This window comes from Nocardiopsis alkaliphila YIM 80379, assembly GCF_000341005.1.
In the GTDB taxonomy this organism is placed as follows: domain Bacteria; phylum Actinomycetota; class Actinomycetes; order Streptosporangiales; family Streptosporangiaceae; genus Nocardiopsis; species Nocardiopsis alkaliphila.
This window is the reverse complement of sequence record NZ_ANBD01000004.1, coordinates 1-56496: the sequence shown is the minus strand read 5'-3', so window position 1 is coordinate 56496 and position 56496 is coordinate 1. Positions and strand designations below refer to the sequence as shown.

The following is a 56496-nucleotide window of genomic DNA, read 5'->3' as shown; positions in this document are numbered from 1 at the left end:
TGCCGTGGGGGTGGCCAGGGCCTCGAAGGCCACGACGAAGTCCTCGCCCTCGATGGCGCCCACGTTGGGGTCGCCCTCGGCGGTGAGCGCGTAGACGCCGTCGGCCAGGACCTCGAGGGTCTGCTGTTTGGCCTCGGTGTCGGCGGAGGAGGCGAACGGCTTGGCTGCCATGGTCGAAGGACCCTTCAGTCGTTGTGGGTGGCGCGCACCACCCAGATGATCAAATGTTTGATGAAGCTGACCATAACGTGCCCCACACCACAGGGCCAAGGGACCTGGGCCCTCCGGTCAAGTGATGCAGGTCACATGATCAGGCTACTCTCACTCAAAGCCCGGCTTCGAGAGGACGAGCCCGGGCACCGGGCCACCTGGAGGGAACGACCACGCGGGAGGAAGCGCCGGGCGACGGTCCGGCCAAGAGCGGGCGAACATCGCGGGAAACCGCGTACTAGGCTGTTCGGCGTGACCCACAACACCGCACCCCCTGACGAGCTCACCTTCTGGTCATTCGTGGACTACGCGGTGCACAAGGCCGAACGTGAGCTCCCCTCCGTGAACGCCGAGGCCATGCGCATGGTCCTGACCCTCAACCGGGCGACCAGCATGGTCGTCTACGACCTGGAGTCCTCCATCCATCGCCCCCGAGGCTGGACCTGGCCGGGTTTTCGAGTGCTCTTCGCCCTCTGGCTGGCCGGCCCCATGGAGGCCAAGACCACCGCCGAGATCTCCGGCATGAGCCGTGCCGCTCTGTCCGCCCTGCTCAACACCCTCGAGCGCGACGGACTACTCTCCCGGGAACGCGCCACCCACGATCGACGTGCGCTCCAGCTCAGCCTGACCGAGGAGGGCTATGGGGCCATCCTGGGCGTGTTCCGCGCGCACAACCGCCGCGAGAGTGCGTGGGCCCAGGCCCTCGAACCCGAGGAACGCCGCGAACTGGTCCGCCTGCTCAACAAGCTCATGGCCGGATCCACCGACGCCAAGGCCAAGTTCCGCAACTGACCGCCCCACGCCACGGCCGGCGACGAGGGGAAAAAGCCCACTCCTGGCCGGATCGGACCTTGAACCGGCACCCCGTCCCTGTGAGCATTTCGCTCATGGACCAGACCGCGCACGCACGTCTTCGCCGAGCCCAGCGAGAATTCTCCGCGCACGGCACCTATCTCGACACCGCCACCCACGGCCTGACGCCCCACCCGGCTTCACAGGCCCTCCAAGGGCACACCCACGAGGTGGCCACCGGGCGCTTCTCACCCTCGGCGGCCGATCCCGGCATCGAACGCACCCGCGCCACCTACGCGCGTTTGACCGGGGTGAGCCCCGACCGGGTCGCCATCGGCACCCACGTCGCCCAGTTCACCGGCACCGTGGCCGCGAGCCTGCCCTCCGGGGCGGAGGTCCTGGTCGCCGTCAACGAGTTCAGCTCCACGGTGCATCCCTTCTCCACACGTGGTGACCTTCGCGTGCGCGAGGTCCCCCTGGAGCGTCTGCCCGAGGAGGTGGCCCCCGCCACGAGCCTGGTGGCGGTCTCGGCCGTGCAGTCGTCCAACGGAGCCTTGGCCCCGCTGGACGACCTGGTCACCGCCTGCGCCGACCATGGCGCCCGTCTGCTGGTGGACACCACCCAGTCCGCCGGGTGGCTGCCGCTGGACGACGACCGGTTCGACTACGTCGTGTGCGGTGCCTACAAGTGGCTGCTGGGCACGCGGGGGGCGGCGCTGCTGTCCGGGACCACCGAGGCGCTGGCACGGCTACGCCCGTTGGCGGCCAATTGGTACTCGGGGGCCGAGCCGTGGAACTCGTTGTACGGGGCGGCCCTCGAACAGGGCACCCAGGCGCGTCGGCTGGACCTACCACCGGTGTGGCCGGCCTGGGTGGCGCTGGAGCACTCCTTGGCGCTGATCGAGCGAGTGGGAGTCGAGACCATCCACGAACACGACGTCGCCCTGGCCGACCGGTTCCGCGCCGAGGCCGGGTTGGAAGGCCAAGGGTCGGCGATCGTTTCGCTGCCCGCCGTGGAAGGCGCGGCCGAACGCCTGGCCCGGGCGGGCGTGTCCGCGGCGGTCCGGGACGGGCGCCTGCGGGTGTCCTTCCACCTGTACAACACCCAGGCCGACGTGGACCACCTGGTGAAGCTCCTGCCGACGCCGAGGTAAGGGCTCAGGCCCGGGAGATGACGAAGACCGGGATGTGGCGGTCGGTCTTCTCCTGGTAGTCGGCGTAGGGCGGGTAGGCGGCCACGGCCCGCTCCCACCAGCGGGCTCGTTCGTCGCCCTCGACCTCGCGGGCGCGGGCGGGGAAGGGTTCGGGGCCGTCTTGGAGGGCGACCTCGTCGGGGGCGGCGCGCAGGTTGTGCACCCAGTCCGGGTGCTCGGGTGCCCCGCCCTGGGAGCCGACGACGGCGTACTCGCCCTCGTGTTCCACTCGCATCAGGGCGCTCTTGCGGACCTTGCCGCTCTTGCGTCCACGGGTGGTGAGGATGATGACGGGCATACCGGTGTCCATGAGGGTGTTGGCCTCACGACCACCGGTGCGCTCGTACCGTTCCACCTGTTCTCGGACCCACTGAGAGGAACTCGGCTGGTACTCGCCCTGAAGGATCTGCGTGGTCATGTCTCTCCCGACTGTCGGGTCGCTGGAAGGCCACCCCGATGGTGGCACGGGCCGGACCCGGCACGCGGGCACAACATGCCGGTCGGTAGCGGCCCTTCGTGTCCTTCCAGGTCGCTCAGAAGACGACGCCGCTGAAGGGCGTGTCGGTACGGTGCAGGGCGGTGTCCAGGCGGGTGACGGTGCCCGAGGTGTGTTCGGTGATCAGTCCGGCGTCGAGGTATCCGGCGAGTGGGAACTGACCCAGGTGGACCGCGCCCAGGTGGGCCACGTCCAAGGACAGGTCGGGGGCGGCCTCGGTGGCCTCCACGTGGGCGCCATCGGTGTCGGCCTTGATGCTCCAACGGCCGGCGTTCCACGGGGCGTACCGGTCGGTGACCTCGATGACCGCTTCGAAGGGCACCGCGTAGGGGCGTTCGCGTAGCGCACCGGGCACGTCCACCAGGCGAAGCCACAGGGACCAATGCGGAGTGAGCACGGCTCGCTCGCGGTCCACCACCAGGTGCGGAATGGGGGTGTCGGCCGGAAGGAACTCGAAGTGGACGCTGCGGGTCAAATCCCGAGTGAACAGGTGCTCCAGCAGGGCGACCCGCGCGGTGGGGGTGGTGGCGGTGAACTCCGCGACGTGCACCTGACCCTTGGCGCCCTGTTCGTCCCAACCGCTCTTGGTCCGGTACAGGGCGTAGCCGAGCGGGACGTCGTCGGCGTAGACGACGACGGCCATCAAGGGCCCCTTGCCTCGGCGTCGGGCGGGGGCGTCCCATAGTTGCCGGTCCCACCACGCCGTGGAGCGCTGGAACTGACCGATCTGGCCGGCTGCGACCTCACGGTGGACTCGGGCCAGGTCGTCACGGACCGTTTCGGGGGTGGCCAGGAGCACCCTCAGGTTCGGATCCCGAGGGGCGTCGGGGCGTAGCTCGGTGTAGGGGTGGCTGAGGGTGAGTCCGGTCTCGGACGCGGCGGCGCCGTAGCCGAAGCGTCCGTAGATGGCCCCTTCCGAGGCCCACAACGCGGCGTAGCGAACACCGCTGTCGTGGATCTCGGTGAGCTGGCGGCGCATCAGGGAGCTGAGCACGCCTTGGCGGCGGTGGGTGGGCCACACTCCCACCGCGGTCACCCCGGCCACGGAAGTGGGCCCGCCGGGCATGGTCATCTCGAACGGGAAGTGGTTGGTGGTACCGACCACTTCGTCGCGGCCCTCGCGATCGTCCACCGCGTACAGGACCCGCTCGTAACCCTCGGCGTCCTGAAGACGGCGCGTCCGCTCCAGCAGCGTCTCGTGGTCCTCGTCCAACAGCAACGCCACGCCGAACACGCGGGCGGCCTCGGCGTAGTCGTCGTGATCGCCGTGGCGCACCGTCCACTCGCGTGGTGATCCGGTCAGGGGTACGGCCCGTGGGTTCTTCGTCATAGGTGATGGCTATCAGCAAACGGGTATCGGCGGCCACCGGTTTTTCGGTTCCGCACCCCTCAAAAGACCATTCCGCAAAAGGCGGCGCGGGGTTGGTGCAGGGCCAGGTCCAGGCGGGCCGCCGCGCCAGGGGTGTGTTCCTGGACGGCCCCGGCCTCGACCAAGGCGGTCAGTGAGCGTTGTCCCAGGTAGGTCGCGCCCAGGTGGACCACGTCCAAGGACAGGTCGGGGGCGGCCTCGGTCCGCCGGCACTCGGCGCCGTCGGTGTCGGCTCGCAGGTGTCGGCGTCCCTGGTTCCAGGGAGCGAACCGGTCCGTGACGGCCAAGGTCACGTCCACGGGGGCGGCGTAGGGGCGTTCGGACAGAGCGCGCGCGACGTCGACCAATCGCACCCGGAGGGAGGTCGCCGGGCTCTCCACCAGGCGATTGCGATCGCTGATGAGATAGAGGAGGGGGTCATCGACCGGTAGGGCCTCGAAGGAGATTCGGGAGACCAGGTCACGGGAGAAGAGGTGCCGGTACAGGGCCACGTGGGCGGCCGGGGCGGTGGCCACGACCTCCTTGACCTTGATCTCGGCGTGGGCGCCGTCCTCGGCCCAACCGTTGACGGAATCGTAGAGGGCGTATCCGAGTGGGCCTTGGGGGCCGGTGACCACGGCGGCCCAGGTCGCACCGGAACGCAAGCGGCGTCCCCACCAGGAGGTGCCGCGTCGGAAGTGGCCGAGCCGGTGGGCCGCAGCGGCCCGGTGCACGTGTTCCAGGGCATCGCGGGCCTGTTCGGAGGGCAGCAATTCCAGGGTCAGGTCGGGATCGTCGTGGGCGTCCTCACCCAGGGTGGCGTAGGGGCCACGGATCCAGGCGGAGAGTTCGAGTGCGGCCGGGCCGTAGCCGTAACGGCCGTAGATGGCGCCTTCGGAGGCCCACATGAGGGCGAGCGGCTCGCCTCGATCGTGGATGTCGGCGAGTTGGCGACGCATCAAGGAGGTGAGCACGCCCCGGCGACGGTGGGTGGGCCACACCCCCACCCCGGTGATCCCGGCGACCGTGCGCGGCCCGCCCGGCATGGTCGTCTCCAGGGTGTAGGCGGCTGCGGTACCGACCATGCGGTCTCCGTCCAACGCCACCAGGATCCGATCGTGTTCGGCGACCGGATGTGCGTTCTCACTCTCCAGTTCCTCGGCGGCGGAGACGATCATGGGTTCGGCGTAGACGTCGACCACCCGAGGGAACTCCTCCGGGGTGACGCCTCGAACAGGCCAATCGGGGTGGGAAACGAATTCAGTGCTCATAGCGGAACTTTCGCAGCGAATCATCGGCCAAGGCCACCGATTTCTCCTTCGAGTTCCCTTCCCGAGGGGTCCGAGCGAGTAAGGCGGCCGGAGGCGGGGCACGCTCTGTTCGTGACGACACGACGAAACCCTCCCCCCTCCCCCGCGCTGGTCGTGGGCGTGGACGCCGGAGGCACCACCACCCGGGCCTTGGTGAGCACACTGAACGGCGAGCGCCTCGGCCAGGCCTGGGCCGCCGGAGCCAACCCCAACACGCATGGACCCGAACGAGCGGGCGAACAACTGACCGAGGCGATCGGCACCGCACTGGACCGGGCCGGTGCCGGAGCCCGCGAAGCCGTGGCGGCGACCGTGATCGGTCTGGCCGGAGTGTCGGGACTACGTGAGGGCTCCGTCCACGCCCGCATGGAACGAGCCCTGGTCAAGGCCGGGTTGACCCCACGAGGAGAGGAGTTCCTCGGGGACGACGTGGTGGCCTTCGCCTCGGGCACCCCCGAACGCGAGGGCACCATCCTCATCGCCGGAACAGGGGCGATCGCCACCCGGATCGAGGACCGGCGTCGTACCCGCTCGGCGGACGGCATGGGGTGGCTGATCGGCGACGAGGGGTCGGCCTTTTGGCTCGGACATCAGGCGGCCCGCGAGACCGCACGACAGTTGGGGCTGGGAGGCGAGCTCAGCCCGTTGGCCCGTTCCATCGCCAAACGGGTCATCCCAGGACAGCGGCCCAACGGCCCCGATCACCGGCCCGAGGAACACGCGCGCGACTTCGCCCGGAAGCTGACCATGGGCGAGCCGATCTCGTTGGCCGAGTTCGCGCCGTTGGTCGGCGACGCCCACGCACAAGGGGATCCCGCCGCCGAGGTGATCGTGAACGCCGCCGCCGGACACCTGGCGCAGTCGGTGCACCAGGTGCGGATTCCGGGTGAGCGGTCACCGGTGGTGCTCGCGGGCGGGGTGCTCATGGGTTCGGCGCCGGTGCGTGCGGCGTTGACCCGCAAGCTGACCCTGGGCACCGGTTCGGCGGTGTCGCGAGCCGGATGCACGGCCGGCGGCGCGGCCTGGCTGGCCGCGTTGCGGGCCGGCGCCGACGAAGGGGACGCCGAATTGCACTCGGTGTTCACCGAGGTCGATCCGGACGAACCCTCGGACTCCATCTGAAGACACCGGTTTGCCCGGTTTAACCGCTGTGTCCTACTGTGTCTCCAGTTAGGGTTACCTAACCTCACAGAGGGGTGATGACGTGGCGAAGCGGCAGGCGCGTCCGAAGAGGGTCGTGCACACCGGCCGGGTCGATCGTGTGGAGCGGCTGACCCCGCACATGATCCGTGTCGTGCTGGGCGGTGAGGGGCTGGCCGCGTTCGAGACCCAGGGCTTCACCGACAGCTACGTGAAGCTACTGTTCCCACCACCGGCACCAGGGGACCCCGAGCCCTACGACATCGAGGCCATCCGCGCCGAACGCCCCCGTTCGGAGTGGCCGGTCACCCGCACCTACACCGTGCGGTACTGGGACCCGCGCACCCGTGAACTGACCATCGACTTCGTCCACCACGGCGACTCCGGTCTGGCCGGGGTCTGGGCCGCGAACGCCCGCCCGGGCGACGGACTACGTTTCCTGGGCCCGGGCGGCGCCTACGCTCCGGCCCCCGAAGCCGACGTGCATCTGTTGGCCGGAGACGAGAGCGCCCTGCCCGCCATCGCCGTCGCTTTGGAGAACCTGCCCGAAGGCGCTCGGGCGCACGCGTTCATCGAGGTGGAGAACGCCGCCGAGGAACAGAAGCTGGCCACGGGCGAGAACGTGCACGTGCGTTGGCTGCACCGCGAGGGCGCCACCGTGGGTTCGATACTGGTGCCGGCCCTGCGGGACTGGGAATCGCCCTCCGGCCACGTGCAGGCCTTCGTGCACGGAGAGGCCGGTTTCGTACGCGAGCTGCGCCGACTGCTGCGCGTGGAGCGAGGCATGGACAAGGAACGCCTGTCCGTCTCGGGTTACTGGCGCCTGGGCCGTGACGACGAGGCCTGGCGGGCCTCCAAGGCGGAGTGGAACAAGAGTGTGGAGGCCGAGGAGGCCGCCGCCCTCCAGGCCTGAGGCCTCGGCGTGGCCCCGGCGGCACCGAACCGTTCCGGGGCCTTGGAGGTTCAGATCTGGAGCTCCTCCAGGGCCACCTGGTAGCCCTCGTTGAAGGTGGGGAACTGCGGAATGGAATCGCGCAGTGCGGCCACCGGCAGACCCATGCGGATGGCGAGCGCCGCGGTGTGGATCCACTCGGCGGCCAACGGCCCGAACGCCCAGGCCCCCACCAGCACCCCCTGGCCTCGGTCGGCCACCAAACCCAGATGCCCGACCGGGTCGGTGGCGTAGGTCCAGGGTCGGGCCAAGGCCTGGGTGAGGTCGACCTCGGCGGTGGTCACGTCCAGGCCCTGTTCACGGGCCTGATCCTCGGTCAGGCCCACGGCGGCGATCTCGGGAAAGGAGAACACCACGCGAGGCACCGCCGTGTAGTCGGCCCTGCTCCGGGTGCCGAGGATGTTGTCGGCCACCACCCGCCCCTGGTACTTGGCCACGTGGGTGAACATGGAACGGGCGGTGACGTCCCCCACCGCCCACAATCCCGGGGCCACTCGACAGTGTTGGTCCACGGGCAGGGCACCCCCGTCGAGTTCGACCCCCAACTCGCCCAGGCCGAGTTCATCACCTCGGGGCCGGCGTCCGGTGGCCAGGACCACCACGTCGGTACGCACCCGGGCACCATCGGACAAGGTGGCCAGGACCCCCTCGCCTCGTCTCTCCACCTTCTCGACCTGGGCATCGGTGCGTACCTCGACACCGGCGGCCTCGAACCTTTCGGTGACCAGTGCGCACAGGCGGGGATCCTCGCGGTCCAGCAAACGGGGGCCGCGCTGCACGATGCTCACCCGGGTTCCCATACCCGCCAAGAACCCGCTCAGTTCGATACCGACCGCGCTACCGCCGATCACCAGGGCGGAGGCCGGGACCTCGGTGAGGGTGGTGGCCTCGCGGTTGGTCCACACCAGACCGGGTCCCAGATCCTCCAGTCCGTCCACGGGCGGGCGCACGGCGCTGGAGCCGGTGGCCACCACCACGTGATCGGCGCTCACTTCGGTCTGTCCCACCGCCACCCGCCAGGGGTCGCGACCCACCACCCTGGCGGCGCCGCGCAGCACCCGTGCGCCTTGTTCTCGGTACCCCTCGACCTGTGCGCTGTCATCCAGGTCGCGGATCATCCGGTCCCGGTGGGCACGCAGGTCCGGCCAGTCCAGGTCGGGACGGGTGGTGCCGGGGGCGTCCGCGGCCTCTTGGCGCGCTTCCGGGCCGCGCAGCAACACCTTGGTGGGGATGCAGGCCCAATAACCGCACTCACCGCCGATGAGTTCACGCTCGATCAACGCGACCCGGCGGCCCGCGGCGAGCATCTTGCCGGCGACGACCTCTCCACCGGGGCCCATCCCGATGACGATCACGTCCAAGTGTTCCATGAGTTCCCGCCCTCGACTCGGTGGCCTGGCTCCGATGGTGGCGGCTCGGGCCGGCCCTGGAGGGGACCGACACGCGCCCCGATCCCGCCGTACCACGGCCCGTGGGGCGCCTCACAGCCCGGACCTGCTGGAATCGGGGCGCTTTCGTGTTCTAATGCTCGTTGGTCACTGGGTTCGAATCGGAGGGAATCGCCGCTTTCGGCGCACACGAATGTCCACGTTCGATGTTCTGCTCATCCTCGACCTGCTCGGTGTGTTCGCCTTCGCCTTGGACGGGGCGCTGACGGCGATCCGTACCGCACGGGTGGACATCGTCGGGGTGATGGTCCTGGGGATGGCGACCGCCCTGGGCGGCGGCATCATCCGAGACGTCCTGCTCGGCGACACCCCGGCCACCTTCCAGGACTGGCGGTATCTGACGACCGCGCTGGCCGGGGGCCTGCTGGCGTTCTTCCTCAACCGTCAACTCACCCATCTGGCCAAACCCATCCTGCTGTTCGACGCCGCCGGACTGAGCCTGTTCGCGGTCATAGGCGCGACCAAGGCCTTGGAGTTCGGATTCGGCCCGCTCCAGGCGGTGTTGCTGGGTGCGACCACGGGGGTGGGCGGCGGCACCATCCGCGACGTGTTGCTCAACCGGGTACCGACGGTGCTCAGCGCCAACTCCCACCTGTACGCCATCCCGGCGATGCTCGGAGCGGGCGTCGTGGTGCTCGGGGACCTGGCCGGGCTCTCGATCTGGGGGGTGGCGGTGGTGGGCGCGTTGGCCTGCTTCGCTATGCGGACCCTGTCCTTGCGGTACCGGTGGAACGCACCGGTACCGCCGGGCGCCCCACCCCTGTGAGGCCCGTTCAGGAGTCCTGCGGAGGCTGGACGATGACCTGCCACAGGTGTCCGTCCAGGTCGGAACAGACACCCGAGTAGCCCCAGGGGTGCTGTTGGGGTTCGCTGATGACCCCGCCTCCTCCCGCTCGGACCCGGTCCATGAGTTCGGCCACGTGGGCCTCGGTGGGCACCGCCATGCTCAGCAGGCACTCATTCGTACCGGGTGGGGCCAGCCGGCGCTCCTCGCCCAGGAGCCAACCGAACCCGCCGGTGGGCACCAGCATGAGCAGGGCCTGGTCGNCCCCCGCCGGTGGGCACCAGCATGAGCAGGGCCTGGTCGTTGAGGCGGAACTGGAGCGGTTCGGGCACGCCGTCCTCGGCGGGTTCACCGATCGGAGCGAACCCGAAGGCATCGCGGTAGAAGACCATCGACTCCCTGCGGTCGGCGATCGGCAGGCTGAGGACGAGGAGTCCGGTGGGTGTCGTCATGGTCGCTCCATTCAACGGTTCGTCGTCGACGTCGTCGTCCATGGGGACTCCGCTGCCGGGCCGAACTCATCGCGTGTGGGCGTCCTGGCCCTCCTTCTTCGCCCCGGGCAGGGAGCGGGCGGCCGTGCGGCGCAAGGTGGCGAGCATGGCCGGAACCGGCTCGGGTGGGCGCCGACGGTACACCGTGTAGATCTCTCGGGCCAGCCTCGTACCACGCAGGGGCCGGCTGACCCGGCCGCCGCCACGGGCGGCGCCCAAGATGGTCTGCGGAATGAGCGCGATGCCCACGCCGGCCTCGATCAAGGCCAAGGCGACCTCGTAGTCGCGGGTCTCATAGGCCACGCTCAGACGTACCCCGGCGGCGGAGGCCGCACTGTCCAGGCTGATCCGATTGTGGATGCCGGGAGCTCCACAGATCCACTCCTGGTCGGCCAGGTCCGCCAGGGACATCTCGGTGTCGGTGATGGGATGGCCCACCGGGGCCACGACCATGAGCGGGTCCACCAGGAGGCGTTCTCGGTGCAGGCCACCGGCGCGGGGCAGCGGCACGCCAGGGTAGCGGTGGGTGATGAGCAGGTCGAGATCTCCGGAGGTGACCAGGCCGTATCCGCCGGGCGGTTCGATGTCGGACAGCGACAGCCGCACGTGGGGGTGCTCGTGGCCGAACACCGCCAGTGCCTCGGGCAGCAGGACCTTGCCGGCGCTGGCGAAGGCACCCAGGGAGAGACGGTCCGGAAGTCGTTCGGCCACCTCGCGCACGGCCGCCTCCGCGTCGCGCAATTCCCCCAGCACTCGCTCACCGTGTTCGAGCAGGACCCGTCCCGCCTCGGTGAGGGTGGCGCCGGTGCGGCCACGCTCGACCAGTCGGCAGCCGACCTCGTGTTCGAGCTTGGTGAGTTGCTGGGACAGGGCGGGCGGGGTGAAGGAGAGCCGTTCGGCGGCGGCCGCGATCGACCCGGCGTGCGCGATCTCCACCAGAACCCTCACTCGGTTGGCGTCCAACAACCGCCTCTCCCCCTTCCCCGATCGCCACAGGACCGGAAACAGGTCCCGGAACAAAGAATGACACAAAGTTCTGCTTAATGATCTTTAGCAAGATCGACTTTAAGTTAATCGCCGGTAGCGACAGAGTGGAACCATGAGCACCACCACCGCACCCGCAGTGCCCACGGCCACCGACGTCCGTGCCGCCGCAGAACGCATCACCCCGCACATCCGCCGCACCCCGGTGCTGCGCACCGAACTGGATGGGCGACCCCTCACCCTGAAACTGGAGTACCTCCAGCGCACGGGCGCGTTCAAGCTACGCGGGGCGCTGAACGCGCTGTTGGGCGCCGAGCCCACCGATCGGGTCATCACCGCCTCCGGCGGCAACCACGGGTTGGGAGTGGCCACGGCCGCCAAGATCCTGGGAGTGCGGGCAACGGTGTACGTACCCGAGACGGTGCCCCAGGCCAAGGCGGCACCGTTGGAGGCCACCGGGGCCGAGATCGTCCGAGTGGGCGAACACTACGCGATGGCCGCCGAGGCCGCCCGTGAACAGGCCGACTCCGAAGGGGTGCGTTACCTGCACGCCTTCGACGACGCCCTGGTGGTCGCCGGACAGGGGACCATCGGCCTGGAGGTGGCCACCGACGCCCCCGAATGCGAGAGCATCGTCGTGGCCGTGGGCGGTGGCGGACTGGCCGCCGGGGTGCGGCTGGGCGCGGAGGGCAGACGCGTGGTGGGGGTGGAACCGCAGGGCTGCCAGAGCATGCACGCGGCGATGGCCGCGGGGCACCCGGTCACCACCCCGGTGGAATCGCTCGCCTCCTCCGCCTTGGGCGCGGCGACCCTGGGACGGGTGCCCTTCGAGGTGCTTCGCACTCACCCGGTGACCCCGGCCCTGGTCTCGGACGCCGAGATCATCGGCGCCCAGGCCCGGTTGTGGGAGGAGTTCCGGATCGCCACCGAACCGGCGGCCGCGGTGCCCTTCGCCGCCTGGCTGGCCGGGCGTGTGCCCGGCCAGAACCCGTGTCTGGTGGTGTGCGGAGCCAACGCCGACTGGCGTCCGTCGAACTGAACCACCTCCTCACCACCAGGGTGGTCCGCGCTTCTTCGGGTTCGCGACCCATCGGCGACGTCGCGGGCCCTGACGTGACACACGTGCTCCGAAGGACGCCGTGTGACCCCCAGACGGAAAGGATCGATGCGGGGAGCGGCTCGCGCGAGGACCGAACCGCCCCCTTCCCGCACACCCCCGTTCTCGGCCGTCCCGCCCTCGCCGGGTGAGGTATCACACTCTCCCTGGCTCGGACCATGTATTACTCACCGGTCACCCTTACATTGGTGGCGGCCCTCCACCCTCCACCAGCCTGGGAGAACACGTGCTCTACGGTGCGTTGCGGCAGACCGCGTCGGTCCTCGCCCGGACCCTGTGCCGCCCGACCATCGAGGGCCGTGAGAACGTCCCCGCCGACGGGCCCGTCATCTTGGCAGGCAACCACCTGTCCTTCGTGGACAGCGTCGTCATCCCCCTTGCGGTGACCCACCGCCCGGTCCGGTTCCTGGCCAAGTCCGACTACTTCGAGACGCCCGGTGTCAAGGGCCACGTCACCAAGACGATGTTCAGCGCCCTGGGCGCCATGCCGGTACGTCGTGGCAGCGGTCGCGACGCCATGCTGTCGCTGGAGATGATGCTGGAGCGCCTCAACGAGGGCGAGGCCTGCGTGGTCTACCCCGAGGGCACCCGTTCACGGGACGGGCGCCTGTACCGGGGGCGCACCGGCGTGGCCCACCTGGCACTGGAGTCCAAGGCCCTGGTGGTACCGGTCGGCCTCAGCGGCACCCAGAACGTTCAGCCCATCGGCGCGAACGTGCCGCGCCCCCGCCCCTTCACCGTGCGTTTCGGTGAACCGTTGGACTTCTCCACCGGCTTCGACCACCTGACCCCGGCCAAGGCACGTCGGGCCATCACCGACCGGATCATGGAGGCGATCGGCGACCTGACCGGCCAAGAACGCGCCGGAACCTACAACGACCACCGGGCCGGGGAGTGAGACCCACACCCTTTCACCCGGTCGAAAGCGAACGCGGCGCCCGCTCACGGGCTTTCGGTGCCCGCGTAGCGCTCCAGCAGGTGACGGGAACGGACCAAAGTGCTCTCGGTGGGGGGCGGGGTGTACGCCAGGCCCCGCCGGAGAAAACGTTCACTGTGCTCGTTGAGCCGGTACTCCAACCGCACGGCCGCGCCTTCGGGGTCGGTCAACGCTTCGGACAGGCCTGTCCCCCAGGACTCCCAACGTGACCGGTAGTAGTCACCGACCAACCCCGACCACAGGCGGGCGGCGTAGTCGTCCAGGCGCAGGTTGTCCAGAGTGATCCAGACGGTGAGGACGCGGCGAGCGTTGTCGGCCAGGACCCGATGATCCTCGGTACTGGTGGCCCATGAGGTGGCCTTGGCCTCCCAGCCCCGATAGCGGTACTCGGGGCGGGTGTCCAACAGGGCGTCCAGGTCGTCGAACACCTCCAGGAAGCGAGCCACCCGCTGTTCGGGCACCGTTCGATGCCGGTTCAGGTGCTCGACGATCTCCAGGTAGCGATGGTCGGCCACGCGGGCCAACACGGCCGTGGCCACATCCGCCAAGTCGTGTCCCAGGGGCCCATCGGCGAGGGCGGGGGCGGCCTCGGCCGCCTCGACCAGACGTTCCCAGGCACGCAGCAGCCGCGACCAGGGATACCAGACCAGTCCGGTGACCTGTTCCCGGAGCCGGGTCGGATCCTCCAGGTCCCGGTAGTGGGGACGCAGGGACAGCACACCGTTGAACCGTTCGGGGGCAACACGCACACCCGAGGCCCCCAGGACGGTGTCCAAGAGCCCACGCCGGCCGGCCGGCGACTCGGGGTTCTGACCGGTTCCGTAGCGTTGCCGGACGAAGTCGGGCAACCAGTCCTGGGCCACGTCCTCGGTGCGCGTCCAGGCCTGGTCCATGATCAGTTCGAAGAAGGCGGGGTTGTTTCCGGTGGCCTCCATGGCCAGGCCGACGCCGGTGGGCGGATGGGCGGTGTCCTTGGCCATGGCCAGGCGGTCCACGGCGTCTTGGAGGCCGGCGATCGATTCACTGCGGCCTCCACAATCGAGCAACGCGCCCCAGGTCCGCGGGATACCGCCGAAGGCTTCCAAACGGGACCACTGGGGATCGTGTTCGCTCCACAGGTCCAGCAGGTGCAGGCGTTCGTCGGGGATGGCGTCCAGGAAGGCACTGACGCGTTCGGGGCTCCAAAAGTCGCTCTGATGGGAGAAGGGCCGGGTCCGCATCACCCACACCGCGCGGGGGTCGGCCCGGGTCAGCCCGTCCAGGGTGGCGCGTGCGACGACGCCGGGAAAAGAGGGGTCGGCCTCGACCGGAAACATCTCGATGAAGGGGTCGATGGCGTAGAGGTGGTCGGTGCCCTCCCACAGTTCCTGTTGGGTGCGAACGATCGTGGCACAGATCCGCGCGTAGAGGGGATCGGTGGGATCCAGGACGTGGGTGACCAACCCGTGCCGGCCACGGGGCCGGGTACGGCCAGGAGCGAGGGCCGGTAGAACGTGGCCGATGAAGCCGGGCAGGACCGGCCTCATCCCCAGGGAACGCTGGCGTCCCAGGACCCGGCGACCCAGGTCACGGTGGGTGTGGACCCAGGAGGAGGGCATCGGCCCGGCGAAGTGGTCCAGGCGTCCCATGAATTGCCAGGGCAGGTAGCCGGGGCCGCCGAGGAAGGCGCGCGCCTGGGATTCGGTCAACCCCAGCCGAACGTAGGCCTCGTACAGGACGGCCTCATGACCCACCACGGTCAGAGGCGTGGTGACGCCGTGCAACGCCATCCAGTCGATCTCCCGCTCCCAGTCGTCCCAGCCCCAGTAGGCCGCCGTGTGACCGGTGGCGCAGAAGTCGAGGTAGTAGGCCTGGTCGGTCTCGGCGGTGCCATGGGTGGGCGGGGCATCGGGCAGGGTGGTGATCGAGAACGGCAGATGGGCGTCCCGGGTGACGGCGCGGCCGCACACACGCCGTAGGTAGGTGTGCAGCCCCACGGAGGCCGCCACGGCGTCGGTCGCCTCGATCGTGAGTACTCCCCCATCGGCGTGGTAGGTGAAGCGACGCGGTGCGCCCTGGTATTCACCAAAGACGATCCGGCGGTGGGCGGGACCGACCACGCGGCGGCCCAGAGCGGCGACCTGCGTACTCCATCCGGGCGGGTCCTGGGTTGCGGCGGCCATCGGATCGCTCCCCTTTGTAGGACGTTGACGGACTTGCCTGCGGTATGTCTTCCTTCCCCACCCTGGTGGAGGAGACTCCGACACGGACGTCCCGTGTTCGCGCCGACACCGATCGGCTCCGAACCGGTTTCGCCTTCGGCGTGCCCGAACGTCACCGGCGCGGTCCGATCCCGATCGCTCGACGATCCGCGAAGGAGGCCAGGCCCTCCGAGAAGACGCCCGGCATCGCCCGGCAGGCCCCGGGAGCGATGCGCTCACTCGTTCCCGGTGGCCCCGGACTCGACCTGGAACCGCACGTCGAGGCCTACGGGCGGCGAGAATCCCTCCCCGAACCGAACCTGGGCGCCATCGCACCCATCGTGGTGGTCTACCCGATGTTCCGACGCGGCCTCGTGAACGGTCCGGCCCAGGAGGCGGTGAAGGCGTGGGGGAAGGGGTAGGAGTTTTGCGCACACGAGTGGAAACGAGGAATCCATGGGTTCACCCGAGGCCGCGTACCGGGCCACCGCGGGCGGCGCGCTCGACGTCGACACCGCTTTCTACGACCGGTTGGCGGAGCGCACCGAGAAGCGTTCCCTGACGGAAAGATTCGTGATTCCGATCCGCTCGGGGCGGGCCTGGAAGGTACCCGCCGGGCACCTGTTCCGAATCGTGGCACCCGAGGGACCCCAGGTGGGCGACCTCAACATCTGGAATCTGCACAACCCCCGGGAACGAATGTGGGCCTCACGGACCCGCCAGTTGCAGAGCGCCCACGTGTCCCGGCACGACCGGCTCTGGTCCACGTTGCCCTATCTGCGGCCCTTGGTCACCATCACCGCCGACAGCCTGGACTGGTACGGCGTCGACGCCGAGGGCGGGCGTGTGCACGACCTGTTGGGGACACGCTGTGATCCCTACGTGAACCGGATGCTGACCGGTGAGGACTTCGATCTGCACTGTCACTCGAACCTGACCCGGGCGGTGCTGCCGCACGGGCTGACCGAGTTCGACGTGCACGACGTACTCAACGTCTTCCAATGCACCGGACTCAACGACCAGGACCGATACTTCATGAAGACCTCGCCCGCCCGCCCCGGGGACTTCCTGGAGTTCTTCGCCGAACAGGACCTGCTGTGCGCCCTGTCGACCTGCCCGGGAGGCGACCTGTCGCTACCGTTGTGGGGGCCCGACGCTCGCGACCCGATCGAGGTGTGCCGTCCCTTGGCGGTGGAGGTGCAGCGGCCCGATCCGGAATTGCTGGAGGGGTGGACCGTACCCGAGCCCGCCGCCTACGGGAACGCGCACGGCCTGCGTTTGCGGGGTTGACACGTCGAAGTCGAGGAGCCGGGGCGAGGAGCCGCGTGCGGTAGCCCACCGGCGGTCCCACGCACGCTTCCCGGTCACGATGCCCCCGGCTCGCGCAGCATGGTGTGCAGAACCGGCCCGTGTGGCATGGGGACCTCGGCCAGGACACGGAACCCGAAACGCTCATAGAACGGCAGGTTCGTCGCGCTGCTCGACTCCAGGAAAACGGGTGTGCCATGCGCGTCGGCCCACTCCAGCCCATGACGCAACAGGCCCGAACCGGCGCCGACACCACGCACGTCGGGATCGGTGCCCAGCTCCGCGAGATACCAGTGAGGAGTCCGGGGCGTGTGCTCGGCCAGACGCGCCAAACCTTGGAACACCACGGGCAGCCGGTCGATCCCGAAGAGCTCGACCAGGTGTGGGAGGGAACGCAGGGCGCCCGGGCCCGTGGAGAGGCCGGGGCGACCCCACAGAGCTGCGCCCACCACCCGGCCCTCCAGTACGGCCACGTCCACCCGCCCGTACGGCAGGTACTCGAACCCGGCCTCGATCGCGTAGAGCCGACGCGCCCGACGCGCGCGCCCTTGGGGGAACATCCACGCCACGAACGGATCCTCGACGAAGGCCCGAGCCAGGACCCCCGAGACCGCCGCCATGTCCCGGCGGCCGGCCGCACGTATCGCGACCCCGTCACGTCGTTCCCGCGCGCGTCCCATGACTCCCCTTCCATGCGCCGTCCAGACGGCACGGTACCCCGCCCCGAACCCTTGCTCGCAGATCCGACCCGCGCCGTTCCCGTTGGCGGAACTCGCGAAGGTCCGAACCGCCGCGTTCAGGGCACGCGGTGGCCGGCGGCACGGGTCAATTCGTACCATTCGGGGCGGGTCAGGGTCAGATCCGAGCCCTGGGCGGCACCACTCACCCGTTCGGGGGTGGTGGTGCCCAGCACGACCTGCATACGGGCGGGGTGTCGGGTGATCCACGCCGTGGCCACGGCGATGGGCGGCACGTCGTACCGTGCGGCCAAGCGGTCGATGACCGCGTTGAGTTCGGCGTACTCGGGAGAGCCCAGGAAAACGCCGTTGAAGAAGCCCGCCTGGAACGGCGACCACGCCTGCACGGTGATGTCGTGCGAACGGGCGTGGTCGAGAACGCCTCCCCCATCCAGGGTGGCCGACTGTGGTTCGCCCAGCATGTTCGAGGCCAGCCCCTGGGTGATGATGGGGGCATGGGTGATCGACAGCTGGAGCTGGTTCACCACGATGGGTTGCCGCACGTGGCGACGCAACAGGTCGACCTGGCGGGGTGTGTGGTTGGAGACCCCGAACGCGCGTACCTTGCCGGTCGACTCCAGGTGGTCGAAGGCCCGGGCGACCTCTTCGGGTTCCACGAGCGCGTCGGGCCGGTGTAGCAACAGGATGTCCACGCGGTCGGTGTTCAGTGCGCGCAAGGAGCCCTCGACCGAGGCGACGATGTGGTCGTAGGAATGGTCGAAGTAGGGCCCCTCAGGGACGATGCCCGCCTTGGTCTGGATGGTGAGGGCGTCGCGTTCGGCCGGGGTCAACCGCATCGCCTCGGCGAAGCGACGTTCACAGGCGTGGAGGGTGGGCCCGTAGATGTCGGCGTGGTCCACGAAGTCGATACCGGCTTCGCGTGCGGTGCGCACCAGGGCGCGGATCTGCTCGTCGCTCTTGTCGGCGATGCGCATCAGGCCGAGCACGACGTCGGGAACGGTGATGTCCGTCCCGGGCAGGGTGAACGTCTTCACGTGGGGTCCTTTCCGATCGGACGCTCACGGTAGAGACGCCCGCCGGCAAAGTCCACCACAAAAAGACGAGGCCCCGCGTGTGGGGCTCAGGTCAGCGCGAGCGTGGTCAAACAGGTGGGGTCGTCCTCGCCGGTGGAGATCCGCGTGCTCGCGGTTCGGCCCTGGTGTTCGACGGTGATGGTCGCGTCGATGTCGCTGGGCAGCCAGTATCCGACGAACCCGTTGTCGAAGGTGGAGGCGGTCTCCTGCACCAGCACCGTGTCGTCGGTGTCGTCGGTGATCGTCACGGTGACCTCCTCACCTCGTAGTTCACCCAGGCACGTGGTGAGGCTGTGGTGGAAGCAATCGTGGGTCTGATCCACGTACGGGGCCATGGAGAGGTAGAACAAGTCCTCGGGCAGGTCGAGTTCGACCTCTTCGCCCCCGGTTCCGCCGGAGAGCACCAGTGATCCGGGGCGTACCGAGGCGATGAGGTCGGTGGGGCGCTCCGCCAGGGGCAGGAGGTCGAGGTGGTCGACGATCTCCTCGGCGTCGAGGCCGTCGAGGCCGTGCTCGACCAACAGGTCCCGTCCTTGCTCGGAGGCGGCCTCGCTCGCGGTGGTGCTCTCTTCCACCTCGGAGGCGCCGCAGGCGGTGAGCGCGAGCGCCACAGCGGCGAGCGTGGCCGCAGCCCTGTACCTCATGTTCGGGTCCTGTCCGGTCGCGTGTCATCGAACCAGGCCAGCCTATACCCACCCCGGGTACCCTGAGGGGTGGTACGGCTGGACTCGGACCGAACGTCTCAGGGGTCGACGACCTTCATCCCCAAAAGGCGCAGAAAGCCCCTTCCCTCTTGGCGGCCCGTCTGGCCTACCACACCACCACGATCGCCGACGAGTCTGAGATCCAGGCGACCATGGCCGTGGTATCCCCACGTGCGTGGGGCTCACGGGACGTCCATCACCTCGCCGGCGCTGGCCACCGGTCCATCCCCACGTGCGTGGGGCTCACAGTTAATGACCTGCGACAACACAGGGTGTTACCTCTGCGTTATATTCGGTTCAGCTCCAAGAGCTGTCCGGGACCACACCTTCAACTCCGCCATGGTCCCACAGGCGGGCCCCGAAAAGGGCCTCGTATGGGGACGGCCGGGCAAGCGAAGGAGACCGGAACCTGCGCGCGTTCGACAGGGCCTGGTTCAGGCTCTGGGCGGTACGGCGTGAGGAAAGCCCAACTCCTGGAGCGCGTTGCGCAAACGCTCGGCCGCCGTCTCCAGGACGCCCCGATCCTCCTCCACCTCCACCGTGGTGAAGTCGAAGTCGGACAAATCCCAGGCCGGGGCCACGTGGACGTGCATGTGAGGTACCTCGAAACCGGCGATCACCAACCCGGCGCGCGGTGCGTCCCAGGCCGCGCGCACACCCTGACCGATCGCCTGGGCCACCTCCATGCACCTGGTCAAGAGGGCGGGCTCGATATCGGTCCAACGATCGACCTCGGCCCGGGGAACGACCAGGGTGTGCCCTGGTCGAAGCGGGGCTATGGACAGGAAGGCCACGACCTCGGGATCCTCCCAAACGAAGTGTCCGGGAAGGTCACCGGCGATGATCTTCGAGAACAGGGTCGGCATGGGGATGGCCCTTCTTCTGGCGGATGTCGTGTTCGAGGTTCTACCAAGGACGTCGGTCGATCACTCGAATCCGGTCCCGGATTCATCGCCCAACGAGGTGGGACGCCATCGCCGGTGGTTCGCCGCCCCAGGGGGTGGTCCGCCCCTCGCCGAATCGGGGTGGCCCCCCTTCTTCGAAGCCGTCCGGTTCACCGGGCGGTGAGCGTGCCCGAAACGACCGCGCCGTTCTCCAGGTAGAGCGTCGTTCCCTCCCGACGCGCGTGGTCGGCCTGAAGGATCCTGCGGGCGAGCCGGGGGATCGTCACCGACTCGATCGAGGCCACGTCGTGGAACTCGTAGCCGGCCAACTCGGCCTCTTCGAGCACGATCCGATCCGACCATCGCCCGTCGAGCACTCCTCCGTCGAAGACGAACCGTTGGTCGTCCCGCTCGGGGCCGGGCAACCAATCGGTGACCAGCAGGCGCCCGATAGGCGGGGTGATCCCCAGTTCCTCCTGGACCTCTCGTACCGCGCCCCGTAGCGGGGTCTCCCCATGTTCGACGTAGCCGCCGGGAAGGTCCAGGTAGTCCTTGTAGGTGGGCACGACCATCATCACGCGACCTTGGTGGTCGTAGAACAGCACGCCTGCCGCGACCCAGGGGCGGACGAAGGATTCGGTGGGATCTGTGGCCATGTCCCGACCCTAGCGATCTTCGAGCGAGGCCGCCCTTGCCCACGGTCCTTCTTCGACGGGCATCCTCCGTGCGTTCACGGGCGCCCTCGAACGGAAGAGCCGGATCCGTAACCTGAAGGAGTCGCGCCGAAGGACGCTACGAGGAGGTGTCGGTGATGGGTCTGTCGACCCGGCCGCCCGCCCGGAGGTTCCAAGGTCACGGGCGGCGGGTTCCGGAAGGAACGAGATGTCCCGTACGGACAAGACCGACCCGCTGTGGGTGCGCTTGCGCGACCACCACCCGATAGCGGCACACGACCACACCCGGGGAGCCCGTGACCTGCCGCCCGGCCCGACCCGCGAGGATCCCACGACCCGCTGTCGTTGGGAGAGCCCCGAGGCCGTGCTTTTTCGTCACGGCCGCTGCTCCGGGTGTCGAAGGCGCGGATGCGCCGCCCGGTGGCGGAAATACACCAGGCCCGTGAATCATAGGCGCCGTCACCGCGACCGGCTCCTGGCGCTCCGCTGGGCGCGCGAAGCCGGCTCCCGTTGGACCGGTGGGGCTCCCATGGCCTTGGTTCCATGGGAGCGTCCTCGTCCTCCACCCGCCCATGGCGCCGGGCGGCGGGCCCAGGGCGGTGGTCGCCACCGCCCTGGGGCGCTTCACGTCGTCCGTACCACGGGCCGGTCCCTGAAGGCGACCGCGGTGTACAGGGCCGTCCCCAGCGCCACCGCCGCCAGCAGTACGAACCCGAGGGTGTAGGCCCCACTGGCCTGGAACACCACGCCCATGACCAGCGGCGGGAAGTACCCGCCCAGACCACCGGCGGCACCCACCAGGCCGGTCACCGTACCGACCCGGGCCGGCTCCACCAACTGCGCCACCAAGGCGAACACACCACCGGTGCCCAGCCCGAGGAAGGTCGCCATGAGCACGAACACCGTTCCGGCGGGCAGCTCCGTGGGGGGCTGGAAGACCAGCGCGACCGCCATGAGCGTGGTCCCCACGAAGGACACCAGGCACACCCGGGCCGGGCCGATCTTGTCGGAGAGGATGCCTCCGGCCGGGCGGGCGACCACGGCCACCAGGGCGAACCCGGCGGCACGCAGACCCGCCTCGGTCTGCGCGAACCCGTAGGCGTTGTGCAGCAGGGTCGGTAGGTAGGTCGCGAACGCCACGAACCCACCGAAGGCCACCGCGTACAGCAGGATGTTCTGCCAGGTCGCCCGTAGTCCCAGGGCCCCGCGCAGGCGGGGCGTGAGCGGGTCGGTGGTGGGTTCCCACCCCGGCGGGTTACGGCACACCACGAGCACGAGCACGCCCATGAGGACGAGCGCCAGGGCCATGAGCACGTGCGTCCACACCAGCCCGAGGGCACCGGCCAGGTACGGGGTGAAGAACGCCGACAGCGCCGTGCCTCCCATACCCGCACCGAACACACCGGTGGCGAAGCCGCGCCGCTCGGGGCCGTGCCAGCGACTGACGAACGGCACACCCACGGCGAAGGAGGTTCCCGCGATACCCAGGAAGAACCCCAGCACCAACAGCAGTGGGAAGGAGTTCCCGACGAAACCGAGCAGCAGCACCGGCACCACCGAGACGAAACTGACCGCGGCCATCATCGCCCGACCGCCGTAGCGGTCGGTCAGTGCCCCCACGGGGATCCGCCCGACCGCCCCGATGAGCACGGGGAAGGCGATGAGCAGGGAGGTCTGGGTCGGGCTCAGGTCCAGGCGTTGGGCGTACTCCGGTGCCAGGGGGGCGATCAGGTTCCACGCCCAGAACATGAGCGTGAAGGCCGCCGTGGCCAGGACGAGGTTGGTTCTGGCTCCGCTGTTCATGGCAGCCGGCTCCCGTCCTCCACGTTCTCCCAACCGCGACGACCGCGACGTTCACCCATGCGGGTGTCGCGTGAGCGGTACAGCACGTAGGGCCGCCACAGGTAGGCGATCGGGACGCTGAACACGTGCACCAGCCGGGTGAACGGCCACAGCGCGAACAGCGCGAGGGAGGCCAGGGTGTGCGCCTGGAAGGTGAGCGGGGCCGCGGCCATCAGGTCCGGACGCGGGTTCATAAAGAACAGTCCTCGGAACCAGATCGACACCCCCTCCCGATAGTCGTAGTGACCGATGACGTTGCCGACGATGGTGTTGGCCATCCCGGTGACGACCACCAGGCCGAGCCCGACGTACATGAGCTTGTCCATCCGGCTGGTGGCGCGGAAGACCGGCCCGACCAGGCGCCGGCGCATGATGAGCAGGATGAGTCCCACGACCACCGCGATACCCGCGACCGCGCCCAGACCGACCGCCATGAGGTGGTACGCGTCGTCGGTGATCCCCACGGCCGCGGTCCACTCCTTGGGGATGAGCAGGCCGACGACGTGTCCGACGATGACCGCGAGGATGCCGAAGTGGAACAGGGGGCTGCCCCAGCGCAGGAGTCGGCTCTCGTAGATCTGGGTGGACAGGGTCGTCCAACCGAACTTGTCGTAGCGGTAGCGCCAGTAGTGGCCGACGAGGAAGACCGCCATGGCGACGTAGGGGGTGATGACCCACGACACCGTTTCGAGTGCGGTGCTCACGAGTGCACGCTCCTGGTTTCCGGAGGCGGGAAGGGGGCGAGACCGACCTCCTCGGCCGGTGGTCCCTCGGCCACGAGCCGGGAGACCGTGTCGTTGAGGCGGTCGCTCTTGGGCGGCAGGGTGGCGTTGATCGCGCTGACGGCGCCCAGGTAGGGCGAGTCCGCGTCGCGCAGGGCCAGGCACAGCAGTTCCAGTCCGGCCCGGTAGCGGTTCAGCAGACGTGTTCCGCTGTCGGGGTCGACCGTGGCGGCGAACTCCAGGACCACGCACAGGTGGTCGGGGAGTTCGTCCTCGTCGAGGAGGAAACCGGCCCTGCGGTAGGCGTTGGAGAACGCGAGCAGTGCCGCGCCGCGGTTACGGGTGTCCCCGTGGGCGTAGTAGGTCAGGTGCAGGCAGGAACGCCGGCGCAGGTCGAAGGTCTCGACGTAGCGTTCGGCGAGTTCGGGTGGCGGTGTCGATTCGAGCCACTCGATGAGCCCGAGCAGGTCCGCGCGCGGCGGATCGGGCAGCTCCTCGGCCGCTTCTCTCAGCATCGGCAGGTCGGCCAGGAGTCGCTCGTCGGGGTGGGCCAGCAGCAGGGCGGCCAGCCGGTGGGTCAGGGCCCGTTGTCGCTCGGTGATGGGGTGGCGCCTGAGGGCTTTGAACAGGCTCACGTGCCCTCCCCCGAGCGGCGGATCCCAGGCATCGGCAGCCAGACCTCGCCGCCCGTGGACGGGCCGCCCTTGTCCGGTCCACCGGCCCCGGGGCCGCCCATGCCGGGCCCGCCCTCGGTGTCCAGGGCGCACCCGGTGGCGAAGGCCTCCAGGGAGTGCGCCTGTTCGGTGTGGGCGGGCGGGATCACGTAGCGGTCCTCGTACTTGGCCAGGGCCAGCAGTCGGTACATCTCGTACACGCTCTCGCCGTCCATGCCCACGGCCCGGGGGATCTTCTCGTCGGTGTCGCGCCCCAGGTTGATGTCGCGCATGTACGAACGCATCGCCGCCAGCCGGCGCAGTGAGTCGGTGACGGGTCCGGTGTCTCCTGCGGTGAAGAGTTCGGCGAGGTATTCGATGGGGATGCGCAGGCTTTCGATGGCCGCGAAGAGGTTGTCGCGGTCCTCGGCGTCCTGGCCGGTCTCGGAGACGGCGTCCACGACCGGGGACAGTGGTGGGATGTACCAGACCATCGGCATGGTGCGGTACTCCGGGTGCAGGGGCAGCGCCAGCCGGTACTCGTTGATGAGCGAGTAGATGGGTGAACGTTGGGCCGCCTCGATCCAGTCCCGAGGGATGCCCTCCTTCTCGGCGGCGCGGACCACCTCCGGGTCGCTCGGGTCCAGGATCAGTGCGCGTTGGGCCTCCAGGAGGTCATGGTCGTTCTCCACGGAGGCGGCGGGCAGCACCGCGTCCACGTCGTAGAACACCAGGCCCAGGTAGCGCAGTCGACCCACGCACGTCTCGGCGCACACGGTGGGCTGACCGACCTCGATGCGGGGATAGCAGAACGTACATTTCTCGGCCTTGCCGGTGCGGTGGTTGAAGTAGATCTTCTTGTACGGGCAGGCGGTCACGCACTTGCGCCAGCCTCGGCAGCGATCCTGGTCGACGAGTACGATGCCGTCCTCACTGCGCTTGTAGATCGCCCCGGCGGGGCAGGCGGCGGCGCAGGAGGGGTTGAGGCAGTGCTCGCAGATGCGCGGCAGGTAGAACATGAACGACTGCTCGAACTCGAGCTTGACCTTGTCGGAGACCTTGCGCAGGACGGGGTCGTCCTCGGCGAGTTCGGGGCCGCCGGCGAGGTTGTCGTCCCAGTTGGCGCTCCATTGGATGGCCATGTCCCGGCCGCTGATGAGGGATTTGGGGCGGGCGACCGGGGTGTGCTCTTGCAGGGGTGCGTTGGTGAGCGTCTGGTAGTCGTAGGTCCAGGGCTCGTAGTAGTCGTCGATGCCGGGCATCGTCGGGTTGGCGAAGATCGTGGCGAGGTTCTTCAGCCGGCCACCCGAACGCAGCGCCAGGCGCCCGTTCGTCTTGCGGGTCCACCCGCCCTTCCACCGGTGCTGATCCTCGTAGGTGCGGGGGTAGCCCTGGCCGGGCCGGGTCTCGACGTTGTTGAACCACACGTACTCCATGCCGGCACGGTTGGTCCAGGTCTGTTTACAGGTGACCGAACAGGTGTGACACCCGATGCACTTGTCGAGGTTCATCACCATGGCCATCTGCGCCATCAACTTCATTTACGCTCCTCCCCCGTTCCGATCGACCGCATCAGTACTCCACCTCTTGGGAGCGTCGACGGATGACCGTCACCTCGTCGCGCTGGTTGCCGGTGGGACCGATGTAGTTGAAGGCGTAGCTCAACTGGGCGTAGCCGCCGACGAGGTGGGTGGGTTTGATCAGGAGTCGAGTGATCGAGTTGTGGATGCCACCGCGTTTTCCGGAGGTCTCGGCTCGGGGTACGTCGATGAGTCGGTCTTGGGCGTGGTACATGTACACGGTCCCCTCCGGCATGCGGTGGGAGACGATGGCGCGGGCCACGACCACGCCGTTGCGGTTGACCGCCTCGATCCACTCGTTGTCGCGCACGCCGACCTTGTCGGCGTCGGCTCCGCTCATCCAGATGACGGGGCCGCCCCGGGAGAGGCTGAGCATCAGGAGGTTGTCCTGGTACTCGGAGTGGATGGACCACTTGTTGTGCGGGGTCAGGTAGCGCACGGTCACGCCGAGTTCGCCGTTGTCACCGATCTGCGGTTCCTCGAAGAGTCGGTGCATGTTCAGCGGTGGACGGAATACGGGCAGGTTCTCCCCGGCCTCGGTCATCCAGTCGTGGTCGAGGAAGAAGTGCTGACGCCCGGTGAGGGTGTGCCAGGGCTTGTTCCGTTCGACGTTGATGGTGAACGGGGAGTACCGGCGTCCGCCGCTCTCACTGCCCGACCATTCGGGTGAGGTGAGCACCGACACCGGTGCGACCTGTACGTCGGCGAAGGTGATTCGTTTGCCCTCGCTCTCGGCGGACAGGTCGGCCAGCTCGGCGCCGACACGTTTTTCCAGTGTTCGAAAGCCCTGGGTGGCCAGGCGCCCGTTGGTGGTGCCCGACAGGGCCAGGATCGCCTCGCACATCTGGGAGTCGCGCTTGAGCGAGGGGCGCCCGTGTGCTGGCCCACCGCGAATGGTGCCGTTGGCCCGGGCCAGGTAGTCGATCTCCTCGCCCACCTCGTAGGTGATGCCCTTGGTGGTCACCCCGAGTTCGTCCACGAGCGGTCCCAGAGCGCCGAGCCGGGCGGCGATCGCGGTGTAGTCGCGTTCGACCTCCACGAGCCTTGGCATGGTCACACCCGGGATCGGCTCGCACTCACCGAACCTCCAGTCGCGCACGGTGCCGTTCGGGGTGGCCATCGCGTCGGGGGTGTCGTGGGTCAGCGGCACGGCGACCACGTCCCGCCGTGTGCCCAGGTGGTCCACGGCCAGTTCGCTGAACCGGGTGGCCAGGCCGTGGAAGGCGTCGAAGTCGGTGCGGGCCTGCCAGGGCGGGGAGATGGCCGGGTTGAACGGGTGCACGAACGGGTGCATGTCGGTGGAGTTCAGGTCGTGTTTTTCGTACCAGGTGGCGGCCGGCAACACCACGTCGGAGAAGACCGTGGTGCTGGTCATGCGAAAGTCCAGGGACAACAGCAGGTCGAGCTTGCCGCTGGGGGCCTCGTCCCGCCAGACCACGTCCCGGGGCCGCTTGTCCGGTGGTGCCTCCTCGGCCCGCAGGGAGGAATCGGTTCCGAGCAGGTGCTTGAGGAAGTACTCGTTGCCCTTGGCGGAGCTGCCCATCAGGTTGGCCCGCCACACGGTCAGGACCCGTGGCGAGTTCTGCGGGGCGTCGGGGTCCTCGCACGCGAAGCGCAGGCGCCCCTCCTTGAGTTCGCGGGGCACGTACTCGTTGATCGAAAGTCCGGCCTCGCGTGCGTCGTCGGCCACGTCCAAGGGGTTGCGGTCGAAGGTCGGGTAGGAGGGCATCCAGCCCAGGCGTGCGGACTGGGCGATGACGTCGGCGGTGGTCATGCCCTTGAACAGCCCCTTGCCCAGGCCGGAGGAGACCTGGTCGGCGCTGAAGCGGTCGTAGCGGTACTGGTCACTGTGCAGGTACCAGTACGCTGTCTGCACCATCTGGCGGGGCGGACGCACCCAGTCCCCGGCCGAGGCCATCTGGTTGTAGCCGGTGAGCGGACGGGTCTTCTCCTGGCCGACGTAGTGCGCCCAGCCGCCGCCGTTGACGCCTTGGCAGCCGGTGAGGGTGGTCAGGGTGAGGAAGGCCCGGTAGATGGTGTCGGAGTGGAACCAGTGGTTGGTGCCGGCTCCCATGATGATCATGGATCGGCCCTTGGAGTCCTCGGCGTTGGCGGCGAACTCACGGCCGATCCTCGCGGCGCGCGCGGCCGGGACGCCGGTGAAGGTCTCCTGCCAGGCCGGGGTGCCCGGCTCGTCGGGGTCCTCGTAGCCGTTCGGCCAGGTTCCGGGCAGGCCCTGGCGGCCCACACCGTACTGGGCGAGGAGCAGGTCGTAGACGGTGGTGACCAGGTGTCCGTCGACCTCGCGCACCGGTACGCCGCGACGGGAGGGGGGAGCGTCCTCGGTGTCGAAGCGGGCCAGCAGGACCTCGACCGCCTCGTGCGTTCCCTGGTCCTCGTACAGGGTGAGTCGGGGGCGCGTGTCGCCGAGTTCGAGGTTCCAGCGTCCTTCGCCTTCCTCACCGTAGCGAAAGCCCAGCGAACCGTTGGGGACCACCGGTTCTCCGGTCTCCTCGTCCAACACGACCGTCTTGAAGGCGGCGTTCTCCTCCTCTCGGCCCAGGTCTTGGGCGGTGAGGAACTTGGCGGGGCGGTAACCGTCCTCGGTCTCCTCCAAGCGGACCAGGAACGGAAGGTCGGTGTAACGACGCACGTAGTCGTCGAAGTAGGGGGTGGTGCGCTCGACGAAGAACTCGCGCAGGACCACGTGTCCCATGGCCATGGCGAGCGCGCCGTCACTGCCCGGTCGTGCGGCCAGCCACTCGTCGGCGAACTTGGTGTTGTCGGCGTAGTCCGGGGAGACCACGACGACCTTTTGGCCCCGGTAACGGGCCTCGGCCATCCAATGCGCGTCCGGGGTGCGGGTGACCGGAACGTTGGAGCCCCACATGATGAGGTAACCGGCGTTCCACCAGTCGCCGGACTCGGGCACGTCGGTCTGGTCACCGAACACCTGCGGGGAGGCGACGGGCAGGTCGGCGTAGAAGTCGTAGAAGGACAGCATCGACCCACCGATGAGCCCGTAGAAGCGGGATCCAATGGCCTGGGAGACCATCGACATCGCCGGGATCGGGGAGAAACCGGCGACGCGGTCGGGGCCGTGTTCGGCGACGGTGTGCACGTGGGCGGCGGCCGCGATCTCCAGGGCCTCCTCCCAGGAGGCGCGGACCAGGCCTCCCTTGCCTCGGGCCCGCTTGTAGCGAGCGGAGCGTTCGGGGTCGGAGACGATGTCGGCCCAGGCCAGGACCGGGTCGCCCAGACGCTCTCGGGCCTGGCGGTACATCTGGAGCAGGACGCCGCGCACGTAGGGGTAGCGGACGCGGGTGGGTGAGTAGGTGTACCAGGAGAAGGCGGCGCCGCGTGGGCAGCCGCGGGGTTCGTATTCGGGGCTGTCGGGGCCCACCGACGGGTAGTCGGTCTGCTGGCCCTCCCAGGTGATGATCCCGTCCTTGACGTAGACCTTCCAGGAGCAGGAGCCGGTGCAGTTCACCCCATGGGTGGAGCGGACCACCTTGTCGTGACTCCAACGATCCCGGTAGAAGACATCGGCGTCGCGACCGCCCACCCGGTGGACGCTGCGAAGGTCCTCGGAGACCTCTTGGGGTCGGAAGAACCTGCGGGTGCGAAGGAGCGCCTCGGAGACCGGTCCGTCCGTCCCCGGGGCGGGTACGTTCTCGGGGTCTTCGCGCGATTGGTTGCGGGACACTGCTGAGGTCCTCCCTCTGACGGCGACCGTTTCCGGCCGTCTTGGTGACCTTTTCGCCCACTACCTCATCAGTCACATTCCTCCCAGACCATCGCCAAGCGTCCACCATGTCCGGGCGTCGGCCCCTTTACTCGAAGGACCGAAGGCCCTTCACAAAAGGGCCATGGAACGTTCACTCACGGCCCTGCGCCCCCATGAGGAACACCCCTGTTTCCACCACGGTGGTACTGACCGGGGATTTTCCGGCGCGGGACCAAAGGCTCACCGCTCCGGCCCTCTTGCGACCCGGAACGGAGCCCTCTTGCCCGCCACCTTCGTGCGCATCGAACGTCCGGAGCAGTCACCGCCACCACCCCCACACGCGTCCTGGCACGCCAGGGCCAACGTGGTCGCCCTGGCCTGGGCCCTTCTGGCGCTGGTGGCCACCGCCCTGGCCCATCCCCTCGGGGCACCGAGTCGGCTACCGGTCCACCTGTTCCTGCTCGGCACGGTCACCAACGCCATCGTCACTTGGACCGAGCACTTCACCGTGGCGTTGCTACGCCTACCCGCGCCCTCGGACCGGTTCCAGGCGATCCGGCTGGCCGTCCTCAACGTCGGGATCGTCGCCCTGGTCGGTGGTGCGACCCTGGGGATGCTCGCCGTCGCGGTACCCGGCGCCCTGACCGTGCTGGGCGTCATCGTCGTGCACACCTTCGACCTGGCGTCGAGCTCCCGGCGCGCGCTGTCCGGACGCTTCGGGCACCTCACCCGCTGGTACACGGGGGCGGGCGTCTCTCTCGTGGTCGGGGCGTCACTGGGCGTGGTGATGCTGTTCGGCGCGGCCACTTGGAGGCCCAGCAGCGGCTGATCGCCGCACACGTCCACCTGAACCTGCTGGGTTGGGTCGGGCTGTCCGTGCTGGGCACCCTCTTCACTCTGTGGCCGACGATCCTGCGGACCCGGATCGTGGACGGCACCGCGACGCTCGCCCGGCGGTGCCCATCCCTCCTCCTGACGGGGCTGGTCGTGGCGGCCGCCGGGCTGAGCTTCGACGCGCGATGGGTCGCCCTGGCCGGCTTGATGCTGTACTCGGCCGGTGTGCTCGTCGTCCTGGTGCCCCTGGTGCGCACCGCGCTCCGCGAACGACCGGCCGGGGCCGCCGCGTGGTCGGTGGCGGCCTCCCTGGTGTGGTTGCTCGCCGCGCTGGTGGTCGACATCCTGGCCGTGGCCGGCAACGCCCCGCACGAGGTATTCGCCGCGCTGCAACCCCTGATCCCCCTGTTCCTCGTGGGCTTCGTCGGTCAGGTCCTGCTGGGCTCCCTGACCTACCTGTTGCTGGTGGTGCTGGGCGGTGGCCCCAAGGCGGTCCGGGCCAACGGCGCGTTGCTCGAACGAGGGTGGCGTGCGCGCCTGGTCTGCCTCAACCTCGCCCTGCCCCTGACGATGCTGCCCGGTGCGCCCGGCGCCGTGGCCTGGGCGGTGGTGCTCATCTGTGCTCTGGTCTTCGTCGCCTTGGCCATGACCGCCGTGGCACGTGCCCGGGAGGTCACGGTCTCCCCCGCCGTTCTGGGCACGGGGGTGGGCGCGGTGCTGACGGTGCTCGCCCTCGTCTTCGCCCTCAGCGGCACCGCGGGCCAGGCGAGCGGCGTCGGACCGACCGGTCAGCTCAGAACCGTCGAGGTGGCTTTGGGCGACATGGTGATCGAACCCGCCACCGTCACCGTGGATCCCGGGGACGCGCTCGTTCTCCAGGTGCGCAACGAGGACGCCCAGCCGCACGACCTGCGCATGGACAACGGCGCGCGGACGCCGGTGCTGGGCCCCGGGGAGAGCGCCACCCTGGAGGTCGGCGTGGTGGAGGACTCGTTGGAGGGCTGGTGTTCGGTGATGGGTCATCGCGCCGCCGGCATGACCATGACCGTGCTGACCACGGACTTCGATGCCGGCGCACCGACCGACCAGAGGGGACACTCCGGTTCTCACCCTTCGGCAAGTGCGGGGCACACCGAAAGTACCGAAGCCTGGGAAGCACTCGACCTGTCCGGGGAGATGAGTCGGGGCTGGGAGCCCTTGGACCCGGTGCTCCCACCGGCCCCCGACGTCGAGGAACACGAGGTCCAGATCAGGGTGAGCGAATCCGAACAGGAGGTCGCCCCAGGTCTGCGGCAACCGGTGTGGACCTTCGGTGGCACCGTGCCCGGCCCGATCCTGCGCGGCGGCCTCGGAGACGTCTTCACCATCACCCTGGTCAATGACGGCACGATGGGGCACAGCATCGACTTCCACGCCGGGGCCTTGGCCCCCGACGAACCCATGCGCACCATCGCGCCCGGTGAGGAACTCACCTACCGGTTCACCGCGCGAAAGGCCGGGGCGTGGCTCTATCACTGCTCGACCAAGCCGATGACCCATCATCTGGCCAACGGCATGTACGGAGCGGTGATCATCGACCCGCCCGACCTGGCCGAGGTCGACCGTGAGTACGTCCTGGTCCAAGGGGAGCTGTACCTGGGTGAGCCCGGCGGGGCCGAACAAAGCGCGCGCATCCGGGACGGCCGGCCCCACGGATGGATGTTCAACGGAACCGCCGCCGGGTACGAGCACGCACCGCTCCCGGCGAAGGTCGGCGAGCGTGTCCGGGTCTGGGTGGTCACCGCCGGCCCCACCAGTGGCACCTCCTTCCACGTCGTGGGCACGTTCTTCGACACCGTCTACAAGGAGGGCGCCTACCTGTTGCGACCCGGCGAGGACGGTGGTGCCCAGGCCCTGGACCTGGGGGTCGCCCAAGGCGGGTTCGTGGAGACCGTGTTCCCCCAGGCGGGGCACTATCCGTTCGTCGATCATGACCTGCGCCGCGCCGAGGCCGGTGCGCACGGGCACTTCGCGGTGGGAGAGGACTGATGGAGGACGCTCTGTGGGCCGGGGTGCGCTTTGTGCACGTCGTCTCGGCCATGGTGTGGGTCGGTGGTCAGCTCACCGTCTCGTTGGTGGTCCTACCCTTGGCCCGACGTATCTTGGACGGTGAACGGCGTTCCACGGTCCTGACCGCCATCGGTCGCCGTTTCGGGAGGCTCACCGGTGCGGTCTTCCTGCCCGTGCAACTGGGCACCGGTATCGCCCTGGCGTGGTCGGTGGGGGTGACCTGGGCGTCGTTGGCCGTACCCGGGCACGGCCGGGTCCTGGTGGCCAAACTGCTCCTGTTCTGTGGAGTGATGGCCGCCGCTTCGCTGCACGGGGCGGCCAACGCTCGGGGCAGGGCACGCCTGGCCCGGACGATGGCGGTGACGAGCCTGGTGGCCTCGGTGGGCGTGGTGTTGTTGGCGACGTTGCTGCCGAGGATCTGAGCCCGAACGCCGCACCCGGTCCCACCGGCGTGGGGGGCGAGGCGGTTCCTTGACGTCCCCTTCCCCCTGAAGGCGAGGGATCCCGGCGACCGCTGTCCCTCAGCGGGTCGGGTGGGCGGGACGCATCGCCGCGTCCCGGCCACCCGGAACCGGTCGGGGTCAGGGCTTGCGGGCGACTCCGCAGTACTGGTCGACCTCGCTGGGCGTGCCGACCTCGCTGGCGGCGGGACGCCAGAAGTTCGCCGACACCACTCCGGGCTCCAGCAGGTCCAGGCCCTCGAAGAAGCCCTCGATCTCCTTGGGGGTGCGCAGGTGGTAGGGGATGGCCGCGGTCTCGTTCCACCGGCGGGCGGCCTCGATCATCGGTTCACTGGTGGCCGTGCCGTCGCACATGGCCAGGAAGCTGCCCGAGGGCAGCGCGTCCACGTAGGAGCGGACCGTGGCGTAGGCCTGCTCGTTGTCGGGGGTGTGGCCCATGGTGCCCAGGATGGTGAGCCCGATCGGCCGGGTGAAGTCCAGGTGCTCGCGGGCACTGGCCAGGACGGACTCGGGGTCGTGCAGGTCGGCGTCGACGTAGTGGACCTCGCCCAGCTTCTGTCCGGTCAGGATGGCACGGGCGTGCACCAGGACCATGGGGTCGTTGTCGACGTAGACCACCCGGGCGTCGGGGGTCACGGCCTGGGCGACCTCGTGGGTGTTGTTGTGGGTGGGCAGGCCGGTGCCGATGTCGAGGAACTGGCGCACGCCCTCCTCTCGGGCCAGGTGGGTGACGGCGCGGATCAGGAACTGCCGGTCGGCACGGGCCGCGGAGACCATCTCCGGGTAGGCCTGGAGGACGTAGTCACCGACTTCACGGTCCACGGGATAGTTGTCCTTGCCGCCCTGCCAGTAATTCCAGACCCGGGCGGAATGGGCCTTGGTGGTGTCGATGCCCGGAAGTTCGGTCATGGTGCCGCCTTGTCATGAGGAGTTGAACTTCCTGACATTCTTCCGACTTACACCACTTTGGACAATCCCGAATCACTTGCCACACAAGGCTTTCCGTCGAAAACGAGCACTCTCTCAGTCGATCACGGCAGCGGCCTCGACCTCCACCAACAGGCCCGAACACGCTTCGATCGGTCCGTCCCACGGACACGGGGCATGAAAGGCAAGGGGACTCGAACGGAGCCCTGGCGCCGACCCCTCAGGGCCGGGAACTCGACGAACGGTGCACGGTGAGGCTGTCGGAGGCGGCACGGGCGGCCTCGGCGGACACCGTGCCGGTACGGGCGAAGTCCGCCCACACCCGGCGCACGGCGCGGCCACGCCGATCGATCTCCTCCCAGGTGGTACGCCCCACGAGGCTGGTGCCCTCCCAAGAGCTCCTGGTGCCCAACAGCAGCGGGATGTCGGTGATGTGCGCGGCCCCGAACCGGCCGCCCTCGGGGCGCCAGGTGAACGTGTACCGGACGGCGTCGCCGCCGCCCCGGCGGTGCCGGCGGGCGAACGCGCGAGCGGGTCCGGTGTAGATGCGCCAGGTGGTGGCGCGGATCAGGATCCGGCGCAGCGTGGAACCGACCAGCGGCAGTTCGATCACCTTGCGCACGGCCGGGAGGGCCTCGGTGAACAGCCCGGTCTCCTGACTGGTCGCACCGATGAGCAGGTCGATCCGGGGCGCCGCCTCGCGCCAGGCCCGCCCCCGGTCGGCTTCGGCGGGCAGCGGGTCGTGCCCGTAGCGGACACCGAACGGCATGGCGCTGCGCAGCCCGAACGACTTCGCGGCCTGGGCGGCCTTGTCCTGTAGGGCGAGGAGGTCACGGACGGAGGTATCGGGCAGCAGGGCGCCGGCGGCCCGGGCCATCGCCTCGGACATGCGGGTGCGCCCGGACAGCAGACCCAGCGGGGCGCTCTGAACGATCGCGCGTCGGAACAGACCTTCGGTGCCACGGGCGATCATCAGGTGGGCGACGGCGTCTCCCCCGGCGGACTGTCCGAAGAGGGTGACCCCTTCCGGGTCGCCGCCGAAGGCCGCGATGTTGGCGGCCACCCAGCGCAGCGCCGCCACCTGGTCCAGGAGTCCGAGGTTGGCGGGCGAGCGGCCGGGCAGGTGCAGGTAGCCCAGGACACCGAGCCGGTAGGTGACCGAGACCACGATGACCCTCTGTTCGGTCACCAAACGGGTGGGGTCGAAGATGGGCAGGTCGCCGGCGCCGGTGACGTAGGAGCCGCCGTGGATCCACACCAGGACGGGCAGCCGTTCGTCCTCGGCCAGGTCGGCGGGGACGGTGAGGGACAGGCGTTGGCAGTCCTCGTCCTGGCGGTCGGTCCGGATCCCCTCGATGGCCTGGGAGACCACCTCCGAGGACCCCTGCGGGGCGGCCGCCGCGGCCCGGGTGGCGTGGAAGGGTTCGGTGAACGGCGGGACCGGCTCCGGCGGTGCGAACCGTTCGGCACGCGCGTAGGGGATCCCGAGGAACCGCAGGACCTCGCCCTGGGCCTTCCCGATGATCGGGCCGGCCGGGGCGTCGACTCGATGGTGTTCGTCCTGGGTGAGAGGGGTCGATTCGGTCATGGGTCCCATCCGGATCGTGTGGGTGGGCCGGCCCCCGCCGCCCTGGTGGACGAGGGTACCGGAGCGGGCGCCGCCCCCGAGCGTGCGATGCGCCCAGGGTGGCCGTCGGTCCCACCTACCATGATCGGTGCTAGACCTTGCGCCCGGTGAGGGCGAGGAGCCTGGTCTGGATGCCGGCCTCCTCTGGCACCGGAACAGGATCGTCGAACATGCCGCTCGCCGCCAGCTCCCCGTGCCGCTCACGGGTCCACGCGTACAGCTCCTCGACCAGGTCGGGGTCGAGGTCCTCGTCCGCCCCGATGGCCCGGGCCAGGTCCCAGGCGTGTACGGCCAGGTCGAAGGTCATCTGCCATAGGTACACCTCGGCCGGGACGTCACCGAAGGACAGGTGTACCTCGCGGTCGAGGGAGGAAGGGGCGACCCAGGCGGTACGGGCCTCGCGGGCGGCCACCGACCAGGTGGTCGCGGGTGTCTCACCGAGGTTGTCACCGTCGAACCGGTCACCCACCTCCTCGATCCGGGCTCCGGCGAGCAGATGGGGGACCCAGAGCTGTTCGGAGGTCAGATGGTTGACCAGGTCGTGTACGTCCCAATCGGTGCAGGGCGTGGGCGATGCCCAGTCGGTGAGTTCCACCTCCCTGACTCGACGGTCGAACTCCTCCATCGCGGTGCCATGCAGGTCGATCAGCCGCGTCACGAAACCTCCCGGTGGTGTCACTCCTCTTCGCCGAAGCGACCTACCCGGCCGGGCGGGTCCCCACACCGGCGGCCCCGACCTGCCAGACTGTGACACCGACAGAAACGACTCGAAGGCCGATCAACAAGGGAATCCATGGAACGTGGTTACGACATCGTCCTGTTCGGAGCGACCGGGTACACCGGAGCACTGACCGCCGAATACCTGGCCGAGCACTCCCCACGTGAACTGCGGTGGGCCTTGGCCGGACGCAACGTCGACAAACTGGAGGCGCTGCGGGCCGAATTGGCCGAGATCGACCCCGACCGGCCCACGCCCGACCTGTTGTCCGCCGACGTGGAGGACCCCGCCTCGATCCGCGCCCTGGCCGCCGCGGCCCGGGTGGTCATCAGCACGGTGGGACCCTACGCCGAATACGGGGAGCCCATGGTCGCGGCGTGCGCGGAGGAGGGCACCGACTACGTGGACCTGTGCGGCGAACCGGCCTTCGTGGACCGTATGTACGTGAAGTACCACACCATCGCGCGACAGACGGGCGCACGGCTCGTACACGCCTGTGGGTTCGACTCCATCCCCTACGACCTGGGCGTGCTGTTCACCGTCGAGCGGTTGCCCGAGGGGGTGCCGCTGCACGTGGAGGGTTTCGTGCGCGCCAAGGGCAGCGCCTCGGGCGGCACTTTGAGATCGGCGCTGGGTGCCTTCTCCGATCCCTTCGAGATGAAGACGGCGGCTCGAGAACGCAAAGCCCTGGAGGGAGAACCCGAGGGACGCCGGGTGCGTATCGAACGGGGACTGCCGCGTACCCGACTGGCCCGTGGATGGACGTTGCCGATCCCCAGCCTGGACCCGCAGGTGGTGGTGCGTTCCGCGGCCGCGCTGGAGCGGTACGGACCCGACTTCGGCTATGGGCACTACGGGGCGTTCCGGTGGTTGACCAGTGCCTTGGGCGCCGCCGGTGGCGCGGCGGGGGTGATGGCCGCCGCGCAGGTGCCGTCGCTGCGGGAGCGGTTGATGTCGTTGCGTTCTCCCGGCGAGGGTCCCACCGAGGAGCAGTTGGCCGGTGGGTGGTTCACCGTCCACTTCGTGGGTTCGGGTGGTGGCCGCCGGGTGCACACGCTCGTATCGGGTGGTGAACCCGGATACGGGGCGACCTCGGGGATGCTCGCGGAGTCGGCGCTGTGCCTGTGGCAGGACGAACTGCCCGCCACCTCGGGGCAGGTGACCACGGCGGTGGCCATGGGCGAGGCGCTCATCGAACGGTTGCCCCGGGCCGGGGTGGAGTTCGAGGTGCTGCGCACCTTCGAGGAGTGAGCGACGCCCGACCCGCCGGCCCTCAACGCAGGGTGTGCGGGTGATCGGCGACCGCGAACCGGGCCAGGGCGAGCGCCGCGGCGTCCTCGATGACCCCGCCCATCCAGGCCGGGCGTCCCTGGCTCCACCAGGCCCGCCACCGGACCCCGGCCACGGCGCCCACGGGCGCGGCCAGTGCGGCGGCCACGGCCGCGAGGGGGATCGATCCGTCCAGGTCGCGAGCCAGCAGAGCCGCGCCCCAGGCTCCACCGAGCGAGCGCTGCACCAGGACGGGGCCCTTCGTGCGCTCGGGGACGATCGGTGTCTTGTCCATGGTGATCTCCCCAGCGACGGCCAGGGCGATCAGACAACGTCGGGGGGTGTTCCCCCGAGCGTCGACCCACAGCGGGGCGCCCGGCCCCAGGGAGCTTCGTGCGCCGGCGGCCAGGCCCAGGGCCACCGCGCGTGGCAGGAGACGGAAGGTTCGCATGGTCACCTCTCGACGTCGGTGCGGTGAGTATCGCACCGAGAGCGAGGGCGCGGGGAAGACATACGCGGTGAGTCGCCGATGAGGCGATCGCCCCGCCCACCCGGTGCGGTCATGGGCGTATCGGCTCAAACGTCCACGCGCAGGGCGTAGACACCCTCGGTGGTGGCCAGGACCACCATCCCGTCGGGGGTGGCCACCAGGTCCTCCAGATCACCCGGCCAGGTACCCGGTACCTCCGTCACGGGTCGCCCGGGCCGATCCAGGTGACGCACCCGCAGCCGATCCAGGTACCAGCCGCCCAGTCCTTCGGGTCGGGCGTCCTCCTCCTGGTAGACGGCGACCGCCTCGCCCTCCCACTCCACCAGGGAGGTGAGGGTGCGCGGCCCCCCGAGTTCAGCGATCAGCGCCAAGTCCGGCAGGGAATGGATACGGCCTGCCACCGCGAGCAGGGGACGGCCCCCGACCCGGGCCGCGACGGTCTCGGAATCGGCGTGACTCTCCACCTCGCCCAGGTACTCGCCGTCCTCCAGCCGGTACACCCGCTCACGGGGGTGCTCGTAGTCGGCGAGGATCACCGGGTCGAAGCCCGGGTCCTGCCCCGGAGCCACCAGGTAGTCACCGGCGAAGGACATCCTTTCCCCTCGGGCCTCGTGTCCGGGTCTGGAGTCGGTCAGGTCGGGCACCGTCGCTCCGGTGTAGGGGTCCACGGCCCACCAGCGAGTGCCGCCCTGGCCGTCCTCACCGAACAGGAAGACCACCACTTCCTTGTCCACCACGCGCAGCGCGACGTCGTCGGGCCAGCGTTCCCCCGGCTCGGCCAGGTCGGTCTCCAACAACGGGCTACCGGTTCGGGGATCGCGCACGCTCACCGAACGACGCGAGGCCTGCACCAGGACCGTCTCCGGCCATTCCTCGCCCTCGGGCGCCGATGCCAGGTCGACCGGCCCTTGGACCTCGAAGGCCGGCCCCAGCGGGCGCAGGGAACGCGTGTCGAAGGCCCGCGCCTCGTAGCGCGACTTGCGCGGGTCCGGGGTGGGATCGACGTCGCCGTGCACCAGGACCGTCCGGTCCGCCAGGAACAGGCGCGGAAACCGCAACCCCCTGCGCCACAGCCGCTCCGCGCGCACGAGTCGCCCTCCCCGTCGTTCCTTCACGTAACTTTCGGTCACCACGACGTTATCGGGTGGCACCAGGGGACGTGGCCCCGTCGGGCGATCCCACCGCACGACACACTCGTGTGGATCCTCGTGCCCGGTAACGGTAGCGGAAGTGACCGCGTGGTGAACGCAACCGGCGGACTCCCGCGTACCGGATCGAGTGGAAAAGGTATCGAGGGTGACGCGAGTGGTGGTGAGGGCATGCGCGGCGAGCGAACCGGGACATGAGGAGGTGCTGGAGTCGTACGGGGCCGTCGGTTGGACGTCCCATACCCAGGCCCCGGACGTGCTGATGCGGTCGTTGGCGGGTTCGCACCGGTCCGGGGCCGTTCGCGATCGCGAACGGCCCCGGATCACCGCGCTCAGCGCGGCATGCGCTCGGCCAGCCAGGCCTCGACCTCGGCCGAGGAACGCGGCAGAGCGGCCGACATCACGGTCCGACCCTCCTCGGTGACCAGGACGTCGTCCTCGATGCGCACACCGATGCCGCGCAGCTCCTCGGGGACGGTCAGGTCGTCGGGCTGGAAGTACAGGCCCGGCTCGACGGTGAGCACCATGCCCGGCTTCAGGTCGCCGTACAGGTGCACCTCTTGGCGGGAGACGGCGCAGTCGTGCACGTCCATACCGAGCATGTGGCCGGTGCCGTGCAGACTGTAGCGGCGTTGCAAGCCCAGTTCCAGGACACGGTCGAGCGGGCCCTCGAGCAGGCCCCAGGCGATGAGTTCCTCGGCCAGAACCCGCTGGGAGGCCTCATGGAAGGCGATGAAGGGCGCGCCCGGTGCCACGGCGGCGATTCCGGCCTCCTGAGCCTTGTACACGATGTCGTAGACCTTGCGCTGCAGCTCGGTGAAGGTACCCGAGACCGGCATGGTGCGGGTGACGTCGGCGGTGTAGAGGGTGGTGGTCTCCACGCCCGCGTCCAGGAGCAACAGGTCGCCCTCACGGACCGGACCATCGTTGCGGGTCCAGTGCAGGGTGGTGGCGTTGGCGCCCGAGGCGGCGATGGTGCCGTAGCCGACGTCGTTGCCCTCCACGCGGGCACGCAGGAAGAAGGTGCCCTCGACGTAGCGTTCGGAGGTGTCCTTGGCCTGCGGCAGCGCCGCGACCACGTCGTTGAAGCCGCGCACGGTGGCGTCCACGGCCTTTTGCAGCTGGGCCACCTCCCACTCGTCCTTGACCAGACGATGGTCGGCCAGCCTCACACCCAGTTCTTCGTCCAAACGGGCGGACTTGGCGCGTGCCTGCTCGTCGACGTCGGCGCGTACCTCGTCCACGATCGCGTCGATCTCGGCGTCGTGGCCGCGCACGACGCGCGTGGCGACGGTGTCGGCTCGCAGGGCCGCGGGCAGGGTGCGCACGTCGGCGGTGGGCACGCCCAGCAGGGCGGAAGCCTCCTCCAGGCTGTTGCGGCGCCCGGTCCACAGCTCACCGTAACCACCGAGCCAGAACTCGCCGTTGTCGCGGTTGGAGCGCGGTTTGAGGTAGAGGACCACGTCGTGGCCTCCCCCGGCCCTAGGGGTGAGCACCAGGCAGTTGCCGTCGGTGGTGTCGCCGGTCAGGTAGGCGTAGTTCGTGGCGGCACGGAAGGGGTATTCGGTGTCGTTGGATCGGGTCAGGAGCCGGCCGGAGGGAATGACCAGACGCTCGCCCGGGAAGGCCTCGCTGAGCGCGGTGCGCCGACGAGCGGTGTGCCCGGCCTGCTCGATGGGTTCCAGGTCGCGCATCTCGGTGTCGGCCCATCCGGTGCGCATCCACGCGGCGAGCTCGTCGGAGACCGACTGCGCCTGACCGTTCTTGCGCGGACTGAACTCGGGGGCGTCCATCTCGGCCTGGGGGCGCTGCTGCTCGCTCACGTCGTGACTCTCCTCGTCGAGTTCGTCGAAAGGGTGGGGAAGGTGCTCGGCCGCTGGTGGCGGCCTCGGCATCCATCGTAGGGGGGCGGGCTCGGACTCGCCCGCCGCCGGAGCATAGTGCTCCCCATAACGCCGGCTGCCGCTCCACTATGCCCGACCGCTCGACCGACCGCGCAGGTCATGGGTGAAGGGGATCGCTTTGGGGTAGGGCAGGTCCTCGATCGTGTCCGGATCCACCCACCGGTATCCGATCCGCTCGTACAGGGCCACGGCCTCGGGCTGGGAGGGACCGGTGAAGAGCATGACGGTGGTGTAGCCGAGGTCGCGCGCGGCGTCTTCCAGAGCGGACATGATGAGCCGGCCCAAGCCGCGCCTGCGGTGCCGGGCCGAAGTCCAGATCCGCTTGAACTCGACCGTGATCGGTTCGTCGTTCACGCCCAGCCGGTAGGGGCGCAGTGCGCCGCCGGCGACGATCTCCCCGTCCAGTTCGGCCAGGACCAGGCGACCAAGGGGCGCGACGAACTCGGTGACCGGGTAGCGGCCGAGTTCGTTGGCGGCGCCTTCGGCCCCGTAGCGTTCGGTGTACTCCTCCAAGAGCCCGGCGAGCAACCCTTGGACCCGGGGGTCGTCGTGCTCCACGCGCAACACCCGCACCCGATCGGTGCCGTGCCCGGTCGTCTCGGTCCGGACCGTGTCGGTCATGCGGGTCCCTTCCCTACGTTCGCGCCGCGCGTGTTCGACAACGTGCCGCACGGGTGATCGTTCGTCCGCGGGAGATACTACGGCCCACATCGTGGGATGACCGATGTCGCGTTACACACAGATGAGCCCCCGATTGCCCCCTGGTCACGTATGTCTGGTTAGTGTGTGCCCATGTCAGTCACCGAACGCACCCTTCTGGGACCGGGGCCGAGCAACCCCTATCCCGAAGCGACCCTGGGTCTGGCGGCCCCCATCCTGGGCCACCTCGACCCGGAGTTCGTCGCCATGCTGGAGCGCACCTGCGAACGCCTCCGGTCCCTGTGGGGCACCCGGAACCCACTCACGTTGCCGTTGTCGGGCACCGGCTCGCTGGGCATGGAGGCGGCCTTCACCAACACCGTACGCGCCGGCGACCAGGTGGTCGTGGCCGTGAACGGATTGTTCGGCGAGCGCATGTGCGAGGTCGCCGGTCGCTACGGCGCCCACGTGGTGCGGGTGGACCACGACTGGGGGCAGCCCGTGGACGTGCAGCGCGTGCTGGACGCGCACCCCGCGCCCGCGTTGGTGGCCGCGGTGCACGCCGAGACCTCCACCGGTGTGGTCAGTGACATCGGCGCCCTGGGACGCGCACTTCGCGAACGCTCCGAGGACACCCTGCTGCTCGCCGACTGTGTCACCTCCTTGGGCGGTACGCCCATGGCCTTGGACGAGTGGCGGGTGGACATCGCCTACTCCGGAACCCAGAAGTGTCTGGGGGTGGCGCCGGGGCTGGCCCCGTTCACCTTCTCCGAACGCGCCTGGGAGCACCGAGTGCAGTCGCCGCCGGTGTGGTACCTGGACCTGGGATTGCTCGGTGCCTACGTGCGCGGCGGCCCGGGCGGACGCACCTACCACCACACCGCTCCGACCTCGATGGTGGCCTCCTTGGACGCGGCCTTGGCCCGTATCGAGCAGGAGGGCATGGAAGAGGTGGCTGCTCGGCACGAGGCGGCCGGAGCCCGCCTGCGCGAGGGTCTGCGGGAGATGGGCCTGGAGCTGTTCGCCGCCGAGGGGCACCACCTGGCGCAGTTGACCTCGGTGCGGGTTCCCGATGGCGTGGATTCGGGCAAGGTTCGTGATCGCCTGCTGCGCGAGTACGGCCTGGAGATCGGTGCGGGCGTGGGCCCCTACGCCGCCTCGGTGTGGCGGATCGGCCTGATGGGGCACAACGCCCGTTTGGACCGGGCCGAGCTGGTCCTGGCGGCGCTGCGCCGTGTCCTGGAGCGCTGAGGTCCGAAGAACGGTACGGGTGCGGGCGAACGCCTACTCGGCGTTGGGTCCGTACCTGTTGTCGTGATCGCGCGGATCGTTCGGGTCGGCGATGTTGCCCAGGGTCATGGCGATCGGCGGCAGGATGGAGGCCACCACGCACATCGCCACGGCCCACCCGCTTCCGAACAGGTAGTAGACCGGGGCGGCTCCGGCGAACAGCACCAGGCACAGTCCCATCAGGAGGGCGTAGTGCGTCTTCCTGCGTTTGATCCGTTCACCTCCGCCACCTGCTCGATCGCGTGGTCCGGTTCTCCACGCTATCGGCTCCGGTCAACGGTGTCGCCGTGTCGACCGGTGGCCGCGGCCCGGCTCGGAGGCGGGCTGAAGCGGGTGAGCGAGCGCAGGGCACGGGAACCGTTCTCCATCCGGTACCCGGCCTCAAACAGGCGCTGCTTGGCCGCCTCGGCGCTTTGGACGGTGGCCTCGTCGAAGAGCAGGTTGTAGAAGCGTTCGGGTACCAGGTGCAGTCCTGCGCGCAGCAGGCGCAATCCGCTGGTGGTCGCGTTCTCCAGGCCCAAGGGCTGGGGAAGCACTCCGTAGGCGCGGCGCGCCCACGCGGGCAAGGTGTTGTAGGCCAGGACTCCCACCGGGAACCACAGTGGTTTGAGCGGGCTCAGCCAGGCGAGCCGTTCGGGGATCTTGGGCCACAGGAGGAAACGGACCGCCCAGCGGGCCTCAGGGGTGACCCGCAGGGCGGGCCGCACCGAGGCCAGGTAGCGGCGCATGTCGGCGACGCTGCGGGGCACCTCGTCCCGGGACAGGCCCACGTAACCGGCGGTCAGGGACTGCTCGTCCAGATAGCGGTCCATGTCGGCCTGGCTCAGTCCCAGTCCGGCGCGTTGGACGACCTCCAGGTAGGAGCCCACCTCCGCGCAGTGCACCCACACCAACAGATCGTGCTGATCGACGCGATGCGGGTGGCCGGTGCTCGGGTCGGTGAAGCTCAGGGCACGGTGCACCCGACGCACCTGTTCGCCCAAGGCCTCGGCCTCGGTGAGGCTGCCATAGGTGGTGACCGCGATGAAGTGGGCGGTGCGCAGCAGCCGACCGGTGGGGTCGGAACGAAAGTCCGAGCGCTGCCACACCCCCTGCATCGCGATGGGGTGCAGGGCCTGAAGCATGAGCGCGCGCACCCCCGCGACCCACATGGAGCGGTCCAGGTGGACTCGCCAGGTGACGCTGTCGGGGGCCGCGACGGTCGGATGCATCCAGATCTCCTCCGGGTTCGCGCGAGGGGGACTCTCGCCGGATTCGGATCGTGCGCGGGGCCTCTCCCACGATACGACAGCCGACGTTGCCCGGGTCAGCCGGTCCCGGAGCGGCCGGCCTGGGCCCGCAGGTAGGCCAGAACGGCCTGTACCCGGCGGTGGACGTCCTCATCCGGTGGTAGGTCGAGTTTGGCCAGGATGTTGCCGACGTGCTTGCCGACGGCGGCGTCACCGACCACGAGTCGGCGGGCGATGGCACCATTGGAATGGCCTTCCGCCATCAGTTCGAGGACCTGGCGTTCACGGGCGGTGAGCCGCTGGAGCGGGTCGGCACTGCGCCGCAACAGCTGACGCACCACCTCGGGATCGACGAAGGTGGCGCCCTCCACCACGTTCCGCAGCACCGAGGCGAACTCGCGGACGTCGCCCACCCTTTGTTTGAGCAGGTACCCCACTCCCCTGCCTTCCTGCGAATCCAAGAGTTCGGTGGCATAGCTCAGCTCCACGTACTGGCTGAGCGCCACCACGGCCAGTCCGGGGTGCTCGCGACGCAGCCGCACGGCGGCCCGTAACCCCTCGTCACCGAAGTCGGGCGGCATACGAATGTCGGTCACCACCAGTCCGGGCCGGTGCTCGGTCACGGCGGTGAGCAGTTCCTCGGCGTCGCCGACCGCCGCCGACACCGGGAACCCGAAACGTTCGAGCACACCCACCAGGCCCTCGCGGAGCAGGACGCCGTCCTCGGCGAGCACCGTCGGCACGGGGGTCACCGGCGCACCTCGGTCTGCGAGATCGTGCATGGCAGCTCCACTCGGATCCGGGTCGGCCCTCCCACGGGGCTGGACAGGTCCATCGTGCCGCCCATCACGGCGACCCGGTCGGCCATCCCGGTCAGGCCACTGCCCCGGGCCGGTTCGGCGCCGCCGGGACCGTGGTCGCCCACCTCCACCACGAGTACGTCACCTTGGGGTTCCTCGCGCAGGTCCGCGCACACGGTGACGGCCTCGGCCTCGGTGTGCTTGTGAACGTTGGTGAGTGCCTCGACGACCACGAAGTAGGCGGTGCCCTCCACGTGGGAGGGGCAGCGCCCTGGCAGGTCGACGTCGAGGCTCACCGGGACGGGGCTGTGATCGGCCAGTTCGGCCAGGGCCTCGGGCAGGCCGCGGTCGGTCAGCACCCTTGGGTGGATACCTCGCACCAGTTCGCGTAGTTCGTCGATGAGGTCATCCGCCTTGGCCTGGGCGGCGGCCACCCGCCGCTCCGCCGCCGATCCCTCCTCCAGCTCGACGCGGGCCATGCCCAGGTCCATGCTGAGCGCGACCAGGCGTTGTTGGGCGCCGTCGTGCAGGTCGCGTTCGATCCGGCGACGCTCGTACTCGAAGGCACCGGCCAGGCGGGCGCGTGACTCGGTGACCTGGTCCAGTTCGGCGCGCAGCTCTTCCTTGGGTGGGCCGACCAGCAGGGCGCGGGCGATGACACCGTGTCCGTAGGAGTACAGGCCGCAGGTGTAGAGGAGCAGAACCAGGAAGACCGGGGCGAGCAGGGTGTAGGGCAGGGCCTGCTGAGGGGTGGTCAGGATGATCGGCCCGAGGTTGATCGGGTCCTCTGCGGTCCCGCTGAGGATGAAGGGCCCCGTTGCCAGGATGACGAGCGATCCGAAGAGGATCATGCAGAGCAGGCCGATGAGGCCGGTCATGGGGAGCATCACCGCTACGTAGGCGACCTCGCGCCAGGTGGCGGCCTCGGTGTAGCGGACGCGAATCCATCCCCACAGCCCGGCCGGTGGGGCGCGGTGACCACTGTTGGTGTGCGGGTCGGGTAGCACCAGCCGAAGGCGGTGCCGTTCCAATGCGCCCAGCGGTAGGGCGATGAGCGGCCCCACCACCAGGACCATGAACACACCGAGGAACACCGCCAGAGCGATCGTTTCGGGGCCTGGGGAGCCCGTCCCCCAAGCGGCCATCAGCATCACCCAGGGCATGTAGAGGGGCGCGGCCACGGTGGCCAGCACGCCTCCGACCATGAAGGTGGTCGCGACGTAGGCCAAGGAGCGCCACATCCAGACGCTGAGAAGGAAACGTGGGTCCGCCAGGGCGCGGGCCAGGGTGCGGGGGGCTTTGGGCCGGGGGTGCGTGTCCATGGCGTCCACGCTAGGACTCGGGCCCCTTTTCAGGACATCCGTTGCGCCCCCGGGTTCGTGGTGGGGCCGTCCCTACCACGAACGCGGGCGGGACGTGGGAGGCCCGGGTCCAGGCGATAGGGTGGTTCGACGTGAGCGCGAAACCCGTCATTCCCGATGTCCTGGCCGCCCGTTATGCTTCGGCGGAGCTGACCCGACTGTGGTCCCCCGAGTACAAGGTGGTCGCCGAACGGCGACTGTGGTTGGCCGTACTGCGTGCCCAGGCGCGCCTGGGCGTGGACGTCCCCACCGGTGTGATCGAGGACTACGAGAAGGTCCTGGAACAGGTCGACCCGGCCTCCATCGCCGAGCGCGAGCGGATCACCCGGCACGACGTCAAGGCACGGATCGAGGAATTCAACGCCTTGGCCGGCCATGAGCACGTGCACAAGGGCATGACCTCGCGTGACCTGACGGAGAACGTGGAGCAACTACAGGTCCGCGACAGTCTGTTGTTGGTGCGCGACCGGGTGGTGGCGTTGCTGGCCCGGTTGGGGCGTCTGTCCGCCGAGTACGGCCAGACCGTCATGGCGGGCCGCTCCCACAACGTGGCCGCGCAGGCCACGACGCTGGGCAAACGGTTCGCGTCCATCGCCGACGAGGTCCTGGTGGCCTATGGACGTTTGGAGGAACTGATCGCCCGGTACCCGCTGCGCGGGATCAAGGGCCCGGTCGGAACCGCCCAGGACATGTTGGATCTACTCGGCGGTGACCGTGCCGCGTTGGCCGCCTTGGAGGACGAGGTGGCCGCGCACCTGGGATTCGAGCGGCGTTTCACCAGCGTGGGTCAGGTCTACCCGCGCTCGTTGGACTTCGAGGTGCTCACCACTCTGGTGCAGTTGGCGGCCGGGCCCTCTTCCCTGGCCAAGACCATTCGGTTGATGGCCGGGCACGAACTGGTCACCGAGGGGTTCGCCGAAGGCCAGGTGGGCTCGTCGGCGATGCCGCACAAGATGAACACGCGCTCCTGCGAGCGGGTCAACGGGCTGACCGTGGTCCTGCGCGGGTACGCGTCCATGGCCGGTGAATTGGCCGGTGACCAGTGGAACGAGGGCGACGTGTCCTGCTCGGTGGTGCGCCGGGTCGCGCTGCCGGACGCGTTCTTCGCCTTCGACGGTCTGATCGAGACCATGCTGACGGTACTGGACGAGTTCGGGGCCTTCCCCGCCGTGATCTCCGCCGAACTGGACCGCTACCTGCCGTTCCTGGCCACCACCAAGATGTTGATGGCGGCGGTGCGCGCCGGTGTGGGCCGCGAGAGCGCCCACGAACTCATCAAGGAGCACGCGGTGGCGTCCGCCCTGGCCATGCGCCAGGAGGGTACGGGCAACCGGCTGCTGGACCGGTTGGCCGATGACGAGCGCTTCCCCTTGGACCGCGCGGCGTTGGACGCCCTGTTGGCCGAGCGAATCACCTTCACCGNGCGCCCGCCGATCAGGTGGCGGATGTGGTGGCGCGGGTGGAGGCCGTCTCGGCCGCCCACCCCGAGGCCGCCGCCTACGAGCCGGGGTCGATCCTGTAACCGATGGTCGAGGGGTCCGGGAGCGGTTCACCTCCTGGACCCCTTTCTCATGTCCGGATATGACACGGTTCACTCGGCTAACGCCCACTTCAAAAGTGAACGCCTATTACGGTCGAAGGTGTCGCACCCTCGAAGTACCGCCCCTCGAAAGGAGAGACATGATCGATCCGACCTCCTTCGGTACCGCCGTCACCGCTCTCGGCGTCATCACGACCATGGTCATCGCCTTCGGACTGGCCATCCTGGCCGACATGGCCCTGCGCCGCCGCGAGGACCGCGCCGCCGAGGCCGTGCAGCGCGATCCCCGCGCCTTCTTTGAGAACGACACCCGATGAGGGCTCTCGCGTTCACCGGCCGCGCCCTAAAGGTGCGTCCGCTCGGGATCGGCCGGCCGATTCAGACCGATCATCGTTCAAACGAACGGTAGACAGGTGATCCCGGGCGCCCCTCGACCGTTGTCCCTGGTGTCCTGACGCAGCATCTGGACCACCACCGGAACATCCGAACGCACCACGCACCCGTAGGGCGTCCCCAAGGGAATGGCCTCCGGGTCGATGAGGTCGTTGACCCGAACCTGACGGACCCGGCGCGCCTCCACCCGGATCCGGTACGGGCCCACCGGCTCACGATCGGTGTGGTAGACGGTCATTTCCACCTCCGCCACCTGGTCGGCCGCGTTGAGCACGCACAGCAGGTCGTAGCCGGTGAACTCCGGTTCCGCGCCGTGGGACGGTTCGGGTACCACTCCCCCGGCGAGGGCGAACTCGTGTCCTCCGATCTCCTTCATGAGGTCTCCTCTCCCCCTGACGGAACCACCAGCGACTCCCTTAGGTGATCGTTGAGGAACACCCCCTGTGGATCCAGGTCACGCCGGTCCCGGGCGAAACGGTCCCATTCGGGATACAAGGGCCGCAATCGGTCGGCGGTCAGACTGTGTTTCTTCCCCCAATGCGGCCGGCCGCCGTGGGCGAGGAAGATCCGTTCGATGTCGAAGAAGTAGTCCTGGTAGGGGAGCGAGGCGTTGTGCAACAACGCGATGCTGACACTGTCACGTCCATGGCTCGGACTGAGGTGATTGTCGTCCCCGGCGATCGTCCGATACAGCACCCGCCAGCCCACCCGGTCCCGGTGATGGCGCATGATGCGGTCCCGAACCTGGCGAAAACACGAGGGTCCGGCCTCCAGCGGCATCAGGTACTCGATCTCCTCGTACCGCAGTTCCTGATCCTTGGGCAGGACCTGGTGAATCGGCCCCAGGTCCTGCTCGTACAGCCCTCGTGTGGGGAGGTCGAGATCGGGCTCGTGCCCGGGTCGATTCAGGGTACGGACCTGGGTTTCGTCGCGCCTGGGATACCAATAGAAATCGAACATGCGGTTGCGCTCGACCAACTCGTCCATGTGGTCCAGGACCACTTCGGTGTCCACGCACCATGAGAGGCGGTGCAGGTCGTGCGCCGGTTCGAGCCTGAGCCGGATGAGGGTGAAGACCCCCAGCGCCCCCAGGGACACGCGGGCCGAACGCATGAGTTCGGGGTGGGTGTCCTGGTGCCAGTCCACCACGCCCCCGTCCGCCGTGACCATGCGTACACCCGTGACCAGGGTGGACAGGTTGCCGAATCGTCTGCCGGTACCGTGCGTCCCCGTCCCCACCGCACCGGCGACCGCCTGGAAGTCGACGTCTCCCATGTTCTCGGTGGCCAGTCCTTCGCGGTGCAACTCCTGCCCCAACTCCCGGATGAAGGTGCCGGGAAGGACCTCGGCCTCCATCCTTTCCCTGGAGTACGAAACGACACCGCGCATGTTCCTCAAAGACATCAGGGTGTGTTCCGTCTCCATCAAGGGCATCGAGGAGTGGCCGCGCCCCACGGGCCTCAAGGTCCTACCGCTTTCGGCGGTCTGGCGCACGATTTCCCGCACCTCGTCCTCGTCGGTGGGTTCGACATGACGTGTGGGGGTGAAGTCGATGCTCCCCGACCAGTTACGAAATCCTTCCGCCATCCCTTACTCCATCCTCCGGTCGCCCGCCGAACGACCTCGTCGGGCGGCCTCTACAGAGCGGCGAGCAGTTCGCGGCAGGCACGCGCGCATTGCCGGCACACCTGGGCACAGACACGGCAGTGTTCGTGATGGGTGTGCCGTTCGCACTCCTGGGCGCATCGGTCACAGGCCTGGGCACAGGCCTCCAGGGCCGCCATGACGAAGCCGTCCTCCTCGGCGGTCCGTCGCACCAGGACACGCTGGGTGGCCTCGCACAGGTCCGCGCAATCCAGATCGAAGCGGGCACTCCAGATCAGCTCGACCGCCTCCTCCCGCATGCAGGCGTCCGCGCACACCGCACAGACCTGCGCGCACAGTCCACACGCCTCCACCGCGGCGCGTACCTTCTCGGCCACACCCTCCGCGTCGTCGGGGTGGGCATGCAGCATCCGTCCGATCACGCTCATGGTCGATCCCTCCTCGTGCGGCTCACACCGACGTGTTCGCGTAGGAAAAACGCAGGTCGAAGTGGTTGAGGGAGGCCGGCATCCCAGGTGATCGCAGAGGCGGGGCGTCGTCGACCCGGTGCGGTGCGCCACCTCTGAGCAGCGACCGCAGGAAGAGGGAAACGGTCAACGGCACCAATTCGCGCCCCGGACATCCAGCGGGCCCGTAGCTGAAGGGCAGGACACCAGGTTCGTTGTCGGCGCGGCCGTCCGTCCAGATGTCGGGCTCGAAGGAGTCGGCGTAGGACAGCCGGGAAGAGTCGCGGTGGAAGAAGGCGCTCAGCACCAGGAAGGACGTTGCGGAGTCGATGGTCGTGTCGCGCCATCGGGTCTGGCGCGTGCTCTCCCGGATCACCACAAGGGTGGTCGGCCACAACCTGACCGATTCGCGCAAGGTCGCCCGCAGCAAGGGCAGATCGGTTCCGTCCTCGTCGAGCCCTTCGGCCCGGGCGGCCTCGGCGGCCGGAGCGGAGGAGGTCAGCAAGGCCAGGGCACGATAGGTGGCGATGGCGGCCGCGTCGAAGGCGAACAACCAGTGGGCCACCTGATCCTCCGGGCGTTCGGCCGATCCGGGCGAGCCCAGGCGCGCGGCCAGACTGTCGGGCTCGGCGCGATCGACATTCTCGCGCACCCGTTCCAAGAAGCGCTTCCTGAGACCGTCACTGTTCGGGAACAGGTAGGACCAGTTGGCGCGCGCCCGTAGTGTGCGCAGCATCTCGGTGGTCTCACGATCCCCCACCGCGAAACCTCCGAAGACCACCCGGCGGGTCAGCGCGTCGAAGCTTTCGGAAAAACGTGACCAGTCCAGGACACCGCCTCGGGTCCCGGCGTTGCGCAGCGCCGCGACCAGGGCGCGTGCCTCCTCGTCCGCGTGTCCGGCGATGGCCGAGGCGTCGGGGTGGATCGCCCGGCTCGGGACCAGGGCTTCCTCGTTGGCCTTCCTTCGTCGGGTTCGTTCGTCCTGGTCGGAGATCAGGACGCCGTGCGGTTGGAACTGGGAGAGTGCGCCCCGTTTTTCGGCACCTCCCGGAGAGAACGGGTCGGGCGTGCCCTGCAGAAGGGTTCGGACGTCCTCCGCCGACAGGACCAGCGCGATGCGTCGGCCCGCGTACTTGAGCGGCAGTGGGTCCTCGCCGTGTCGTTCACGTAGAGCGCGCAGGTGCGACACGATCCTGTGGTCGGTACCGGTCGCGGTGGCCAAAGCCTCCCCCATCGGTCGGCGCACGATGGCTCCGCGCGCGACGGTGGGCAGCAGGACCGAGGACAGGAGCCTCGCCGTCTCCGCGGGACTCGTACCGTTCGCCTCGTGCCGTTGTTCGGTGTGCATGGAATGGACTTCCCTTGATCGGCCTGCGGTCGAGATGCGTGGTCGTGCGGTGCCCTTCGTGGGCCGGTCCCGGGCCCGATGGGGTGGTCCCATCAGGCCCGGCGGATCACACCAGGGCGCGTGGGACGGACTCGGTCCACTGTCGGGAGAAGATCCTTTCCCCGGACTCGTAGGCGTCGAGCGTGGCGTGGACCCGGAACTCGTCCTCGGTGCACTCCAGCACCGTGTACGTCTCGGTTCTGGCGTGCCAGTCCCCCCGCGAGAAGCACATCGTCCACGCCGACCGGCCCCGAGCCGAAGTGAAGTCGTCACCCACCGCGTCGTAGGTCTCGTGGGCTTTGCGGCTCACGTCGAGGTCGATGTCCTCGAAACGCAGGACGCCTCCGTCCTTGAGGATGTCCAGGGTGAAGCGGTTGTTCGCCATGTCCCGTTGGACCGTCCAACGGTGGTCCCCCTGTCGCTGACGCGAAGTCGGGATCGGGGTCGTGCCCTCGGCGACACCGAACGGATCCTCGTTCGTCTCCTCGTCATCACGCGTGGGACGTACCGGCAGGACGAGCGCGCTGCCTTCGGGGTGGATCGTGGTCAGTGCTGGGCGCGGCGGAGGCCAGGCCAAGGGCCAGTAGGAGGTGGACAACGACAACCGGATGCGATGCCCGGCGGGAAAGGCCTGCGCGACACCGTTCAGCTTGATCTCCACCCGGTAGGTCTGGCCCGGCACCAGGGCTCGAGGACTTTCGTGTCCGTCCCGGTGGGTCAGGTTGAGCAACCCGTAGGTCACCCGTGTGGTGCTGCCGTCTGGCGCCACGTCGCACAGTCGCGCGGCGACCATCGCGACGGGTTCGGTGACGGAGAGTTCCAGCACCACCCGGGTGGCGCCCAGGATCTCCAGTCGTTCCTGCAGTGGATCGGTGTCGAAGACCAGGGAACCACCGTCCTCCTCCCGCTGGTCATAGGGCAGGTCCGGTGGAGCGCTGTAGGAGGCCCACTTGCCCGCGAACTGCCCCACCGACAGTGGAGAGCGAAGACTCTGCGGCTCCGCGGCCTCCTTCTCACCCCAGAGGTTGATCCGGTTGTTCCCCAGCGGTAGTGACCGCCTGTCGATGCCCTCGGAGGGCCAGTCCGGTTCGTGGACCCAGCGGCCGGGGCGGTCCTCGTAGGAGGTGGAGGGCGGAACGCTCTCCTGCATCCAGACCCAGAGTCCGGTCTCCTGCTCCACCCCGTTGTCGGTGCCCTTGGTCCAGTGGTCGAGCCAACGGACCACCTCTTGGAGGTAGCCGATGGCCGGACCGGGCACTCCCATGTGCGGGTATCGGTGGGACCAGGGGCCCACCAGTCCCTTGACCGGGGCCTCGAGGTGCTCCATGAGCCGGAGTACGGCGTTGGAGTATCCGTCCGCCCAACCGCTGGAGGCCAGAACCGGGCACGAGACCCGGGAGTATTCCTCCCTGACGGACGCGTGCCGCCAGTACTCGTCCCGATGCTGGTGGTGGAGCCACTCGATGACCCAGGGACGGTTGGCCTCCAGGCGCTCCAGCCACATGCGCCGCCAGTCGTCGCCGACGATCGCGGGGTCGGGTGGGCAGGTACCGTAGGCGAACGTGGTCCCGGCCTCGGCCAGGTTGTCCGAGAGCAGGCAACCGCCCATGTAGTGGAAGTCGTCTGCGTAGCGGTCATCGGTGAAGCAGCTGATGGCGATGGTGCGCAGGCTCGGCGGCCGACGCGCGGCCACCTGGAGCGCCGCGAACCCGCCCCAGGACAGACCCAGCATCGCCGTGTCGCCATCACACCAGGGTTGTTCGGCCAACCAGGCCAGTACCTCTTCGGCGTCCCGTTGCTCGCGCTCCAGGTACTCGTCGTAGAGCACACCCTCGGAGTCGCCGGTACCTCGCAGGTCGACGCGCACGCAAGCGTAGCCGTGGCCGGCGATGTAGGGGTGGTGCATGGAGTCGCGCACCGCGGTCAGATCACGCTTGCGGTAGGGGATGTACTCCAGGACGGCGGGCACGGGTTCGCGATCGGAGGATTCGGGACGCCACATTCGCGCCGCCAAACGCACCCCGTCCGACATGGGGATCCAGAAGTGATCCTCGGTCTGGACCTGATACGTCAGTTCGTCCACCAGACGCATGTACGCACCTCCCTCAGCTTCGGGTGACGCCTTCGATCCGGCCGGCGCCGCTCTCGTCCTCGAACTCGAACCGAAGGCCCTTCACGCAACGTTCGTACTTGGCCTGCATCTCCAGTTCGTCGGCTCCGGCGATGACGATCTTGGCCAGTTCGAAGCTGTAACTGTCCTGAGCGATCATTTCGGAGAGGCGTTGGCCCACACTCGGGACGATGTGGATGGTCACGCCCGTCATCGAGTCCTCCAGTTCCTTCACCTCCTTCTCCGTGGGGACACGGGTGACCACTCCGTCCCTAAAGCGGCGGTGGTACCACTCCGCGGCCACCGAGAATTCCCCCTTGTCCCGGTCGGAGAGGGCGGGGTCCTCGCCCAGCGCCATGCGAAGCATGCGTTCGTGGTTGGCCACCCCGTCCACGAGTTCGAAGAGGGCCGCGTGGCTCTGGGAGTGTCTGGGGTTGATCTCCACGATGCCGAGGTCGTCCTGAAGCGGGTCGTAGAAGAACTCGACGCTGAAGGTGGAATTGTCCAAGCCGTGTTGTTCGATGACGTCTTCGGAGGCCTGCCTGATCCGCTTTTGGACCTCATCGGGCAGGCCGGAGGGGTACTGGTGCCGCAGGAAGGAGGGGTTCCCCGGGAAGTCGACCGAGTCCAAGACCGCGTACACGGTGACTTCTCCCCCGTAGACGTAACCCTCGGCCGCGGCCTGGACCCCGTGCAGGGCACCCTCGGCCAGACAGTGGTGCCGTCCGGCCTCCGCGACCTTCGAGGGCAGGTCCACCCGTTCGAGGATGCTCTCGAAGGGGCGGCCGATCCGATCGATGCTTCGCCGGATGCGCTCGACCGCAGCACGGAAGCCCTGATCGTCCTCCACCCGGTAGGCCAGCTCGGAGGAGGCGGACTTGATGGGCTTGAGCCACAGCGGATACTCCAGGCCATGCTCAGGGGCGTCCGCGTCCAGGTCCACGAGGGAGAAGGGAGGGTGGGCATCGGTCACCTGCGACTGCAGGTGCCTGCTCCAGTACTTGTGCTCGCACTTGACGACCGAGTCCAGTTCCGGTGCGGGCAGGCCGCGTTCGGCGCACAGGATCGGCACGAGGAGGGTGATGGGGAAGTCTCGGTAACCGACGATGGCGTCCACCGTGCCGTCGAATCCGTCCAGTACGGCTCTGGCCGCGTCGAGGGTCTGCTCGATGTCGATCTCACCGTGTTGGAGTTCTTCGATGCTCAGCAGGGGGTGGAAACGACACTCCCGTCCTGTCGGAGTGCTCTCCAGCATCTCGCGGTTACGTTCGTCCATACCCATGACGAACACGTTCTTCATTCCTAACACCGCCCTTTCACATCAATATGCGGGTGGGGGATGTCGGGTTCACTCAAGCGCCTACCCTTCACTTTCGCGTCTATTCGTGACCTCCTTGTGACGAACACCCCCCGAATCGGCCCAACCGACCCTCGCGGCCTCGTGGGCATGCGGCCTGAGCACGGTTTTCCGAACGTGGGCATCGGGTAGCCGTACTCCCACATCCCCCCTTTCGACGTGGCACCATCCGAACCGAACAAGGGGAGCACATGGCGCGGATCCACCACCGCACCCGCGGCCGAGGCAAGAGGGCCAAGCGCGCTCTGAAGACGTCCGTGGCACTGACCGGCGCCCGCTGGGCCTGGAACCGGCGCCGCCGAGGAGCGGAGCGTTCCAAGCAGGTATCCGCGGTCCGGCGGGGCGCCCGACTCCTCACCTGGGGCGCGGCGGGAGCCGTCCTCGGTGTGGGGGCCGCGATGATGTCCGAACACGGGCACCCCAGACGCCTACGCGGCAAGGTCGTACTCATCACCGGCGGGTCCCGTGGGCTCGGTCTACAGTTGGCCCGTGAGTTCGGGGCCCAAGGCGCCCTCGTGGTCGTGTGCGGCCGGGGGCGGGAGAGTCTGGACCACGCCGTGTCCGAACTCACCGAGCGGGGCGTGGACGCCCACGGGGTGGTCTGTGACGTCACCGACCCGGAGCAGATCGCGGCCCTGTTGGAGGAGGTCGACGACCGCTATGGGCGATTGGACGTTCTGGTCAACAGTGCCGGGATCATGCGCGTGGGTCCGTGGGAGGCGTTGACCGAGGAGCACTTCGTCCAGGCCATGGACGTCATCTTCTGGGGGCCTTTGCGGCTGTCCCGTCAGGCGCTGGGGCGTCTGCGCGAACGCCAGGGGACCATCGTCAACATCACCTCCATCGGTGCCTATCTTTCGGTACCGCACCTGACGCCCTACTCCTGCGCCAAACACGCCCAGGCGGGGTTGTCCGAGGGGTTGGCGGCCGAGACCGCCGGTACCGGGGTGAGCGTCACCACCGTGGCCCCGGGGCTGATGCGCACGGGATCGCATCGGGGCGTGGTCTTCAACGGCGCCCCCGAGCGCGAATACGCCTGGTTCGCCCTGCTCGCCGGCCTTCCGCTGCTCAGTGTGAACGCCGAGCGGGCCGCCCACCGCATCGTCGGCGCGGTCGCGCGCGGCCGGAGTTTCCTCGTGCTGACACCGGTGGCCAGGGCCGGGATGGCCGTTCACGGTCTCGCTCCCGGACTCATCCAAGAGTCGATGCGGCTGATGGGTCGACTGTTGCCGAACACACCGGAATCACCCGAGGAACGGTCGGGCTCGGAGGCGGCCCGCGGCCCTCTGGGGCGTGCGGTCGGCGTCGTGGCGACCCTCAACGAACGCGCCTACGAACAACTCAATCAGGTGCCCCACACCCGCCAGTCACGCAGGGCGGCGCGAAGCGAGGGGTGAACCCTTCCTCGACCACCCGTGACCCAGGCCGACAGAGGGAACGACATGACGCGTTTCGGTTACTTCCTCGCGACCGAGGAGCACGGTCCGAAGGAGTTGGTACGGCAGGCCCGGACCGCGCAGGAGGCCGGTTTCGACGCCTTGTGGATCTCCGATCACTATCACCCGTGGTTGGACTCCCAAGGGCAGAGTCCGTTCGTGTGGTCGGTGATCGGAGCGATCGGCCAGGTCACCTCCCTGCCCGTGACCACGGCCGTCACCTGTCCGA

Annotated in this window: 52 protein-coding genes and 1 pseudogene (1 of these 53 only partly in view); 18 read left to right on the top strand and 35 right to left on the bottom strand. The window is 69.0% G+C overall.

The features are described 5' to 3' along the window. Positions 1–171, bottom strand: partial view of an MBL fold metallo-hydrolase gene (locus tag D472_RS0100850; RefSeq protein ID WP_017602606.1) — the start only. The gene continues 792 nt to the left of window position 1, outside the view; the window shows 171 of its 963 coding nt (coding positions 1–171); the start codon lies at positions 169–171; its stop codon lies beyond the left edge, outside the window. Between the two features lie 291 nt (positions 172–462). Between D472_RS0100850 and D472_RS0100845 the strand changes: the two genes are divergently transcribed. Together D472_RS0100845 and D472_RS0100840 are read left to right on the top strand one after the other, a co-directional pair. Then, positions 463–1002, top strand: coding sequence for a MarR family winged helix-turn-helix transcriptional regulator (locus tag D472_RS0100845; RefSeq protein ID WP_017602605.1), 540 nt, complete (start codon positions 463–465; stop codon positions 1000–1002). 95 nt (positions 1003–1097) lie between these two features. After that, positions 1098–2156: an aminotransferase class V-fold PLP-dependent enzyme gene (locus D472_RS0100840; protein WP_017602604.1), complete on the top strand. Its 1059-nt coding sequence runs from the start codon at positions 1098–1100 to the stop codon at positions 2154–2156. A gap of 4 nt (positions 2157–2160) precedes the next feature. Here the strand turns inward: D472_RS0100840 and D472_RS0100835 are convergent, their stop codons facing one another. The 3 genes from D472_RS0100835 to D472_RS0100825 all read right to left on the bottom strand — a co-directional run bounded on the left by D472_RS0100835 (position 2161) and on the right by D472_RS0100825 (position 5310). Continuing rightward, complete coding sequence (locus D472_RS0100835; RefSeq protein ID WP_017602603.1) at positions 2161–2613, bottom strand: nitroreductase family deazaflavin-dependent oxidoreductase; 453 nt, start codon at positions 2611–2613, stop codon at positions 2161–2163. A 115-nt stretch (positions 2614–2728) separates the two neighbouring features. After that, complete coding sequence (locus tag D472_RS0100830) at positions 2729–4021, bottom strand: GNAT family N-acetyltransferase (protein WP_017602602.1); 1293 nt, start codon at positions 4019–4021, stop codon at positions 2729–2731. A gap of 59 nt (positions 4022–4080) precedes the next feature. Beyond that, the gene (locus D472_RS0100825) at positions 4081–5310 is read right to left on the bottom strand and encodes a GNAT family N-acetyltransferase (RefSeq protein ID WP_026117253.1); all 1230 of its coding nucleotides are present in this window, start codon (positions 5308–5310) and stop codon (positions 4081–4083) included. Positions 5311–5469: 159 nt separating this feature from the next. Between D472_RS0100825 and D472_RS0100820 the strand changes: the two genes are divergently transcribed. Together D472_RS0100820 and D472_RS0100815 are read left to right on the top strand one after the other, a co-directional pair. After that, positions 5470–6471: an N-acetylglucosamine kinase gene (locus D472_RS0100820; protein ID WP_026117252.1), complete on the top strand. Its 1002-nt coding sequence runs from the start codon at positions 5470–5472 to the stop codon at positions 6469–6471. Between the two features lie 82 nt (positions 6472–6553). Next, positions 6554–7402, top strand: a complete 849-nt coding sequence (locus tag D472_RS0100815; protein ID WP_026117251.1) for a siderophore-interacting protein — start codon at positions 6554–6556, stop codon at positions 7400–7402. Between the two features lie 50 nt (positions 7403–7452). Here D472_RS0100815 and D472_RS0100810 read toward each other — a convergent pair whose 3' ends face one another. Further along, positions 7453–8811, bottom strand: a complete 1359-nt coding sequence (locus tag D472_RS0100810) for a dihydrolipoyl dehydrogenase family protein (protein WP_017602598.1) — start codon at positions 8809–8811, stop codon at positions 7453–7455. Positions 8812–9022: 211 nt separating this feature from the next. Here D472_RS0100810 and D472_RS0100805 point away from each other — a divergent pair, with 211 nt between their 5' ends. Then, entirely contained in the window at positions 9023–9655 is a 633-nt protein-coding gene (locus tag D472_RS0100805) for a trimeric intracellular cation channel family protein (RefSeq protein ID WP_017602597.1), read from the top strand. A gap of 7 nt (positions 9656–9662) precedes the next feature. Here D472_RS0100805 and D472_RS28915 read toward each other — a convergent pair whose 3' ends face one another. Next, positions 9663–9833 carry a VOC family protein gene (locus D472_RS28915; protein WP_239642884.1) on the bottom strand — a complete coding sequence of 57 codons (171 nt, stop codon included), beginning with the start codon at positions 9831–9833 and terminating at the stop codon, positions 9663–9665. A 358-nt stretch (positions 9834–10191) separates the two neighbouring features. After that, complete coding sequence (locus D472_RS0100795) at positions 10192–11130, bottom strand: LysR family transcriptional regulator (protein ID WP_033302848.1); 939 nt, start codon at positions 11128–11130, stop codon at positions 10192–10194. Positions 11131–11263: 133 nt separating this feature from the next. On the opposite strand from D472_RS0100795, the gene D472_RS0100790 reads away from it, so the two are divergent. After that, entirely contained in the window at positions 11264–12187 is a 924-nt protein-coding gene (locus D472_RS0100790) for a threonine/serine dehydratase (RefSeq protein ID WP_017602595.1), read from the top strand. A 304-nt stretch (positions 12188–12491) separates the two neighbouring features. Further along, positions 12492–13163: a lysophospholipid acyltransferase family protein gene (locus D472_RS0100785; RefSeq protein WP_017602594.1), complete on the top strand. Its 672-nt coding sequence runs from the start codon at positions 12492–12494 to the stop codon at positions 13161–13163. Between the two features lie 44 nt (positions 13164–13207). On the opposite strand, the gene D472_RS0100780 is transcribed toward D472_RS0100785, so the two are convergent. Beyond that, positions 13208–15364: an alpha-N-acetylglucosaminidase gene (locus D472_RS0100780; protein ID WP_017602593.1), complete on the bottom strand. Its 2157-nt coding sequence runs from the start codon at positions 15362–15364 to the stop codon at positions 13208–13210. Positions 15365–15408: 44 nt separating this feature from the next. Here D472_RS0100780 and D472_RS0100775 point away from each other — a divergent pair, with 44 nt between their 5' ends. Both D472_RS0100775 and D472_RS0100770 read left to right on the top strand, forming a co-directional pair. Then, positions 15409–15804: a hypothetical protein gene (locus D472_RS0100775; protein WP_017602592.1), complete on the top strand. Its 396-nt coding sequence runs from the start codon at positions 15409–15411 to the stop codon at positions 15802–15804. A 34-nt stretch (positions 15805–15838) separates the two neighbouring features. Continuing rightward, positions 15839–16672, top strand: a complete 834-nt coding sequence (locus D472_RS0100770; RefSeq protein ID WP_017602591.1) for an urea carboxylase-associated family protein — start codon at positions 15839–15841, stop codon at positions 16670–16672. A gap of 74 nt (positions 16673–16746) precedes the next feature. On the opposite strand, the gene D472_RS0100765 is transcribed toward D472_RS0100770, so the two are convergent. From D472_RS0100765 to D472_RS0100715, 10 genes are all read right to left on the bottom strand, one after another. Next, positions 16747–17370 (bottom strand): GNAT family N-acetyltransferase, encoded by a 624-nt coding sequence (locus D472_RS0100765; RefSeq protein ID WP_017602590.1) that lies wholly within the window; start codon positions 17368–17370, stop codon positions 16747–16749. 116 nt (positions 17371–17486) lie between these two features. Further along, positions 17487–18422: an aldo/keto reductase gene (locus tag D472_RS0100760; protein WP_017602589.1), complete on the bottom strand. Its 936-nt coding sequence runs from the start codon at positions 18420–18422 to the stop codon at positions 17487–17489. Positions 18423–18508: 86 nt separating this feature from the next. After that, a complete protein-coding gene (locus D472_RS0100755; protein ID WP_026117249.1) occupies positions 18509–19105 on the bottom strand; it encodes a CueP family metal-binding protein in 597 nt (198 codons plus the stop codon). Positions 19106–19599: 494 nt separating this feature from the next. After that, complete coding sequence (locus D472_RS0100750) at positions 19600–20031, bottom strand: HIT family protein (RefSeq protein WP_017602587.1); 432 nt, start codon at positions 20029–20031, stop codon at positions 19600–19602. Between the two features lie 188 nt (positions 20032–20219). Next, positions 20220–20705, bottom strand: a complete 486-nt coding sequence (locus D472_RS0100740; protein WP_017602585.1) for an NUDIX domain-containing protein — start codon at positions 20703–20705, stop codon at positions 20220–20222. A gap of 642 nt (positions 20706–21347) precedes the next feature. After that, positions 21348–22526: an MFS transporter gene (locus D472_RS0100735; protein ID WP_017602584.1), complete on the bottom strand. Its 1179-nt coding sequence runs from the start codon at positions 22524–22526 to the stop codon at positions 21348–21350. Beyond that, positions 22523–23269 (bottom strand): respiratory nitrate reductase subunit gamma, encoded by a 747-nt coding sequence (gene narI, locus D472_RS0100730; protein WP_017602583.1) that lies wholly within the window; start codon positions 23267–23269, stop codon positions 22523–22525. Before narI ends, D472_RS0100735 begins: the two co-directional genes overlap by 4 nt. Continuing rightward, positions 23266–23922 carry a nitrate reductase molybdenum cofactor assembly chaperone gene (gene narJ, locus D472_RS0100725; protein ID WP_017602582.1) on the bottom strand — a complete coding sequence of 219 codons (657 nt, stop codon included), beginning with the start codon at positions 23920–23922 and terminating at the stop codon, positions 23266–23268. The genes narI and narJ overlap by 4 nt, the downstream gene beginning before the upstream one ends. Next, a complete protein-coding gene (gene narH, locus D472_RS0100720; RefSeq protein WP_017602581.1) occupies positions 23919–25481 on the bottom strand; it encodes a nitrate reductase subunit beta in 1563 nt (520 codons plus the stop codon). The genes narJ and narH overlap by 4 nt, the downstream gene beginning before the upstream one ends. 31 nt (positions 25482–25512) lie before the next feature. Then, positions 25513–29226: a nitrate reductase subunit alpha gene (locus tag D472_RS0100715; protein ID WP_017602580.1), complete on the bottom strand. Its 3714-nt coding sequence runs from the start codon at positions 29224–29226 to the stop codon at positions 25513–25515. Between the two features lie 301 nt (positions 29227–29527). Here D472_RS0100715 and D472_RS27005 point away from each other — a divergent pair, with 301 nt between their 5' ends. From D472_RS27005 to D472_RS0100705, 3 genes are read left to right on the top strand one after another with little or no spacing between them, the layout of a single operon-like run. Beyond that, complete coding sequence (locus D472_RS27005; RefSeq protein ID WP_051045907.1) at positions 29528–30076, top strand: hypothetical protein; 549 nt, start codon at positions 29528–29530, stop codon at positions 30074–30076. Next, on the top strand, positions 30055–32109 hold the full coding sequence (locus D472_RS27000; RefSeq protein WP_051045906.1) for a multicopper oxidase domain-containing protein: 2055 nt from the start codon (positions 30055–30057) through the stop codon (positions 32107–32109). Before D472_RS27005 ends, D472_RS27000 begins: the two co-directional genes overlap by 22 nt. Continuing rightward, positions 32109–32552, top strand: coding sequence for a hypothetical protein (locus tag D472_RS0100705; RefSeq protein ID WP_017602579.1), 444 nt, complete (start codon positions 32109–32111; stop codon positions 32550–32552). Before D472_RS27000 ends, D472_RS0100705 begins: the two co-directional genes overlap by 1 nt. A 159-nt stretch (positions 32553–32711) precedes the next feature. Here D472_RS0100705 and D472_RS0100700 read toward each other — a convergent pair whose 3' ends face one another. The 3 genes from D472_RS0100700 to D472_RS0100690 all read right to left on the bottom strand — a co-directional run bounded on the left by D472_RS0100700 (position 32712) and on the right by D472_RS0100690 (position 35803). After that, positions 32712–33500 (bottom strand): SAM-dependent methyltransferase, encoded by a 789-nt coding sequence (locus tag D472_RS0100700; protein WP_017602578.1) that lies wholly within the window; start codon positions 33498–33500, stop codon positions 32712–32714. Positions 33501–33738: 238 nt separating this feature from the next. Continuing rightward, entirely contained in the window at positions 33739–35106 is a 1368-nt protein-coding gene (locus tag D472_RS0100695) for a carboxylesterase family protein (protein ID WP_017602577.1), read from the bottom strand. A gap of 130 nt (positions 35107–35236) precedes the next feature. Then, positions 35237–35803 (bottom strand): TIGR03086 family metal-binding protein, encoded by a 567-nt coding sequence (locus D472_RS0100690; protein ID WP_026117248.1) that lies wholly within the window; start codon positions 35801–35803, stop codon positions 35237–35239. A 135-nt stretch (positions 35804–35938) separates the two neighbouring features. Between D472_RS0100690 and D472_RS0100685 the strand changes: the two genes are divergently transcribed. Continuing rightward, a complete protein-coding gene (locus D472_RS0100685; RefSeq protein WP_017602575.1) occupies positions 35939–37114 on the top strand; it encodes a saccharopine dehydrogenase family protein in 1176 nt (391 codons plus the stop codon). A gap of 22 nt (positions 37115–37136) precedes the next feature. On the opposite strand, the gene D472_RS0100680 is transcribed toward D472_RS0100685, so the two are convergent. The 4 genes from D472_RS0100680 to D472_RS0100665 all read right to left on the bottom strand — a co-directional run bounded on the left by D472_RS0100680 (position 37137) and on the right by D472_RS0100665 (position 41295). Then, positions 37137–37583 (bottom strand): hypothetical protein, encoded by a 447-nt coding sequence (locus tag D472_RS0100680; protein WP_017602574.1) that lies wholly within the window; start codon positions 37581–37583, stop codon positions 37137–37139. 125 nt (positions 37584–37708) lie between these two features. Continuing rightward, positions 37709–38710: a hypothetical protein gene (locus D472_RS0100675; RefSeq protein ID WP_026117247.1), complete on the bottom strand. Its 1002-nt coding sequence runs from the start codon at positions 38708–38710 to the stop codon at positions 37709–37711. Positions 38711–39102: 392 nt separating this feature from the next. Continuing rightward, on the bottom strand, positions 39103–40593 hold the full coding sequence (locus D472_RS0100670) for an aminopeptidase P family protein (protein WP_017602572.1): 1491 nt from the start codon (positions 40591–40593) through the stop codon (positions 39103–39105). 147 nt (positions 40594–40740) lie between these two features. Then, positions 40741–41295, bottom strand: coding sequence for a GNAT family N-acetyltransferase (locus tag D472_RS0100665; protein WP_017602571.1), 555 nt, complete (start codon positions 41293–41295; stop codon positions 40741–40743). Between the two features lie 171 nt (positions 41296–41466). Here D472_RS0100665 and D472_RS0100660 point away from each other — a divergent pair, with 171 nt between their 5' ends. Then, on the top strand, positions 41467–42564 hold the full coding sequence (locus tag D472_RS0100660) for a pyridoxal-phosphate-dependent aminotransferase family protein (RefSeq protein ID WP_017602570.1): 1098 nt from the start codon (positions 41467–41469) through the stop codon (positions 42562–42564). Between the two features lie 33 nt (positions 42565–42597). On the opposite strand, the gene D472_RS0100655 is transcribed toward D472_RS0100660, so the two are convergent. From D472_RS0100655 to D472_RS0100640, 4 genes are all read right to left on the bottom strand, one after another. Next, positions 42598–42816 (bottom strand): DUF3099 domain-containing protein, encoded by a 219-nt coding sequence (locus D472_RS0100655; protein WP_026117246.1) that lies wholly within the window; start codon positions 42814–42816, stop codon positions 42598–42600. A gap of 47 nt (positions 42817–42863) precedes the next feature. Then, on the bottom strand, positions 42864–43814 hold the full coding sequence (locus tag D472_RS24445; RefSeq protein ID WP_017602568.1) for an oxygenase MpaB family protein: 951 nt from the start codon (positions 43812–43814) through the stop codon (positions 42864–42866). A gap of 95 nt (positions 43815–43909) precedes the next feature. After that, positions 43910–44614 carry a response regulator gene (locus tag D472_RS0100645; RefSeq protein WP_033302842.1) on the bottom strand — a complete coding sequence of 235 codons (705 nt, stop codon included), beginning with the start codon at positions 44612–44614 and terminating at the stop codon, positions 43910–43912. Further along, a complete protein-coding gene (locus tag D472_RS0100640; RefSeq protein WP_033302851.1) occupies positions 44581–45954 on the bottom strand; it encodes a sensor histidine kinase in 1374 nt (457 codons plus the stop codon). Before D472_RS0100640 ends, D472_RS0100645 begins: the two co-directional genes overlap by 34 nt. A gap of 131 nt (positions 45955–46085) precedes the next feature. Here D472_RS0100640 and purB point away from each other — a divergent pair. Next, positions 46086–47515: pseudogene (purB, locus tag D472_RS26470) on the top strand (adenylosuccinate lyase). A gap of 158 nt (positions 47516–47673) precedes the next feature. Beyond that, positions 47674–47850, top strand: coding sequence for a hypothetical protein (locus tag D472_RS28520; RefSeq protein ID WP_193373412.1), 177 nt, complete (start codon positions 47674–47676; stop codon positions 47848–47850). Between the two features lie 77 nt (positions 47851–47927). Here D472_RS28520 and D472_RS0100625 read toward each other — a convergent pair whose 3' ends face one another. The 6 genes from D472_RS0100625 to D472_RS0100600 form a co-directional block, all read right to left on the bottom strand. Then, positions 47928–48302 carry a sensory rhodopsin transducer gene (locus tag D472_RS0100625; RefSeq protein WP_017602565.1) on the bottom strand — a complete coding sequence of 125 codons (375 nt, stop codon included), beginning with the start codon at positions 48300–48302 and terminating at the stop codon, positions 47928–47930. Next, the gene (locus D472_RS0100620; protein WP_017602564.1) at positions 48299–49513 is read right to left on the bottom strand and encodes a D-arabinono-1,4-lactone oxidase; all 1215 of its coding nucleotides are present in this window, start codon (positions 49511–49513) and stop codon (positions 48299–48301) included. Before D472_RS0100620 ends, D472_RS0100625 begins: the two co-directional genes overlap by 4 nt. A 50-nt stretch (positions 49514–49563) precedes the next feature. Beyond that, positions 49564–49959, bottom strand: coding sequence for a four-helix bundle copper-binding protein (locus tag D472_RS0100615; RefSeq protein ID WP_017602563.1), 396 nt, complete (start codon positions 49957–49959; stop codon positions 49564–49566). A 22-nt stretch (positions 49960–49981) separates the two neighbouring features. Further along, a complete protein-coding gene (locus D472_RS0100610) occupies positions 49982–51325 on the bottom strand; it encodes a cytochrome P450 (protein ID WP_017602562.1) in 1344 nt (447 codons plus the stop codon). A 106-nt stretch (positions 51326–51431) separates the two neighbouring features. Then, positions 51432–53456 (bottom strand): CocE/NonD family hydrolase, encoded by a 2025-nt coding sequence (locus tag D472_RS0100605; RefSeq protein ID WP_017602561.1) that lies wholly within the window; start codon positions 53454–53456, stop codon positions 51432–51434. A 13-nt stretch (positions 53457–53469) separates the two neighbouring features. Then, the gene (locus D472_RS0100600) at positions 53470–54774 is read right to left on the bottom strand and encodes an ATP-grasp domain-containing protein (protein WP_017602560.1); all 1305 of its coding nucleotides are present in this window, start codon (positions 54772–54774) and stop codon (positions 53470–53472) included. A gap of 248 nt (positions 54775–55022) precedes the next feature. Here D472_RS0100600 and D472_RS0100595 point away from each other — a divergent pair, with 248 nt between their 5' ends. Next, a complete protein-coding gene (locus tag D472_RS0100595) occupies positions 55023–56228 on the top strand; it encodes an SDR family NAD(P)-dependent oxidoreductase (protein WP_017602559.1) in 1206 nt (401 codons plus the stop codon). A gap of 45 nt (positions 56229–56273) precedes the next feature. Further along, the coding region (locus D472_RS24435; protein ID WP_152447858.1) for an LLM class flavin-dependent oxidoreductase at positions 56274–56496 on the top strand (223 nt) is incomplete at its 3' end.

What these genes read in the sequence shown, in the direction of transcription:
- D472_RS0100840 (WP_017602604.1), top strand. Translation starts at nt 1,098, where the DNA reads ATGGACCAGACCGCGCACGCACGTCTTCGCCGAGCCCAGCGAGAATTC.
- D472_RS0100835 (WP_017602603.1), bottom strand. Translation starts at nt 2,613, where the DNA reads ATGACCACGCAGATCCTTCAGGGCGAGTACCAGCCGAGTTCCTCTCAG.
- D472_RS0100830 (WP_017602602.1), bottom strand. Translation starts at nt 4,021, where the DNA reads ATGACGAAGAACCCACGGGCCGTACCCCTGACCGGATCACCACGCGAG.
- D472_RS0100825 (WP_026117253.1), bottom strand. Translation starts at nt 5,310, where the DNA reads ATGAGCACTGAATTCGTTTCCCACCCCGATTGGCCTGTTCGAGGCGTC.
- D472_RS0100810 (WP_017602598.1), bottom strand. Translation starts at nt 8,811, where the DNA reads ATGGAACACTTGGACGTGATCGTCATCGGGATGGGCCCCGGTGGAGAG.
- D472_RS0100805 (WP_017602597.1), top strand. Translation starts at nt 9,023, where the DNA reads ATGTCCACGTTCGATGTTCTGCTCATCCTCGACCTGCTCGGTGTGTTC.
- D472_RS28915 (WP_239642884.1), bottom strand. Translation starts at nt 9,833, where the DNA reads ATGGCGGTGCCCACCGAGGCCCACGTGGCCGAACTCATGGACCGGGTC.
- D472_RS0100790 (WP_017602595.1), top strand. Translation starts at nt 11,264, where the DNA reads ATGAGCACCACCACCGCACCCGCAGTGCCCACGGCCACCGACGTCCGT.
- D472_RS0100780 (WP_017602593.1), bottom strand. Translation starts at nt 15,364, where the DNA reads ATGGCCGCCGCAACCCAGGACCCGCCCGGATGGAGTACGCAGGTCGCC.
- D472_RS0100775 (WP_017602592.1), top strand. Translation starts at nt 15,409, where the DNA reads ATGTCTTCCTTCCCCACCCTGGTGGAGGAGACTCCGACACGGACGTCC.
- D472_RS0100770 (WP_017602591.1), top strand. Translation starts at nt 15,839, where the DNA reads ATGGGTTCACCCGAGGCCGCGTACCGGGCCACCGCGGGCGGCGCGCTC.
- D472_RS0100765 (WP_017602590.1), bottom strand. Translation starts at nt 17,370, where the DNA reads ATGGGACGCGCGCGGGAACGACGTGACGGGGTCGCGATACGTGCGGCC.
- D472_RS0100755 (WP_026117249.1), bottom strand. Translation starts at nt 19,105, where the DNA reads ATGAGGTACAGGGCTGCGGCCACGCTCGCCGCTGTGGCGCTCGCGCTC.
- D472_RS0100750 (WP_017602587.1), bottom strand. Translation starts at nt 20,031, where the DNA reads ATGCCGACCCTGTTCTCGAAGATCATCGCCGGTGACCTTCCCGGACAC.
- D472_RS0100740 (WP_017602585.1), bottom strand. Translation starts at nt 20,705, where the DNA reads ATGGCCACAGATCCCACCGAATCCTTCGTCCGCCCCTGGGTCGCGGCA.
- D472_RS0100735 (WP_017602584.1), bottom strand. Translation starts at nt 22,526, where the DNA reads ATGAACAGCGGAGCCAGAACCAACCTCGTCCTGGCCACGGCGGCCTTC.
- narH (WP_017602581.1), bottom strand. Translation starts at nt 25,481, where the DNA reads ATGAAGTTGATGGCGCAGATGGCCATGGTGATGAACCTCGACAAGTGC.
- D472_RS0100705 (WP_017602579.1), top strand. Translation starts at nt 32,109, where the DNA reads ATGGAGGACGCTCTGTGGGCCGGGGTGCGCTTTGTGCACGTCGTCTCG.
- D472_RS0100700 (WP_017602578.1), bottom strand. Translation starts at nt 33,500, where the DNA reads ATGACCGAACTTCCGGGCATCGACACCACCAAGGCCCATTCCGCCCGG.
- D472_RS0100695 (WP_017602577.1), bottom strand. Translation starts at nt 35,106, where the DNA reads ATGACCGAATCGACCCCTCTCACCCAGGACGAACACCATCGAGTCGAC.
- D472_RS0100685 (WP_017602575.1), top strand. Translation starts at nt 35,939, where the DNA reads ATGGAACGTGGTTACGACATCGTCCTGTTCGGAGCGACCGGGTACACC.
- D472_RS0100680 (WP_017602574.1), bottom strand. Translation starts at nt 37,583, where the DNA reads ATGCGAACCTTCCGTCTCCTGCCACGCGCGGTGGCCCTGGGCCTGGCC.
- D472_RS0100665 (WP_017602571.1), bottom strand. Translation starts at nt 41,295, where the DNA reads ATGACCGACACGGTCCGGACCGAGACGACCGGGCACGGCACCGATCGG.
- D472_RS0100660 (WP_017602570.1), top strand. Translation starts at nt 41,467, where the DNA reads ATGTCAGTCACCGAACGCACCCTTCTGGGACCGGGGCCGAGCAACCCC.
- D472_RS24445 (WP_017602568.1), bottom strand. Translation starts at nt 43,814, where the DNA reads ATGCATCCGACCGTCGCGGCCCCCGACAGCGTCACCTGGCGAGTCCAC.
- D472_RS0100645 (WP_033302842.1), bottom strand. Translation starts at nt 44,614, where the DNA reads ATGCACGATCTCGCAGACCGAGGTGCGCCGGTGACCCCCGTGCCGACG.
- D472_RS0100640 (WP_033302851.1), bottom strand. Translation starts at nt 45,954, where the DNA reads ATGGACACGCACCCCCGGCCCAAAGCCCCCCGCACCCTGGCCCGCGCC.
- D472_RS28520 (WP_193373412.1), top strand. Translation starts at nt 47,674, where the DNA reads ATGATCGATCCGACCTCCTTCGGTACCGCCGTCACCGCTCTCGGCGTC.
- D472_RS0100625 (WP_017602565.1), bottom strand. Translation starts at nt 48,302, where the DNA reads ATGAAGGAGATCGGAGGACACGAGTTCGCCCTCGCCGGGGGAGTGGTA.
- D472_RS0100620 (WP_017602564.1), bottom strand. Translation starts at nt 49,513, where the DNA reads ATGGCGGAAGGATTTCGTAACTGGTCGGGGAGCATCGACTTCACCCCC.
- D472_RS0100615 (WP_017602563.1), bottom strand. Translation starts at nt 49,959, where the DNA reads ATGAGCGTGATCGGACGGATGCTGCATGCCCACCCCGACGACGCGGAG.
- D472_RS0100610 (WP_017602562.1), bottom strand. Translation starts at nt 51,325, where the DNA reads ATGCACACCGAACAACGGCACGAGGCGAACGGTACGAGTCCCGCGGAG.
- D472_RS0100605 (WP_017602561.1), bottom strand. Translation starts at nt 53,456, where the DNA reads ATGCGTCTGGTGGACGAACTGACGTATCAGGTCCAGACCGAGGATCAC.
- D472_RS0100600 (WP_017602560.1), bottom strand. Translation starts at nt 54,774, where the DNA reads ATGAAGAACGTGTTCGTCATGGGTATGGACGAACGTAACCGCGAGATG.
- D472_RS0100595 (WP_017602559.1), top strand. Translation starts at nt 55,023, where the DNA reads ATGGCGCGGATCCACCACCGCACCCGCGGCCGAGGCAAGAGGGCCAAG.